Raw genomic sequence first — 57,671 nt, 5'->3', positions numbered from 1 at the left:
GACGATTATCTGTAATATCAATTTTATTTGTCTCATGATGACGGATTCTAAAATTATTACCAATATCCGTTAGCGCTTTAAATTCTGCATTAAACACAGTAATAAAATCACTTTGCCCATTGCTCATATCCTCAACAACCTTTGTCGCTGATGTTTTTTTATCCATGTTTGTATAATAAGTTTTCAGTCGTTCCAAAGCGTCCCATATTTTTTCAACTGAATCTTGGCGGGCTGCAGGATTTGGTGTTTTATATAATGCAATTGCATCTTTCATTAATTCTCTTGTCCCAACCTCAGAAATTTGTTGAGTTTCCGCTTCTATTTCTGCTGACAAAGGACTATTTTCTACAATGCGTTCAATGATCTTTTCTGTGGTTAAAGTAAACAACACCCCGGACTCTACAAATATTTCGTTTATTTCATTTCTGTAGTCATCGAAAACATTTGTTGTATCCAAACAATGAATATACCAATAATTTTTATAACGATCATTATTCCATCCTTCAGAAATATCCTTTATATTTTCAGCAACATATTCTATAAGGTCAATTAATGAATATTGGTCATAATCATCATTATCTTGTGGGGCAGCTATATGACCATACTCGTCTTTAAAAATATTAGGAATTTTTATTGCCATTCTATTTTCAAATTGACTACGGTTAAATTCAATATAATCCTGATCCACAAAAGAACAATGCTGCTGAAGTTTAAAGATATGCGTTAGATTCTTATAGTATTTTTCGCATATATTTAATAGCAAAGTGTAAACTTCTTTTGATATTTTACTTGTACGTGCAATTGGCTTTCTTAATCCATGACGTTCTGTGTATAAACTCATTTTTTAACCCTCCTTTACGTATTTGCCTCCTCCAGCGAGCCTTTAATTAATATTGGACATAAATCTTTTATTTGTGCTTTTAATTTTTCATTTATTTCACGTCGCATAAGATATGCGTTATAAATTTCAACGATAGCTTCCTGTATTTTAATATCTGGAACAGGTACATCAATTTCGTAGAACCTATCCAAGTCCAAATTTGCTCTAATACTGCCATCACTGGCAAACCAACCATATCTGTCGCTTTCGCTACGTGAAAACCACATCATTATATACTCGGCAAGTACATCATCATTTTTAACTTGCAAAACAGAATATGCAGGTGAAACAATAATCGGTTCGTCCTCTTGCAACAGAGCAATTCGAATGCATTCATCTCTGCCTGTCTGCATTGAGCTGTACACAAATTGCCCCTTTTTGACGACTTTATAATTCTTAAGACTTCCTTCTGCTACGCTTGCAACTGACGGCATAAAATTCTTTGTAATGTTGATGCCTTGAACAGATGTGATAGCGCCATCAGCATTTCGAACATCAACGTTCTCAAGCAGTTTCCCTGTTGGAATTTTTTTGGCAGTATGCTTAATTTTATTTATTTCGATTTCACAAGTTAATTTCAAATCCTCAAGACCTGTTTCATAGACTCTCTGGTTTGCAAGCATTGCATTGTATATGTCCACATACTTTTGCTGAATTGGTAGCGGTGGGAGGTTAAGTTCCATTTCACATAATGCTTCCCATGAAAATACTTCTGTTGAACTCCCCCATGAGCGATAACACGCTTCTCTATCCCATTCTTCACGATTAAAGTGTAAAAATAAATATTCAGATAAGATAACTTTTTTCATTTCAGATTTAATACGAAATGCAATATTATTCCAACTAATAATAAATGGAGCATCAGTATCGTTATAGCCAAAACCAATCTTTTTACCATGAGTTCTCGGATTAAAAACAAATTCATCAGGGTTCACAATTAAAAATTTACTTAAATCAGCGTTTGAAACATCTGCTTTTGTCGGTATGATTTGTTTTGTAATTGTCATTCCCTTAACATCATCCGGACCGTATTTTAATTCTGTATTGGCATCTGTAACTAGTTCTAATAAATCACCTAAGGTATATTTAATCAATCCCATAACCAATCCCCCTGAACGCTTCTTCGAGCATGGTTTGTGACTTCTTTTCAGCCTTCATTACTTCGCGCATTTCAGCTTGAATACGTGCCATCTCTTTTTCATAGTCAATTTCTAAGTCATGGTCAATGAACTCGATGTATTTACTTGGTGCAAGAGAATAGTTATTGGTGCGAACTCCATCCTCTCCATCAAGGGATACAGATTTACAAAACTCTGGTTCATCTTTATATAATGATCTATCTGCACTTTGCCAATTGCTATATACTTTCTTTATTTCCGAAATCTGATCATCAGTAAAAACAGTTTTTTTCTTCTTCTTTCCTTTATCAATCACAATTTCTTCAATGTTGCTATCCCAGCGGCGCAAATCCATAAATAGCACTTCATTTGTACGGTCACGAAGTTGTCTGCCGCCTGAAGTACAAGCCTTTTTATTCATATTAACAATCCACAAAGTAACAGATATATCTGTGGTATAAAACATATCACGAGGCAGAACGATAATTGCTTCTATCTTGTCTCGTTCAAGCAATTCTTTTCTGATTTCATATTCAACACCATCTGAGTTTAATGCACCATTTGCAAGCAGAAAACCTGCAACACCCTTATTTACATCTAATTTTGAAATCATATGAAGAATCCATGCGTAGTTTGCATTTGCTACAGGTGGTGTTGAAAAGCCTTTAAAACGTGGATCGTCAGTAAGTTGATCTTCACCACGCCAACCTTTTAAGTTAAAGGGCGGATTGGCCATAATATAATCTACTTTTTTGTCTTTGTGTAAATCCTCAGTAAATGTTGAAGCATTTTTTTCACCAAGATTATGCGCAATACCACGAATAGCAAGATTCATTTTACAAAGACGCCATGTGTCGGGATTGCTCTCTTGCCCCAGAATTGAAATGTTCTGGCGATTACCATTATGACGATCCACAAACTTTAGGGATTGGACGAACATACCGCCCGAACCACAACATGGGTCATACACAGTACCAGAATAAGGTTCAATCATTTCTGCAATCAGTTTAACTACTGAAGCAGGGGTATAAAATTCACCATCTTCCTTTGTCCCGGCAGCAGCATATACCTGAAGAAAATATTCATATACCCGGCCAATCAAATCATCTTCATGAAAGCGCTTCTCATCTATTTTATTTACTTCATCTATTAGATTTTTGATAGCCTCTTTACTTGCCCCAAGTGTTGCAAAAAGATTAAGTGGTAAAGCTCCTTTTAATGGAGTATTACTTTCTTCAATATCTACCATTGCTTGATCTAGAATAACTGCAATATCATTAGCGCTTGCGTTTTTAACAATATAAGACCACCGTGCAGTTTCCTTCAAATAATATACATTTACAGCATTATAGAATGATACTTTTTCAAGGAACGCTGGTATATCCCCGTATTGCTCCAATAATTCTGATCTTCGTCTTTCAAACTTGTCCCCTGCAAACTTTAAAAACACTAACCCTATAACAGCATCTCTATTCTTTTCAGTACTTCCAATCCCACGAAGGGCAACACGACAGTTCCACAAAACGGTCTCCAGTGAAACCGCAACTTCTTTTTTAGCAGCTTTTGCCATAACATTATCCTCTTTCCGGCTCGTGGCGTTCAAATACACCTTGCCATTATTATTTTATAATCTTGTCTGCCCAATAATCTGGACTTTAATCTTTGTCAGAAGCTTCATCAGCTGCGCCACCGGAACGAATCCATTCGTCTACTTCTGATAGCTTAAACTTCCACAGTCTGCCTACCTTGTAAGCTGGCATATTCCTTTTTGCAATCCACTGCAAAACGGTATCTCTGCCGATGCCAAGGTGTTCCATGACTTCTTTCAAGGTGGACCATTTCTCAATGTTATAATCGCTCACGTTGTTAACCTCCATGATTAGGCTTCAAAAATAGTATCAATTGCAACATTGAAAATCCATCTGTAATTAGGAAAGCAGTTATTTCCATCACAGTCTTGCATCTCCCAAATACAATCGAACTTTCCTTCAAAGCCACGGGCGTAAAAGCTCGTGGTTATTTTTATTATTTCACCCGGAGCAGTTTCCGGTATCTCTATTTCCGTTTCACTAGCACTAGGACGAACATCCGCAGCATTTACAAAGACAAGTCTTCTACTGTACCAACTTTGATGTCCAGAATTGTGAATCACCCATGTATGCTCAAAAGTTTCGTAACATTTGGCTTTGTGATTTCTACCTTTATCTTCAACCCAAACATCATCGCCATTATTCAAAGGCCCATAAAACATATTCGGCTCATCCTCAACTCCGAGCACTTGTCGTTGATATTCAGAGATTATGACATTATCAACATCATCATCGCCACGAACAATAAACATTTGAAATTGAACTGCTAATGCTCTTGCAAGATAGCGTTTGTTCACTTCATATGATGCGGGTACACCAAATGAATTCATGCAGTCTCTAACTTTATCCGAATCAAGGTTCGTTTCAATAAAGTTTCTAAGTTCATCAACCCTTGCCGGTTTTGGGAAACTCGCCTTCATTTCAGGGGTCAACACTCTGTCTTTTGCGTAATGACGCTCATTCTCTAAATATGATGTTGTTCTATGTGTTTTCGACTTTGGCAGTGTAAAGTAGCTACTTCCTCCGGCAATGAAAAAGTTGATGATAAAGACACCCTGGTTTTCTTGTTTTACAAGATATCTATACAGGTCTCTGAAAAATTCAAAACTCTTGATCGTGCTCACCTCACTTGTACCTAGCCTGTACCTACAGTACCTAATAAACACCATTTTGACCTATACGCCTGTACCTACTCGCCTTGGTATTCTTTACTTAGATGGACGAGGAAGACATGCTTACGGTTCTTATACAGATATTTCCACAAACATGGTACCACAATAGACTGCAAAAATCAATCATTTAAGGCAAAAAACACATGTAAACCATCGTAGACCGACTTTAAGCATTGACTAGCCTCTTCAATCAAACCCACCCAATAGGGCATCCCCTGATCACGGATGATTCCAGACCTATCGGGTGAGCAACTAAATAACTGCCACCAGCCACTGGAATAGCTGGTCGCCAATTCTGAAGCGGGAGTAATCCCATTCGGACGGTCGACCATTGCCTTTTTTGGCTGGTGCACGTCATGTGAGCTCTCGCTTCGGTTTCAAGCCGAAGGAGGGCTTACATTATGACAAAGAAAGACAAAAAAACATACCTCATCCCTATGGAGGTAACAAGAGAGACAATCGAAGCGTACGGTATCAAGAAGGAAGATGTGGTACCCGCAAAAATCGGGAATAAAATAGTATCAGCTATCATGATTCCTACAGATGACGAAGAACTTTATCTTACGTACATGCGTCCCATTTGGGCAGAAATGAAACGTGAAGAACGCAGCCGCCGTTGCATAGTTAGCGATGGCAAGGGAAAACTCAAGCGCTGCGAAATGGACTGTAAGGCCTGCAAGAAGATGAAGGATGGAGCTCCGCTTTCGCTTGAATCTTTCTTCGAGGAAACAGAGCTTGAATTCGAGGACCCAGCTGCTATACAGTGTGAAACAATCCTAACGGCTATGCTCTTTGAAGACCTTCTTGACAGTCTTCGCAACAAGGCTCCAGAGCTAGCACCAATCTTTGAAATGCTTTATGACGGAAAGTCACAGCGTACCATCGCAAACCTTATTAATAAGCCACAGTCATCGGTTAACGATATGATCAAGCGTATGAGAACAATTCTACAACAACATATTAGCCGAGATGATTTAGGAAGATAACATAAATAGGCAGTAGTTCTGTAATAGGGCTACTGCCTTTCACTATGTTCATTAAACAACAGTTCTCTAGTTTCAACCCTATGCCAAAACAGTAGTTCCCTTGTCTCGCGTGATAAAAAGCAGTTCTATAGCCTCAACCCAACAATAGTCTTAAACTGGAGCTACTTTTGAATGAGGAAAAAAATAAGGTTTCCATCAGTCGGTGATTGTTACCGAAAGTCTGGAAACCTTTGATTTCAAGCTATTTACAGCCTATTTAATTATCTTTGCGTGACATCAAGGCAACTGTCTCCACGTGCATCGTATGAGGAAACATATCCACCGGCTGTATCTCTACAGTCTTAAACCCACTCTGCTCTAGATAATTTAAATCCCTAGCCAAGGTGCTTGGGTTGCAAGATACATAGACCATTCTTTGGGGCTTCATTTGGATGATGGTGTCTAATAGCTTTTGGTCACAGCCCTTTCTTGGGGGATCTACGACCACCACATCTGCTTTTTTCCCTTGGGCGTAAAGCTCTGGAATAAGTTTTTCTGCTTGTCCTGCATGGAATTCTACATTTTCTATGTGATTGATCTGGGCATTTCTCTTGCCGTCTTCTATGGCTTCTTTTACGATTTCTACACCGATAACTTTCTTGGCTCTCTGGGCTAAAAAGAGGGATATGGTGCCAATGCCACAATAGGCGTCCATGACTGTCTCTTGGCCCTTTAAATTGGCATATTCCAATGCTTTTTCATAAAGCACTTTAGTTTGGATAGGATTTACTTGGAAAAAGGATAAAGGTGAGATTTCAAATTGAATATCTCCTATATCATCCGTGATATGTTTTTTGCCATAAAGAAGTTTGCTTTCCTTCCCCAAAACTACGTTGGTCCTTGCTTTATTGATGTTGATATAAATGCTCGCTATATTGGGAATCTCTTTTGTAAGTCTAGCGATTAGTTCCTGACTATGGGGCATTTCTTCACCATTGATTACCAATATCACCATAATTTCTCCTGTGGTAAATCCTACCCTAGTAACTAGATGTTTTAAGAGTCCTGTATGCTTTTCCTCATCATATACAGAGATATGGTATTGATCTATGAATTCTTTCATCATAGGTACTATCTGATCATTTACAGGATGTTGAATAAGGCAGGTATGATTGGGAATAATCCGATGACTCCTTTTGGCATAGAATCCTAAGACCGCTTTCCCATCTTCCATGCCTATAGGAAATTGGGCCTTGTTTCGATATCTCCAAGGATGCTCCATTCCTATAGTGGGATGAATAACAACATCCTTGATTTTCCCTATCCTTTCTATGTTATCCCTTACCAATTGGGTTTTATATTCCAATTGTTTTTGGTAGTCAATATGTTGTAATTGGCATCCACCACATCTATCCGCTGTGGGAGAAAGGGGTTCTATTCGATCAGGTGAAGCCTTTAGTATTTTTATGAGTTTACCAATGGCATAGCTATTTTTTATTTTTATTATTCTCGTTTCTATCTCATCCCCTGGTACGGCCCCATCTACGAATACAGTAAAATTATCTATTTTACCTACGCCTTCTCCACTATGTCCTAATCCTTGAATGTTTATTTCATAATGCTTATTTTTATCTACAGGTATTTCTCTTTTCATCAACCATTACTCCTCTTTCATTAGTATGTATTTCTTAATATACCTAATTTACGAATAATTAGCAAAGATTTGTCATGACCAACTTTTCTATTTTACGCACAAAAAAAGAGATACACCCTAAAAAGAATGTATCTGAAGCTAGAATCAGTTTGCCTTGATGCTCTAACATTTCAATTATTCCCATTTCATTCCATTGTATTCACTAAATCCTAAATTTATTCATTATTTTATTCTAGGGCGCTATGTAATACATCCCAAAGCTGGGGGAATTCTTTTTTTAGTCGTACAGGTTTTTTATCCTTATCCACGAAAGCATGGACGGTTTTTCCTCTGGCCAATAATTCTTCATCCTTTTCCCGAATAATTTCATAGTGGAAAATTAGTCGTACGCCCTTTAATTCATGCAAGTGGGTGCGTATAATTAGTTTATCATCATACAAAGCTGGTTTTTTATATTGGCATTGTACATCTATTACCGGTAGTATAACCCCTTGCTCTTCTAGGGATTTATAGTTTTGATTTAATCTCCTAAACCATTCCGTTCTGCCTACCTCAAACCAAATAAAGTAGTTGGCATGATAGACAATGCCCATTTGATCTGTTTCTGCATATCTTACCTGCACTGTAGTATCTTGCATAAGCATTTTGCCCACTCCTTTCATCTATATATTTTATAAGGTCTATCTTTTAAAAGCAAGGTGAATACTATATAATGGTATTAAAATGATTTAATATAAGGTGGGTGATTTTGATGAACGAAAAAGTATTAGTAGTAGATGATGAACAAGCCATTTGTGACCTCATTAAGCTGGATTTGGAATTTGAAGGCTATAATGTAGAAACTGCCTATGATGGTCGAGAAGCTTTGGAAAAAGTAGAATCCTTTCAGCCAGAGTTAATTATTTTAGATGTAATGCTTCCCTATATGAGCGGTTATGAATTATGTAGAAAAATCAATGACAAACATAATATTCCCATTATACTTTTAACAGCCAAAACAGATATTGTAGATAAGGTTTTAGGTCTTGAATTAGGTGCAGATGATTATATGACTAAACCCTTTGATAACCGGGAGTTACTAGCCAGGGTGAAGGCCTTAATTAGACGCTCTGCCCAAGCTATTCCTACATCCAGTGATACCATAGAAAATGGTGATTTAAGAATCATTCCCAAGGAAAGAAAGGTATCCATTGGGGAGGAGGAAATCCACTTAACTCCCAAGGAATATGATTTACTTTACCTTCTCGCTCAACATCCAGAGCAAGTTTTTCCTCGAGAAGCTCTTTTAGAGAGAATTTGGGGCTATGATTACTTTGGAGATACCCGTACTGTGGATATGCATGTACAAAGAATCAGAAAAAAAATCGGAGATCTTTCATCCAATCCCAAATATTTACAAACAGTATTTGGCGTAGGGTACAAAATGAGGAGAGTATGATGAATGAAGTTTACCATTCAAAATAAAATAATTTTAACAAATATCATCATTATTCTATTGGCCCTAGCCATTATTGGAACCATTGTTATCCAAGGTATGCTGTTTTATAATATTCAGCATACCGAAGGTTTGTTAGTGGAGAATAGCAATAATGCTAATTTATTTATTCAGCAATATATTCTTTCAAAACAGCGGGAAAATGATTCTGCTACAAAGACAAATATCCTGAAGGAGGATAGTGCCTTTTTGGTAGAAGAATTAGCTAAACAAAACAATACAAGAGTTCAGCTCTTTGATCAATTTGGAGGGCTTCTTTCTGATTCTGCAGTGTTAGAGGTACTCCCTTCGGCGGATATCCGTCAAGAAATCGAAATCGCCATAGAACAAGGCGAAAAAGCTTATATTGTGAAGAAGCTTAAAGAAGGTAGATTTATCTACTTTGCTTCTCCCATTGTAACGGATAATCAGCAAATAGGGATTATTTCATTTATCTATTCTTTAGAAAATGTAGACAACCTTATTCAAGAGAGTATTGTCTTATTTATTTGGGCTGCTCTTATGGGTCTTATTGTTATGTATTTTATTAGTTTTTATTTAACTAGGCGTATTTTAAAGCCTATATTTACTCTTAGGGATTCCTCAGAGCGGATTGCCCAAGGGAATTATCAATACCAAATCCAATATATTTCCCATGATGAAATCGGGGATTTGACTAGAAGTTTCAATCGCATGGTCTCTAATATTGGAGAAAAAATCCAGGAAATCAATTCTGAAAAATCCAAATTAGAATCGGTTATTTCTTCTATACAAGATGGTATTATTGCCATCGATGATGAAAATAATATACTTGCACTCAATGAACCAGCAAAACAAATATTTAATATGGAAAATGATGAGGAATTAGAGTGTATTCTATCCTTTGAATTTATGAAGGATTTATATGATAGCGTGCAGAAAGAACAAAGAGCAGTTACCCGGGAAATAAAACATAAAAATTTATATTTGCTCATTTATGCCAACTTAATACAAGTGGCAACCCATTCTATTGGATATATTTTTGTGATCAGAGACATTACGAAAATTAGAGAATTAGAAGAAAAACAAGGTCAATTTATCAGTAGTGTTTCCCACGAGCTTAGAACTCCTCTTACTACCATTATTGGCTATAGCGATCTTTTAAAACGTCGTGGGGCTGATAATCCTGAACTTTTAGATAAAAGCATGGATACTATAAATCAGGAGGGCAATCGTCTCCTCCGTTTGGTAGATGATTTATTGAATCTTTCTAAATTTGAAAATATGGAATTTGATTTAATCATGACCGAGGTGGATTTGGTTCAACTCATTGGAGATGTAGTAAACCAAATGAAGATGAAGGCAAAAAAATATAACAATGAAATCCAATTTACCCATTCCCCTCTCCCTAAAGTCAATGGGGATTATGATCGCTTGAAACAGGTTTTTATTAATATTATTGACAATGCTATAAAGTACTCCTTTGGGAGCAATATTATACAAGTATATACCGAGCAAGAAGATGGCTTTGCGATAATCTCCGTTAGGGACTATGGTCCTGGTATTCCAGAGGATTCTCTGGAGGAAATCTTTCAGCCTTTTTACAGGGTAGATAAAGTCAGATCACGGAATATGGGAGGCAGTGGTCTAGGTTTAGCTATTGTAAAGGAAATTGTTGTAAAACATGGGGGTACTATTCATGTAGAAAGTAAAGAAGATGAAGGCACTTTAATGATTGTTAAACTACCAACCTTATAAATTTACAAATTGATTACATTCTGTTAATCTTTCTCTGTAGTCTTTTGTTATAATGTCCTTGGGAAGGAGGAGAGAAAATGTGGAAAAGGTTACCTATTATTCTCCTAGTAATGGTTTTGCCCCTCTTATTCAGTGGTTGTAAATACTTATTCTTGCGAGAAGAACAACCCAAAACCCTAGAGGAAAAAAACAATAATGAACAAGATAAAACTTCACTAATGAAAATAAAGGATTTTGTAGATATTACCCAGGGCATTGTCTCTGATGTTTCACCCCATGGGAATGAAATCATTGCTTTAAAGCCACAGGACGACGCAAGTGTCAGCAGTCCTACAGATAATACTAGTATTAATAATCTTTTTATTTATGATATGCGAAGGAAAGAAGAAAAGACCATTCTTGCTTCCCAAACCAGTAAATCCCTTGGCCGCTTTGATCCAACTGGAAAAGGCATTTATTATTTAGAAAGTAAAGACCAATCATCCTATCAGTTATTTTGGGTAGATGATGAGGGAAACAAAAAGATTAAAATCTCTTCCTCAGAACATGAGGTAAACCCTAGGTTTTATATTACATCAGAAAACAATGTATTTTATGGCACCAAGGACGGAAAAATAGTTAAAGCTAATAAATTAGGAGTTTTATATTCTATAAATATTGGAGAAGAATATTCCATTGAACAAATCTATTATTCTGAGGAAAAAGATTTGGTTATTTTTTCAGCCTTTAAAAATGATGTACTAAGCATGTATTCTGTGCAACCTGACGGAAAAAATCCAACATTATTTATTGAAAATATCCTTGGCTCCTTTGACATCTCTAGAGATGGAACTCAGCTTATATATATGACCCCCATTCCGGATAGTAATAAGAGAAATTTATGGTTATTGACTCTGGATAGCACTGAAGAATCAAAGTTAATAGAAGGCTATCCTCAAAGCGCAAGCTTTTCCCCCAATGGGAAAAAGGTTTTATATACGGATAAGACAGATGTCAATAGTGATAGGCAAAATATCTGGATACTTAACCTTCATAATCTTGAGAGTAAACAGATTGCTTCTAATTTAAGGATTATCAGTAGGATACTCTGGCATCCTAGTAATGAGAGAATCCTCTTCTCTTCTTACCAGTTAAAGGATAGCCAGGTTCAATTTTTTATACATTCACTGGAATTTTAAAAACAACTAGAGTTGTCATTCTGATCAAGAGGGAAGAATCTGAGCAATTAAGAGATCTTAAAGATTCTTCCTTTTCCAATGACACAAAATAGGTTTTTCAATAACCGCATATAAAAAAGGATGAAATCCAAGTTTCATCCTTTTTTGTATTTAATCATTCTTTATTTTATAAAACCTTAGCGATACCTTGGTAGATCAATCCCCGTACACTATCTATCGTAACAATTTGACCATTTTCTAAAGAATCAATAGCCTTTTCTGCCCCCACTACCACGGGAATACCCATCTGCAGTGCTACAATAGCTCCTGAGGAAGTCAATCCTCCCTCTTCCAAGATCATCCCTGCAGCTTTTTTTACAGCGGGCATTGACTCTATGTCTATAGATACAGAGACCAATATTTCTCCCTCTTGGAAGTCTGCTATATCCTCTTCATTCCTTACGATTCTTATCTTGCCTGTTACAGAATCTTTCCCTATACCTGTTCCTTGAATCAATACTTCACCAATGGTATGTACCTTAATAAGATTGGTGGTCCCTTTTATGCCTAAGGGGATTCCCGCTGTAATAACAACTAAATCTCCCCATTGTACTAAACCTTCCTCTAAAGCCCTATGAACAGAATGATCAAAGAGTTCATCGGTACTGGTAAAGTCTTGAATTAAAACTGGATATACCCCCCATACCAAGGTCAATCGGCGGACTACTTTTGCATCTGGGGTAAAGGCTAAAATAGGAGATTCTGGTCTATATTTTGAGACCATTCTTGCCGTATGTCCAGAAGCCGTTGCTGTAATAATAGCTGATGCTCCCAGCTCCTGGGCTGTGGTACAGGTTGCATGACTGATAGAATCTGTAACAGATATTTCTGCTGGATCAAGGGTTTTTAGCATTTCCTTATAATTCAAGGAGTTTTCTGTTTTTCTAGCAATTCTATCCATAGTTCTTACCGCTTCCACAGGAAACTTTCCAGCAGCAGTTTCTCCTGATAACATAATAGCATCGGTTCCATCAAAAATAGCATTAGCGACGTCGGTAACCTCCGCTCTAGTAGGTCTTGGGTTTCTAATCATAGAATCTAACATCTGAGTTGCAGTAATGACTGGTTTACCGGCCTTATTACATTTTCTAATAATCATTTTCTGCACCAAGGGTACTTCCTCTGGTGGAATTTCTACCCCTAGATCTCCCCTAGCTACCATAATTCCATCAGAATACTCGATGATTTCATCTATGTTGTTCACACCTTCTCTATTTTCAATCTTAGAAATGATCTGGATATCCTCGGCATCATTTTCTTCCAATACCTTTCTGATTTCTAAAATATCCTGTGCCTTTCGTATAAAGGAGGCTGCAATAAAATCTATGTTTTCTCTAATCCCAAATTTGATATCTTGTGTATCTTTTTCAGTGATGGCTGGCAAATTAATATTTACATCGGGTAAATTAATGCTTTTGTTGTTTTTTAGGGGACCACCATTTTCTACGATACAGTGAATATCAGGCCCTACAATTTTTTCTACTGTTAATTGTACAAGTCCGTCATCAATCAGTACCTTATTGCCCTCTTTAATTTCCTGATGAAGATTGTCAAAGGTAACGGCTACACCGTCTTTATTTCCCTTTATATCTCTGGTGGTAAGGATAAACTTCTCTCCCTCTATTAGCTCTATTTCCCCTGTTTCAAATTGTTTAATCCTTACTTCTGGTCCCTTGGTGTCTAGTAAGATAGCTACAGGAGTATTTAACTCCTCTCTAACTTCCTTTATCAAATCGATTTTTCTTTTATGCTCTTCATGGCTCCCATGGGAAAAGTTTAATCTTGAAACATTCATTCCGCTTTTTACCAATCCCATTAAAACATCCTTTGATTCTGAAGCTGGCCCCAATGTACATACAATTTTTGTTCTTTTCATCTTTATTTCCCCCTATATGGATAGTATTTCTACAAGTTTATAAGACTTTTCATCAAATTGTTTTTTATATGATAGGGCGTCGTCTATGTCCAAGTCAATTAATTTATTGTTTTGAATACATACTGTCCGACTAGTCTTTCCCCCCATAAGTAATTCTATGGCCATAGAGGCCATTCGACTTGCCAATATACGATCAAAAGCTGTTGGGGAACCTCCTCTTTGGATATAACCCAATATGGTGGTTCTTGTTTCAATACCTGTTTTGATTTGAATTTGCTTACCTACTTCATAAGCTCCTCCTGCCCCTTCAGCCAATACGACAATGCTATGTAATTTTCCCCTATTTTTACCCTTTAATATTTCCTTACATATTTCATCAATATTAAGTTCTTTTTCTGGGACGATGACATAATCCGCCCCCCCAGCTAAACCAGCAAGCAAAGCAATATCCCCACTATTTCTTCCCATAACTTCTATGATATTGGTTCTCTCATGGGAGGTAGAAGTATCTCTAATTTTGGCGATTGCATCTAAGGCTGTATTCACAGCCGTATCAAATCCAATGGTAAAATCCGTACAGGCCACATCATTGTCTATGGTACCTGGGATACCAATGGTTTTTATTCCCTTTTCACTTAGTTTTTGGGCTCCCCTAAGAGATCCATCTCCGCCAATTACAACCAGTCCGTCAATCTTAAATACTTCTAAGATATTCATGGCCATATCCAGACCTTCTTCTGTCATAAATTCTTTACTGCGGGCAGTATGAAGGATGGTTCCCCCTCTATGAATAATATCAGCTACTGAGGATACATCCAATGGAATAATATCTCCATTGATCAATCCATTATACCCTCTTCTTATTCCCATCACTTCTATATCGTTATAAATGGCTGTACGAACAACTGAACGTATGGCAGCATTCATCCCTGGGGCATCACCTCCGCTAGTGAGTATGCCAATTCTTTTCACTCTTTATCCCCCCTTCTATTCATTGAGGATAGACAAAATTCCTATCCTCAAATTATAATTTTACAGATAATCATTTTCCACTAAAATACTATGGGCTTCTTCTACTTCTCCCCCTGGAACAAGTATTTCGTAATAACTGTTTTCATCTCTTTTACTTACAGGTGTGATTTTTACTAAGAAACCCTCTGCCATTAATTTATCTTGTATAATCTTTGCTTTTTTTTCATTAGGTACAATATGAATCACTGTCCACATTGGGGGTTCCTCCTTTAAGCTTTCCTATTTTCTTCATTGTATTAAATTTCCACTATCATTTCAACAACAAGTTCTATAATTAACAACCTTTTTGTATTAAAACCCTTTCTTGCTATTGCTATTGCAATTTTACCATGTTTTTCCCTAGTTTCTCTTCCAATAATTTAATCATCTCTTCCTGGGGTTTTACCCACAATTTTTCATTGGTTAGCGTCTTTTGTTTTGTGGATTCAAAATATACAATAACTGGGGTATTGCCCTCATACTTCATTAATATGGGCTTTATTTCAGAAAAAATAGAATGATCTAAGGAAGTAGGAATTTTTATATATAATTTTTGTGTTTTGATTTTCACTAAAGGGGTCACTTTTTCACAGATAATGACTGGCTCTTCATTTTCCTTTAGGTTTAGTCTTCCCTCAATAATCACTGCTTTATCTTCCTCAAGAAGATGATTAAATTTTCGATAGATCGTAGGGAATACAATCACTTCCATAGGACCATATAAATCCTCTAGGGTAATAAAAGCCATCATATGATTATTCTTAGTTATTTTTTGCTTTTTATGAGCAATTATACCTCCTACAATGACCTTTTGTTCATCCCTTAGGAAGTTCTCCTGTCCTTCTTCTTCATCACCATGGTACAACTGATCGCTGGTAATGGATACTTTTCTTTTGAGCAATTCCTCATACTCCGCTAGGGGATGACCGCTAATATAAAAGCCTACCATTTCTTTTTCCATTGAGAGCAATATTTTCTTATTATACTCTGGGATATTTGGCAATATATCTATTTGAAAACTTCTACTGTCTTCCTCTTGCACAACATCAAAGAGAGATACCTGCCCTTTTATATTTTTTCTTCTATCTTGCTGAATACCATCTAATACTTTTTCGTATATATCTATTAACTGTGAACGATAGACTCCCAAAGAGTCAAAGGCTCCACATTTAATCAGGCTTTCCACAGTTCTTTTATTCAAATCTTTAAAGTCCACTTTTTCACAAAAATCCATAAAGTCTGTGAAGTATCCTTTTTCTTCCCTAGCTGTAATAATGGCGTGAATGGCATTAATTCCAATATTTTTAACAGCAGCCAAGCCAAAACGTATTTTTTCACCAATTACAGTAAAGTTCACAAAACTTTCATTGACATCCGGTGGTAGTATAGGGATATTCTTTTGTTTGCAATTATGAATATATTGAGCTACTTTGTTGGTATTGCCCATAATACTCGTAAGTAAAGCAGCCATAAATTCTGTGGGATAATATCTTTTTAGCCAAGCCGTTTGATAGGCAATAACCGCATAAGCAGCAGCGTGAGATTTATTAAAGGCATATTTAGCAAAATCAATCATCTGATCAAAAATCTTATTGGCAATCTCAGCGGAAACGCCCCTTCTTATGGCTCCTTCTACAATAATATTTCCCTCTTCATCATCTTCTCCATAGATAAATATCTTTCTCTCTTTTTCCATCACATCCATTTTTTTCTTGGACATAGCTCTTCTCACCAAATCGCTTCGACCCATGGAATAGCCTGCTACATCTCGAACAATTTGCATAACCTGTTCTTGATATACCATGCAGCCATAGGTAACATCTAAAATAGACTCTAGAATTTCATGAAGATAGTGGATTTGTTCCGGGTTCTTTTTATTGGCGATATAAGCGGGAATTTGATCCATTGGACCAGGTCTGTATAGAGAAATCCCCGCAATAATATCCTCAAAGGAGTCGGGCTTTAACTCCTTCATAAATTGTTGCATCCCTCCACTTTCCAATTGGAAAACGCCTAGGGTATCTCCCTCACTGATAATTTTAAATACCTCTGGGTCATCAAAGGTTAATTCTTCTATTTTAATATCTACGTCCTTATTGTATTTGATATTGTCTATGGCATCCCGAATAACCGTCAGATTTCTAAGACCTAGAAAATCCATTTTCAAAAGTCCCAATTCTTCTAATAATCCCATGGTAAATTGGGTGGTAATGCTGTCATTGTGTTTGTATAGAGGAACATGTTCCACTAAGGGCTTATTGGATATGACTACACCCGCCGCATGGGTAGAAGCGTGCCGGGGAAGTCCTTCTACTGATCTTGCCATTTTAATAAGAAAATCCACTTCTTCATCTTCTTCACAAAGAGAGACCAACTCCCCGTTGATCTGTAAGGCCTTATCAATGGTAATGCCCAATTCCATAGGAATTTGTTTTGCTATGGTATCTACTTTTCCATAGGGTATATTAAGGGCCCGTCCCACATCTCTTATGGCCGCCCTTGCTGCCATGGTACCAAAGGTGATGATCTGTGCGACCCTATCTTCTCCATACTTTTCAATGACATAGTCAATGACTTCTCCCCGTCGTTCATAGCAAAAGTCTATATCAATATCCGGCATACTAATACGGTCAGGGTTTAAAAATCTTTCAAAAAGAAGATTGTATTTTAAAGGGTCAACGGTGGTGATATCTAAGGCATAGGATACCAAACTTCCGGCAGCACTTCCTCTACCTGGCCCTACCATAATTCCCTTATCCTTTGCATACTTAATAAAATCCCATACAATTAAAAAGTAATCCTCATAACCCATTTGATTGATAATGGAGAGTTCATAGTCTAAACGCTTCCGGGTTTCATCAGACACTATAGGGTATTTTCTTTCAATGCCTTCTACACATAGCCTCCTTAGATAGCAAGTGCTGTCTTCTCCTTCAGGTACATCATATTTTGGAAGGTGAATATGATTAAAGTCAAAATCCACATGGCATCTTTCAGCAATCTTTACTGTATTTTCCAAGGCCTCAGGAATATATCCAAATAGGTCTTCCATTTCCTCAGGGGACTTTAAATAAAATTCGTCCCCAGGAAACTTCATTCTATTTTCCTCTTGAACATTGGTACCCGTCTGAATACATAACAGTACATCATGGGCTATGGCATCTTCTCTATTGATGTAGTGAACATCATTGGTAGCCACCAAGGGGGCATCCAATTCTTTCGCTAAGGATATCAGGCTGCGATTTACTTGTATTTGTTCTTCTATATCATGATCCTGTAATTCGATATAAAAATTATTCTTGCCGAAAATATCTTGATATTGACCAATCAGTCTTTTGGCTAGTTCTTGGTTATTATTTAATAGGGCTTGGGGGATTTCTCCACCTATACAGGCACTTAAACAGATGATGCCCTCACTATGTTGTCTGAGAAACTCTGCATCCACCCTGGGTTTATAATAAAATCCATCGATAAACCCCTTGGATACAATGATTTTTAGATTATCATATCCCTTTTGATTCTCAGCCAGTAATAATAAGTGGCTATAGTTTTGGTCCTTCCCCGAATCTTTATCCTCTAGTCTTCTTGTCGCTATATATACTTCACATCCAATAATGGGTTTTATCCCTTGGGCCTTTGCTTCTTTATAAAAATCTACGATTCCATACATCACTCCATGGTCAGTAATAGCTATGCTATCCATTCCCAATTCCTTCACTCTACTAATGAGGTCTTTTATCCTACTGGACCCATCTAGCAAGCTATACTCGGTATGAACATGTAAGTGTACAAACTTTCCCATGGAAATTCCTCCTCTATTTAATCTAATCCTATTATATCATATTGGTATACCTCAATATAAGAAAAAGGATGGGTACTTCCCATCCCTATATTTATTTAGTGCTTACTTGTTCACAATCCTCACAGCTAACATCCCCTTAGCTACAATTTGTTCTCCATATTGTATGACCACCTCAATCTTGCAAAAGTTTCTTCCCAAGTCAATGATGATGGCTCTGACGTCTATAGGAAAATCAATTTGAATGGGGCGAATAAAATGAGATGTAAAATTATCCACGATCATTTCTACGGGTCTGTGCTTCTCCAAGGCAGCAGTACCTACCACTGTCATGAGCATATTTAGGGACCCCCAACTGGCTATACCCAGTTGGCTTAACATACGTGGGGTTACCTTGCCTGAATAGACCACTCCATCTTTTTCCTTCTTCACCTGGAAATTTTCTATCAGCAAATCCTCCATGGTTTCTCCTACCTGGGGTTGATTTTGCATATATTGAATGGCCTTCATGACATCTCTTCTAGTGATCAGCCCGATGAGGATTTTATTCTCCACTACAGGGATCATTTCAATGCCTTCCCAAATCATGCGATGGGCGGCGTATGCTACAGAGGTATTGGGGCTTACTGTTATCGGACTACGGGTCATTATTTTATGAATGGGTTGATCATCATTTAGGTGATCATCATCCGGTATAACCATATCCTTAGGAGTAATCATCCCGACTACCACACCCTGTTTGTCCAATACTGGAAAACGCTCATGACCTGTTTCGGCCATTAACTTTTTACAATCCCTTACCTTTTTATGACTTTCAATAAAAAAGGGATCTTCCACTAGAATATCCTCCACCAACAGGATATCTTTTTTTATTAGTCTTTCATATATGGCTTTATTCAACATGGTAGCCACAGTAAAACTATCATAGGTAGAGGAAATTATAGGTAGATTCTTCTTATTGGCAATTCTTTTAATCTCCTCATCACAGGTAAACCCTCCTGTGATTAAAATCGCACAATTTCTTTCTAAAGCTAGGCTATAGGTCTCTGCCCTATTCCCCACAATCAATAGATCCCCTTCTGAAAGGTATTGCGTCATAGCATCTAAGGTCATTGCTCCTATGGCAAATTTATTTAAGATTTTATTTAAACCATTCCACCCACTTATGACATTCCCTTCTACAATATTGACTACCTCCCCAAAGGTAAGCTGTTCTAAGTTCTTCTTTTCTACTTTTTCAATTCTTATGGTGCCTGTTCGGGGAATAGTGCTGACCAACTCCTGGTTTTCTGCTTCTTTAATGGCACGGTAAGCTGTTCCCTCACTAACATTTAGCTCTTGGGCTATTTTTCTCACTGAAATTTTAGCGCCCACCTCTAACTCTTTTATGTAGTGAAGAATTTTTTGGTGTTTATTCATTAGGTGCCTCTCCTCTTTTAATCTTTAGATCTTCAGCTAGCCTATCCAGCTTTCTTAGCCTGTGATTAATGCCGGATTTTCCCACTGGTGGATCTAGTTTTTCTCCCAATTCCTTTAAGCTGGCATCTTGATAATTTAATCTTAATTCTGCAACATCCCTAAGGTTTTGAGGTAATTTGTGAAAACCTATATTATCCCTTATATACTTTATATTCTCAATGTGCCGTAGGGCCGCATTAACCGTTTTACTTAAGTTTGCCGTCTCACAGTTCACTATTCTATTGACGTTATTGCGCATTTCCTTATAGATTCGTATGTTTTCCAAGTCCAGTAATGCCTTGTGGGCTTGCATAATATTCAGTAAGGTGACAATCTGATCCCCTTCTTTAATATATACCACATAGATGTTTTTTCTTTCCACTATTTTTGCTGTCAAACCAAAACCATTAATTAATTTACATAAATCCTCGCCATGTTTGAAGCTATAGGTGACAAATTCAAAATGATAGGTTTTTTCAGGATCAGAAATAGACCCACCGCCTAAAAAAGCTCCCCTAATATAGGCCTTTATGCAACAATCATTCTGAATTAAAAAAGAGGGGATGCCATAGTATATACTTTTGATTCCTTCCTGATTTGTTTGGATAATTCCTAACTTTTCTAATATTTCTCCTGCTCCTATTGGGGCAGAAACAACAATACTGTAGATATTATTCTTTTTTAATTGACGGTTCCTTCGTACTCTTACCTCAGTTTGGACATCAAAGCTGATTTTAAGCAGGGTAAATACTCTTCTGGCAATGGCTGCATTTTCCGTCGTAATGGTAAAACTAATATTGTGATTGCCATTAAAGGAAATGCTCCCGCTCATACGGATTAAGGCAGATAATTCTGCTAGACAGCAACAGGATTTTTCTATCTCTATCCTGGAAAGCTCGTTTTTTGTTCTGGCTGAAAATGACATTTAACCACCACCCTGATTTCTTTTCTATTATCTATTGTACCTGAAAACCAATCTGATTAGTAGTATCAGACGAAAACTGTACAGTAGAAATTAGAAAATGAAAAATTCCCACCCTCTTCCAGTCCATTAACATTTTTTGATTTTTATTCTATTTTAGGCACATAATTTGGATTATCGGTATATTATTATAGTAAATTATATTTTAAATAGTATAAATTAAAATCTTAATAAAAAATGCACCTTCCCTTGGTTACAGTCTTGGAGTTTTTTATCAAGAATCGGAGTTTTTCCTTATATTGAGTAAATATTTTAATATTTGATCATCTTTTAAAAATACTTTAAATATTCTGAAATGTCCCTTGACCTATATATCCTTTTATGATAGATTCATTATCAAATATAAAAATAACGTTGAAGGAAAGTTTTGTGGATGGATGATTGTAGAGAGCCAGTGGTAGGTGCAAACTGGTAGAGTCCACTTCAAAATAGCGCTCCGGAGTTGTTAAGCTGAACTTAGAGTAGGCTTAATCGGTTAAATACCGTTACCATTTGTAGATAGTACTTTACTATTTGCCGAGGTCACTATTGTGAGATAGTGATAAATACGGGTGGTAACACGGAAATAACCTTTCGTCCCAATATAATTATAGGGACGAGAGGTTTTTATTTTTTTATATAAAGGAGGCTAATGATTATGTTTAACGAATATCAACATTTGAGAATTCCCGGCCCCACACCTGTTTCTCCTGAGGTGCAACGGGAAATGAATCGTACTATTTTAGGACATCGCAGTGAAGGTTTTTCTCGTTTTTTTGCTGAAACCCTTCATAAGACAAAATATATTTTTCAGACCAAGCAAGATGTTTTTGCTGTAGCAGCCAGTGGAACTGGTGCTCTAGAAATGGCAGTTTCCAATGTAGTAGAGGCCGGGGATACTGTTCTTGTTGTTGTAACCGGCGTTTTTGGCGAAAGATTTGCTAAAATTGTAAAGGCCTATCAGGGTAATGCCATTATCCTAAAATTTGAATTAGGCAGGGCCGCTCAGCCGCAGAAAATCCAAGAGGTTCTTGAGAGTCATCCAGAAATTAAAGCAATCTTTGTAACCCATTGTGAAACCTCCACAGGAGTAGTCAATCCCATAAAAAAGATTGGCGATATGGCGAAGAAAAGCAATGCCCTATTAATTGTAGATAGTGTTTCAGCTTTAGTGGGAATGGATTTAAAAATGGATAATTGGGGAATAGATATTGCCGTCACTGCTGCCCATAAGGCTTTGGGATTGCCTCCAGGACTATCACTCATTGCCGTTAGTGAAAAAGCTTGGAAAAGGATAAGGCAGCATCATGGGCCACGTTTTTACTGGGACTTATTATCCTATAAAAAAAACATTGGCAAACAAACCACTCCCTTTACAGCACCGGTTTCTCTAATTTATGGGCTGTCAAAGTCAATAGATTTAATCCAGCAGGAGGGTCTTGAACAAGGTTTTCAAAGACACAACCTATTAAGGGATATGTTAAGAGCCGCCATTCCAGCATTAAACTTAGAACTCTTTGTTCCAAACGATGAAGAGGCTTCCTCCACGGTCACTTCTATTAAGGGTTCTACCCACCTTGATGTTGAGGAGCTAAGAAGGGTGTTGAGGGAAAATTATAAAATTGATGTAGCTGGTGGACAACAGAATTTAAAGGGCAAGATCTTTCGCATTGGTCATATGGGCTACATGCACCCTATGGATATGCTCACTACCATAGCTGGCTTGGAAATGGCTCTTAAACACCTATCCTACCCTATGGAATTAGGAATGGGTATAAGGGCAGCAGAGGAGGTATGGTTAAATGCAGAAAATATTGGTCAGTGATACTATTTCAGAAATAGGCCTGAAAAAATTATTAGAAGCTAAAGATATCCAAGTAGATATTAAACCTGATCTTCACACCGATGAATTAAAAAATATTATAGGACAATATCAGGGATTATTGGTGCGAAGTCAAACCAAGGTTACCAGAGATATCATAAAAGCCGCCAAAAATCTCTTGGTGATTGGGCGGGCAGGAGTGGGCATTGATAATATCGATATTAAAGCAGCCTCTGAACAAGGTATTGCTGTAATCAATGCCCCTGACGGAAATACCATCTCTACTGCTGAACTTAGCTTTGCTATGATCATGTCCATGGCCAGATGGATACCCCAATCCCATAGTGATTTAAAACAAGGGATATGGAATCGTAAAAAATATGTGGGAGTAGAACTAAATAATAAGGTATTAGGGATTATTGGTATGGGGCGTATTGGCTCTGAGGTAGCCAAGAGGGCAAAGGCTTTTCATATGCATATTCTTGCCTATGACCCTTATATTACTCAAGAAAGGGCTAAACAATTGGGGATTCACCTTGGAACAATAGATGAGATTTTTACCCAAGCTGATTTTATCACCATTCACACTCCCCTGACCAAGGATACTAAATATCTTATTGATGAAAAGGCCTTTTCTATGATGAAAAAGGGGGTTCGCCTTGCCAATTGTGCCCGGGGAGGGATTATTAAAGAAGAGGCTTTGATGAAGGCCTTAGATGAAGGCGTTGTTGAAGTAGCTGCCTTGGATGTCTATGAAAAGGAACCGCCCTTAGATAGTCCTCTTCTAAAACATCCTAAAGTTATAACCACTCCCCATTTAGGAGCCTCTACCCAAGAAGCTCAGCTAAATGTTGCTATAGATGTGGCTCAGGAAATATATCATTATTTAAAAAATTTACCCTTTAAAAATGCTGTGAATATGCCTGCCCTCTCTCCAGAAATCCTCCATCATATCAGGCCCTTTATTTCCTTAGCTGAAAAGTTAGGCGTCTTTATTTCTAGCATTATTTTAGGAGCTATCGAAAAAATAGAAATTCATTATTCTGGGAATATAGCCGATCAAGAGATTAATATTCTAACCCGTAATATTCTAAAGGGTATCCTTCGGCAACACTTAGGAGTTGCCGAAGTGAATGATGTCAATGCCCCCCTTCTGGCCAAAAAACGAGATATTGAGGTATTAGAAATTCGTTCTTCTAAAACCCATGGTTTTACTAATTTGATTACTGTAAAGTTAAAAACCAATATTGAGGAGAAATTTATTTCTGGTACTTTATTAAATGGATATGGTCCCAGATTTGTAAACTTTAATGGTTTTACCATCGATATTCTCCCAGAGGGACATTTAATCATTACCGACCATATTGATAAGCCTGGCATTGTAGGAAAGTTTGGAACAATACTCGGTAAGGCAAACATCAATATTGGCACCATGCAGGTAGGACGCAATCGGGCTGGGGGAAATGCCATTGCTTTTTTAGGAATTGATAGAGAGGTAGAAGCATCTATCATAGAACAACTAAATCAGGTGGAAAATGTAAATGATACCTTTTATGTAGAATTATAAATAAAAATAGGCTATATCCATAGCCTATTTTTATTTTATTGTATTCTTTTAGCCTAAGGGAACTATTTTTCTTTTTCGATTTTCAAAGGTGCTAATTTCTCCAATATCATATTGTTTTAAATAAGCAATGCCCTTATCATAATCTCTTCCCACATCCTCTGGCCGATGGGCATCAGAATTGATCATCATGGGAATACCATGAGACCTTAATTTCTCCATTAACAATCTTGAAGGATAGAGTTCTTGTACAGGCTTTCTAAGCCCTGCGGTACTCATTTCCACAGTAATACCACTATCTTTTATATGGGGAATGAGTTCATCATAAAGTTCCTCTAGTAAATCTTGATCTTTTTTTTCAGGCTGATGTCCAAGTACTTTTATTACATCAATATGCCCTACTATATCAAATTGTTGGGAGTCCAATAATTGCTTTATGATATAAAAATATTCCTCATAAACCTTCATGACATTCTTATTCTTCCAACCTTCTCTCCTCTCTATTATATCAAATCCCCAATCCCCTAACCAATGAACAGAACCAATGACATAATCCCAAGGATAGGGATTTAGAAACTCCTCGATTTCTTCCTCCTTGCCTGGTATAAAATCCATTTCTATACCTAACTTAACTGGCAATCCCTGTTTTTTCGCTTTTAAAATTAAATTCACATAATCCTCTATATCCTCTGTTTGTCTTTTTTCAATCCAAGAATTCCATAATATTTCTTTTGACTGCTTAAAGCGGTATCCGTGCTCAGAAAATCCCAAGTCGGTTACTCCCTGTTTTTGTGCTGCCTCTACATATTGTTTAAGCCACTGCATAGTATAGGGTCCTGTCTCCAAGTGAACATGATAATCAGTAATCATCAAAGCCCCCCTTTTTATTCTTGCTCTATGAATATGTTGAAAAATCTCATAAGGTACCTTTAGTTGGTATTTATATAAATTATATACATGATATAGTTTATCAATGAATATATCAATGAATAATTTTATATTTACAACTTACTTTTCCTAATTTTATTCTTTCATCCTTCAACTATCCCTTATCCTCTATATCTGTCTATTTTAAAAGTATTGATAAATGAAAATTAGGCTATATCCACAACTTTTTCTCTCTTCCATCTTATAATATTTAGTATTAATGATAGCATTATTAAACCAAGATATGCTATGCCCCTGGAATACTTAGGAAGACTAATATCTGCTAAACTATGTATAAGATGTATAATTAATACTTTTGAAGTAAAAAATACTAAGGGTATCTGGATTGCAATCATGGTTATGTAATTAGGTGCTAAACTAGATATAAAACTTACCGTCAAGGCAATAATAAATCCAAGTGCATATATTCCCATAACAGTCAAAATAATATATTGGGTAAAAGTAAGGTTATACCAAAATATGGTTTTACTAAAGATTGATATTATATTAGAATTTAAAAACATCCCTGTATGGTTTGTTGCATATAGTAGGAAGAACACTATTAGTTGCAATGTTATTATGATAAAGGATGCTATTATAGCTGCTACGGCCTTCTTTTTAAATAACCTCCTACCAATTTTAGATGTATATTGGATGTAATTTATATTATTAGTCTTATCTCTTAAATAGATTGGAGATAGCATAAATATAACACTTAAAAGAATGATCAGAGATACTTGTCTTATATAACTTCTATAGTTATCAAGGATTAAACCTGGAAATATTGAATTGATGATCCCTTCATTAACAACTTCATCAATTCTTTGTCTTTGCTGTTTATTACTTACTTTCGAAATCCCTTCGATGAATATTTCCTTTTCTTCATAATCTCTTATTAAATCTTCTCTAGCTTGTAATTCCCAAAAAGAATCTACATTTTCTTCAAACATGATATAGCTACTAAATTCACGAAAACTTTCTACAGCCAGATCCATAGAACGAAATTCTTCATAGGTACTTATACCCGTTTCTCTAGCTAATTTATTGTCTTGTAGATACTGATTTGCTCTTTCTATCTCTTTTTCATAAACTTTTTTGAAATGTATAAATTCTTCCTCATCTATGGACTCTCCATAATTCTCCAACATTTCTAAACTTATATTATAAGAATCTAAGGCGGGTCTACCATTTGGAAAGTGATCTATATAATAACTTGTATGTAAAAAATATAAGATCAAACTCATAAACATCACTATTATAATCATTTTAAGCCTAAAAACCTTTTTTATTTCATGTAAAACTATTTTCATAAATAGCCTCCTTAGTAAATGTCTTCTCTTTTAAATTTTCTAGCAGATAATCTCGCCGTGATAAATAGGAATAGAGACCATACTCCTACCGTAATAGTTTCATAATGCTTAAAGATTGAAAAGGGATCTGTACCTGTAAACCAAATGTGTGGATTAAGGACTAAATTAAATGGGGTGAACCCTAGTACAAATATTAAGTTATTGTCCTTTGGCATTATATTAGGCATGAGCAAGATTAATCCAAATAGGATTCCAAAGGCAAAAAATGAAATATAGCTGCTTTTTGTAAATATAGACAGTATAAATGTAATGCCTGTAAATAATATGCCACAAATGTAAGTCAAAATGATTGAACTTATTAAATACTGGAGAAAGGACATATTCCACCAGGAAATAAGGGGAAAGACACTTTCCCAGTTAAAGTAATTACTTATAGGGACATTCCAAAGTCCTGTATAACTAAATACTGAGAAATAACCTATTAAAGTAATCCCCATAATAAGTGTTGTGGCAATCATTCCACTGCTTATTGATACTAATAGTTTGTCCCAGATTATATTTCTCCCTCTCTTTGTACTATAGACTACAAGGGGGGTTTTGTTTTCAAATTCATAGTTCATTAGATAACCTGTTATGAGGACAACTATGATCATTATCTGGAAAATTATCATTTTAAATATATTCTCAAATAATAAGGAATGCATTCTATATATTGGTCCAATAAAAAACATATTTTTATGCTCACCATTTTCTAAGAGCTGGTTTAGTCTCTCTCCAAGTTTTAGATAATTACTTCTAACTGTTTCAGCAGCACTACCACTGAGACCATACATGGATATCTGTCCTTCTGCGAATTCCATCATATCAAGGGTTGCATATTTATCCTCCATATCTTCTATTAAACTAAGATACGTTTCTATAACCATTAACTGATTAACAAAATCTAACTCTTCATCTGTATAAACTTTATATAACCCATAGTTACTCTCCACTTCCTCTAGAAAACTTCCTACATTAACATAAGTTTTAGAGGTCTTAGTATATGTCATTTCATTCATCTTTTTAAGTTTATCTCCATAATAGTCTTGAAAGTTTCCCAGCATTTCATCGTTGATTTCATATCCTAGCTTATTAACAAGCTCATTTATGATTGGAAGTTCATCTCCTATATAATTATGTTGAAAGATTAACACAAAATTAAAAGTTATAAACAATACTATGAGTCCTATAATGACTGGGGAAGTAATCACTTTTTTAAATTCATGGACTCTTATATTCATTTATACATTATCCCCTTCTAATGTTCCATCATTATATATATACAAAAATACATCTTCAAGACTTGGGGATACTGATCTCCATGTGGAAATAGGAGCTTCTTTAGATATAAATCTTATTTTCATTTTTCCTTCCTCTTGCTTTTCAGATAAAGATTGATAGCGTCTTTTAAAACTTGAAGCATCCTGAAAATCAATTTCAGTTTCGTATATCATTCCTTCTATTATCTTACAGATATTTTTTATACTATCTTTATAAAGAATCCCCTTATCTTTAATCATTACAATTTCATTGGCTATGGACTCCACATCAGATACAATATGGGTTGATAGGATAACAATCCTCTCCCTAGACAGATCTGTTAGAAGATTTCTAAATCGTACCCTTTCCCTTGGATCTAACCCTGCTGTTGGTTCATCTAATATGAGAATTTTAGGATTATTTAACATAGCTTGAGCTATTCCCACTCGTTGAATCATCCCACCCGAGAATTTTTTCATCTTTTTATTTGTAACATCTTCCAAGGCTACAAGCCTTAAAAGTTTCTTCACTCTTTCCTTGGCCACTTTGTCTTCTATTCCCTTTATAGCTGCTATATATAGAAGGTATTGCTTTGGGCTATAATTTTTATAGTATCCAAATTCTTGAGGTAAATAGCCTAGTATATCTCGATAATTCTCTCCCATTTTGAAAATATCTTGACCATCATAAAGCACCTCACCTCCACTGGGATAAAGCAGTGTAGTTATTATCTTCATTAAGGTCGTCTTGCCTGCACCATTAGGGGCTAATAAACCATATACTCCATTTGTAAATTCAAGATTAATATTTTCAAGGGCAGAAAAATCCCCAAAGTTTTTACTAACATTGTATATTGTTAACATTTAAATCATTCCTCCTAAATCACTGGAAAATATAAGTTTCTTTAAATTTTTTATATAGGTGTAAATACAGCCGATTGCGACTACTAAATACACATATATTGGAATATGGCTAAGTAACATATTATAAAATTTCTTACTATAAATAATTAGTAGTAAATTAGCTAATATCCATCCTCCCACTATAAAGTATCTTATAATAGGGATATTTCGTTTCTGCATTCCATATAACAATATTGTAGAAAATGTAAATAGGGATGTTGTAGAAATCATTAAGGCAGTGAAAAAATCCATTTGTCGATAGATGATTGTTACAAAATAAATCATAAGTGTATTGGCTATAATACTCGTAATACTAAATATGAGCATCCTAAAGGCAGCTAATTGATATATATTGTACTTACAAGTCATTTCAAGATCATAAGTATCATTCAGCCTTGTATTCACAAAGGATACTAAGGCCATGGATAAATATAAAAGGGGAGAAATAATAAAGATAAAGGAATATATGCTTTCATCGGGTACTCCAGTCTCCATGGCTATCCCCATGGTTAAACGGACTAAAATAAATGCAACAATAAAAAATGTGAAGGCAATTTCCGTTGCATCGTGAAATATATACCTTAGTCCTATTCTTTGATACATATTCTTCACATAGCCATAAAAAGATTCCTTTGGCTTAATGCCTTTAGAAATAATTTTTTGAATCTGGGATTCTATTATCCTTTCATTGGGAAAATCTATTTTTAATCTATGCTTTGGCATATTTACCACTCCTTCAAGTCTTTCTTTATTCTTTTTACAGTAGAATAATATTTTGTTTTTACTGTAGACTCAGAAAGCCCAAGTATCTCCGATATTTCCTTAAAAGTGTAGTCTGCAAAAAGCTTTAGTCTTAAAATTCGCTGATTTGAAATATCCAATTTGTTTACTACTTCCATGATTTTTTCAACATCTTCCTTGTATTCCACCGATATCGTAAAATCTTCATTATCTTTAATGTCATAATCATTAATGGAAGTCTCTAGAGAATTGTATTTATAATGCTTTGATCGATAATAATCTACAATCCTATAGGTAGATATCCTGTATAGCCATGTTCTAAAAGAAGCCTTTTTCTCATCATAGTTACTGATAGATTGTAGTACCCTTATAAATATTTCTTGGGTTAGATCCATAGATAATTCCTTGTTTAAGGTTTGTCTGTATATATAAGCATATATTTCTTTATAATATTTAGTTATAAGCTTATTTGCTGCCATCTTATTTGATTCTAATCTAATCTGCTTTATCCATTGTAGCTCTTCATTCACATCTCATGCCTCACTTCCATAGGAAGAATTAAGAGTCCCTTCTTACCTGCACATATTTATATTCGTAATAGACTAACAAATAGTTTTACCTAATTAAAAACTTTAAAGACTTTTCAAATTTATGTTTCAATTATTAGCACTTTTATTTTGGGAAGGTATTTGCATTGTATGTATATGCCTATATGCATAATATTCTCCTATTAAACAGAAAATTTTAGGTCTATATACAAGAAGGCGGCTATCGCCACTCTAGTGATATAGGAAAATTTGGTCCCTTGCTAGCTAGACGAATTTTCCTACATCAAAATAAATGCATCAAGATTTTTATATCTTGATGCATTTATACGTTTAATTTCATTTATTTGTATATCTATTTAATCACAAATATACTTAATAATTAAGGTGTTTACCATGTACTAGACCAACGTAATATTAATATTTTTTGTACTGTATCTTACTGTCCACTTAACACAAATTTTCTGAGATTGTTTGAAAGGATACCCCTGTCCAGCAAAACCAAGATCAGTTATTCCTCTTATTATTTCCCCTTCTACACATTGTTTAAGCCACTGCACAGTATTGGGTCCTGTTTCTCTATGAATATTAAAAAAGAGATTGTGTTTACACAATCTCTTTCCATCTTAATCTTCCTTCTTCACAAATTCTCCTAAGGACGTTGCCAGTCCTGCCAATCCTTGAATTTCTGAGGGGATGATAATTTTTGTAGCCTTGCCGTCGGCTGCTTTAGCAAAGGCTTCTAAGCTTTTTAGAGAAATAACCTCTTGGGTAGGCGCAGCTTGATTTAGCATACGCAAGCCCTCTGCGGTAGCTTCTTGCACTTTTAAAATGGCTTCTGCTTGACCTTCTGCTTCTCGGATTTGTGCCTCTTTTTTGGCTTCCGCCCGAAGAATTGCTGCCTCTTTTTCAGCCTGGGCTTCTAAAATGGCAGATTCTTTTCTTCCTTCTGATACTAAAACAGCAGATTTTTTCTCTCCCTCTGCCCTAAGGATAGCTTCCCGTCTCTCTCGCTCTGCTTTCATTTGTCTTTCCATAGCATCTTGAATTTCAGCAGGGGGAATAATGTTTTTCAATTCTACTCGATTTACTTTGATCCCCCAGGGATCAGTTGCTTCATCTAGGATACTCCTCATTTGGGTATTGATGGTATCTCTAGAAGTAAGGGTTTCATCAAGCTCTAAATCTCCTATAATATTTCTTAGGGTAGTAGCTGTGAGATTTTCTATGGCTGAAATAGGATTTTCTACTCCATAGGTATAGGATTTAGAATCGGTAATCTGATAATATACCACGGTATCAATTTGCATAGTAACGTTATCCTTGGTAATTACAGGTTGAGGGGGAAAATCCACGACTCTTTCTTTTAGGGATACTCTATTGGCCACTCGATCAATTAAAGGCACCTTCACATGAAGCCCCACACTCCAGGTTCCTTGATAAGCTCCCAATCTTTCAATAACAAAGGCTGTAGCTTGGGGTACAATTCGAATATTGCTAATTACTAAACTAATAATTGCCACAATAATAATAAAACCTACTATAAATGATAACATTTTATCCTTCCTTTCTATTCTTGTAGGGTCTTTACAACCAATTTAACACCTTGTATATCCAATATTTCTACTTCTTCATCCTCTTCAAGGATACATCCATCTAGTGTCTTGGCAGACCAAACTTGTCCTGCCACCATGACTTTGCCCTTGCCTTCTACGGGATTTACCCTTTCAATCACTCTAGCCTTTTGTCCAACTAAACCATCCACATTGGTCCTGGTATGGCCAACCTTTAATATTTTCTGTACAACCGGTCTTGTAAAATATAAGGATATTCCCGATCCCAACAAAAACAGAAAAATTTGTATAGGTAAAGATGCTCCCAGCATGGATGCTAATAAGGCAATGAGAGCTCCCAGGGCAAACCAAATCGTGGTAAGACCTAAAGTCACAGCTTCTATAATGACAAACACGATCATAACCCCAATCCAAAATATTTCTTGGGAAATGCCTAATCCAAATATGTCTATCCCTCCCTTTTTTCATTTTTTCTATTCTCTATTATCATTAATCCCTATAACCATATTACCACTTTTATGCATGTCAGATCTAAAAATTTTCTAAATTTTATCAATAAAAATCAGTCCTAAATATCTAGGACTGGTTTCGTTTATTGTTTTTCTCTCTTAAATGGGATTTTATATAATTATAATCCAATAGTCTGGTTTTGTCCCATATTAGTTTTTCATCGGCTATTAATTGAAAAATAGTCTTTGCCACTTTATCTGTATCATGACGGAGATAATGTTTTTTAATCTCTACAAAATTATCAATAATATATTGATAGGTGGATTGACTTACCTCCTCCTCCTTTAGAGTTACAGGGGAAGAATCTTCCCTTTTATATTTCTCTATGAGGTAATCCGGTATTTCTCCATTATTGGCAATGACATAATCTATAATGGGTTTTTGGGTATTTCCTGCATGTTTTACTATGGCTTCAATATGTTCCCCTACGCTATAACCATCGGTTTCCCCCGACTGGGTCATAATATTTGAGACATAGATTTTAAGGGCCTTGGATTGGCTGATTTCATTGCCAATTCCATCCACCAATAGATTGGGAATAATGCTGGTATATAGGCTCCCTGGTCCCAAAATGATGGCATCTGCCTCTCTTATGGCTTTAAGACCGTATTGCAGAGGTTCTACCTTTGAGGGTTCAATAGATACTCTTTTAATTTTTTGTCCTTTTTCCTTAGCCACTATGGGGATTTGGGATTCACCCTTTACAATTTCCCCATTTTTTAATTCTGCATAGAGAATAATATCTTCTAATGTTACAGGCAATACTGTACCTTTTACCTTTAAAACATCACTGGTTTTTCTTACTGCCTCTTCAAAATTTCCAGTAATCTCGTTCATGGCTGCAATAAATAGATTTCCAAAGCTTTGCCCCTTTAAGCTTCCTTCTTTAAAACGGTACTGCAAAAGCTTTTCCATGGTGGGTTCGGTATCTGCCAGGGCCAATATACAACTTCTAATATCGCCAGGTGGCAGCATACCCAAGTCCTCCCGCAGCTTACCAGAGCTCCCGCCATCATCTGCTACAGTGACAATGGCCGTAATATTGGATGTATACTTTTTTAACCCCCGTAGTAATACAGATGAACCTGTACCTCCGCCTATTACCACTATTTTAGGACCTTTTATTTTAATTTTCTCCTTCAAAATATAGGGACTTAGACTCTTGGGAAAACTTTCTAATGCTTCATTTCCCTCCCCTAGACATGAAATCAAAGATATAAATCCTTGGCGCAAGGCAATAACCATGAGTACCATTCCCAAAAGAATAAACAGAAGAGGAAAAGTTCTTAGCTTTCCTAGGGGAAAACTTTTTAGGATATAAGCAATCCCTATACTGGTTGAAAAAACTCCCGCGATTCCCAGTAAAATCCATCTTTTAATTTTCATTCCTGGATCTAACCAATGCAGAGGATTCATTCTCTTAACGCCTCTCTATCCTTTTCAATATCTCTATGATTAATAACTACCCAATGCCCTTTCTGGGTCAGACTATGGTATAGGGAGTTAGCAATCGTCACTGAGCGGTGCTTCCCGCCGGTGCAACCAATACTAATCACCAGTTGGGATTTCCCCTCTTTTACATAATTGGGAATTAAAAAGTCTGCCATATCCTCTAACTTCTGTATAAAGGTCTTTGTATCTTCAAACTTTAATACATAGTTTTGCACTTGTTCATCCTTGCCTGTATGAGATCTTAAACTTTCAATATAAAAGGGATTCGGTAAAAACCGAACATCAAAAACAAGATCGCTGTCTAAGGGAATGCCATATTTAAAACCAAAGGATAAAATATTAATCAACATCCTATGATCATTTTGATGATCTTGGTAGATTTCTCTTATTTTTTCCTTTAATTCCTTAGGTTTCAGATCGGATGTGTTGATAATTTGATCGGCCATGGACTTTATCTGTCCTAATTTTTTCCGTTCTTCATTTATTCCTACAGAAACCAATCCCCTTGGTGCTAGAGGGTGATTTCTTCTTGTCTCTTTAAAGCGCTTAATCAATACCTCATCGGATGCCTCTAGAAATAGAATTTCATGGGAATAATCCCCTACCTCAAGGTCTTTTAAGACCTCTACTAGATCATCGAAAAATATTCCCCCTCTAATATCGATAACCAGGGCTACTTTTTCTATTTTACCTTGGGATTGAAAGCATAAATCAGCAAACTTTGGAATTAATTTAGGTGGTAGATTATCTACACAAAAATATCCTAAATCCTCAAAGGACTTCACCGCCTGGCTCTTACCAGCCCCAGATAAACCCGTTATAATCACAAATCTCATCTCTAGTCTCCTTTCTGAGCGTTTATAATATCCTTTGCCTCTAATCCTGCCTCTCGAGCAATATGAATTGCCCTTTCAAAATCTCCCACCCGTTCAGGGGTGTGTGCATCACTATTTATAACAAACATCGCATGATTGCCTTTAGCAATATGGATGTATTCTTTGGTCAAATATCCATGACTTGCGTTTATTTCCAACCAGGTACCCTTTTTAGCTGCTGCCCTTGATAGCTTGTCAGTATCAATGGGTATCTTAGCTCCAGGATGGGTAATGATCTGTATGGGATATCTCTCGATAGCTTTTATCGCTGCATGGGTATTGATCTCCCTTACTCTCTTTATCTTTGTCCTAGATATTTTTTCCCATCCATTTAAAATGGTTAAATAATACAAGTCCTTAAAGGATTTAGGTCTTACTCCATAATGAAAGCCTGCTAATAAAATATCAAATAAATCTAAATATTTCTCAGGCACATCAATGGTGCCATCTATCCCTACAATATTAGATTCTATTCCCATTAAAACTTCTATATCTTCTATTTTATCATTAATTTCATCTATTTCCTGTCTCATCTTCAAAAATTTTTTAATTTTTACTCCAAAACCAATATGATTTGGCCCATGGTCAGATATCACTACTTTTTTTAGACCCTTTTTTTTAGCTGCCAATACATTTTCTATAATGGTCCCTTTGCCATGGCTATACTTGGTATGGGTATGATAATCAGCTATGATCTTCATACATTTCCTCCTATCCACATCCCTTTGTTCTGCTTTTTCAACAAAAAAGCAACTTTAATAACAAGTTGCCCTTTTACTTTATTCTTCTCCTATTATTTTTACCTCTGTACATAAATCTACTCCAAATTTATCTTTAACTTTTCCTTGTATATGTCCAATGAGAGAAAGCACTTCTGCAGCAGATGCATCTCCCTTATTAATAACAAATCCTGAATGTAATTCAGACACCTGTGCTCTGCCCATGGAAAATCCCTTTAATCCCACGTCTTGCACCAGCTTTCCTGCATAATAACCTGTGGGTCTTTTAAAAGTGCTTCCTGCACTGGGCCATTCTAGAGGCTGTTTGGATTTTCTTCGATAGTCTAAATCGTCCATTTTAGCCTTAATGTCCTGATACTTGCCCTTTTTCAATTTCATGGTAGCTGTAAGTACGATTAAATCCATATTTTGTACCGCACTTTGACGATATCCTAGGGCCATTTCTTCCCCTTGCAATTCAAAAACATTGCCTTCTTTATCCATTACCTCTATTTTTTCAAGAACATCCTTCATTTCTCCATCATAGGCTCCAGCATTCATGGTCACAGCTCCTCCCAAAGTACCCGGAATGCCACTGGCAAACTCAAAGCCTGCTAATTCTTCTCTTAAAAGCATTTTGGCTAAACGGGATAATAATATGCCCGAGTGAGCTGTTACCTTTTCTCCCTGTATTTCCACATGACTAAAATTTTTAGCAATTTTTACTACAATACCTCTCATTCCTTTATCTCTGACCAATAAATTACTCCCATTACCCATAATAAAAAATGGTACTTTTTCTTCCTTACATAGCTGGACGATTTCTTTTATTTCCTCTACTCCTTGGGGAAGTATCAAAAAATCAGCTGGGCCTCCAATTTTAAAGGATGTATGTTTTTTCATAGGTTCATCCCTTAAAATCCTCTCTGGAGCTATTCTATCTAAAAGGAGCTTATAAACCCCATTTTTATCCATCTTATCCTCTCCTCAACAAATTGTTTCATAAGTACAATTATAGCTCTTTGTTGTTATTGTACCAAATTATACCCTGTGAAATTCATATCCTGAGTATACCTTTTTTGCTTTTTATAAATCAAGTAAAATGGGAACATAAGGAGCTATTTAAAACTCTCTACCTGATCTTGCAAATCTTTGAAGGATTCTGTAGGAGATTTTGTCCCCGTAAGTACGGCTTTTATACTTTCTATCATCTTATCTTCTATTTCTGACCACTGGGGGTGTAAGGGATAGCTTTGATACTCATATCCCCTATTGTACCATTCATTTATTAAAGAGTCTTCATCATATAGACCCTTCCCATTGTCATTGGTGGGAAAAGCTCCTAATGACTTTAAGGATTGTTGGGATTCCTCTTCTAAAAGAAAGGCTAAAAATTCCTCTAGGATTTCTTGCTTTGCAGGGTCTTCTTCTTGCTTTTTTACTATGGAATAGACTGATGTTTGATGACTATACCATATGGGAATATCCATATTGCCCACAGGAAAGGGCATTACCTGATAGGCAAAACCTTCACCATTTTTCTTTAGTCTTTCTAGCACATAAATAATATTGCTATCTGCCGCCAATACTGCGGTTTTCTGCTCTTCCAGAAAGTCCTTGTATACATCACCTTTGCTTCTTGCACCAAATTCCCCTTGGGTGTTGCCCTTAAGTTTTATATTCAATAATTTTTGAAGGCCTGAAATCATCTCAGGCTGGTAAAAGGCAAATCGTTGCTCCTCTTGTTGATAAACTGCACCACCATCAGATAAAAGGATAGGCATTAGGCTCCCTTCACCCTTCCCGAGATAGGCATCAAAGGAGAATACTTCTTCCTCTCCCTTGGCTTTTTCTATACTTTGTAAGAGATTAATAAACTCCTGATAATTCCAGGATTCTTTTTTAGGAGTTTTACAGCCAATCTTCTGCAGAAGATCTGTATTGAGTATAAGAACATTGCCCGTCATAGAAAAAGGCACCCCATATACTTTATTTTGGTAGGTTGCAACCTGTAAGGCTTCTTTTTTTACTCCATTAGTGACCCCTGGGTTCATCCATTGATCCAAGGGCTTTATGTGTTGCAATGGTATAGGATTTTGGTCAACAAAAAGGGGGAGTATATCTGGTCCTTCCCCTTCCTTTAGAGCCTTTAACACGGTCTCCTCTCTATTTTCATGGATGAGTTCTCTTAAGTCAATAAGAACATTGGGATGTTTTTTTTCAAAGGCATTAATTCTTCCCCTAATCCATCCAAAGCTACTTCCTGCAGCGGTGGGTCTAGGGATATCCCATAGGGTAATTACCCCTTTCCAATCTAGTTTATCTTCCTTTTTATTTCTATCTAAATCTTCCCGTTCCAAGGAAAATAAATAAAAAGGGGCTATAATTAAATATAAAAATATGATTATGCATAAAAAAAGAGTAAAAGGTCCTCTCTTTCTCATGAATACTCCTCCTTCTGACCTTTTACTCTATATCTATTCTCACATTTCTTTTACTATTCCTTACATATTCTACATATTCATATGGTCATGAATACGAATATCGTGAAAAGGCGTTCTCCCCTTATCTTTTAGATATTTTATAAGTTTTTCCACATGGGTATTCATGATCAATTCCTCTGGAAAATCTACTTCTTCCAATAATCTTCTTGCTTTAGTGAACTCTCCTGCATCTAAGGCATAATGGGCATCACTTCCTATCACGATAGGAATCTCCATTTCCTTACATTTTTGTGCAATATAATAGCAGTTTTTATAACTACCTTTTCTGGTAGCTACAAAAGAGCTGTTGTTTATTTCCAGTAGAGTATTGGTTTTCTTTGCGGTCTCTAAGATCTTGTCATAATCTACAGGAAATAGGGGATTCCCCGAATGGGCAATGATATCTACATCGGGGTTGTTCATAGCTCCCACTATGGCACTGGTATTTTTCTGGACAGTGCCTGGCTCAATACAGATGTCATGAAGACTGGCCAGGATAATATCCAATCTTTTTAAATAGGTTTCAGGCATATCAATATTTCCATCATAATCTATGATGTTGGCCTCCACACCCTTTAATATTTTTACTCCCTGTATTTCAGGGGGCACCACCTTTAGATTTCCAAAATAATAATAGTGGGGTGCACTGGGTAAAGCTGGACCGTGTTCGGTAATGGCTATGAGCTCCATACCATTTTGTTTTGCTCCCTCTACCATTTCTGTAAGGGTGCTATATGCATGCCCACTGACAATGGTATGACAATGGGTATCTAGTACAAATTTCATTTTTCCATCTCCTCTTCTTCTTGGGCAGCTTGATTAGTAGTAATCTGATATACCTTATCCACAAAGGCTTGAGCGGCATTGTAGCCCATTATTTTTTCTCTGTGATTTCGAGCCGCGGTTTCAATAATAATGGATAAATTACGACCGGGCATGACAGGGATAGTCACCTTAGGCACTGCTACATCCATGATGTCCATCATTTCATTTTCCAATCCCAAACGGTCATAATATTTCCCTTCCTGCCAATCCTCCAAATGAATGACCATATCAATTTCCATGGAATCTTTTATGGCCCCTACTCCATAGAGGGTTTTTACATCGATAATGCCCACACCCCTAATTTCTATAAAGTATTTTAATACTTCTGGGGCTTCTCCTATCAATTGATTGCCTGCAATTTGTTTGATTTGTACTAAATCATCGGCAATTAAACGATGGCCCCTTTTTACCAATTCTAGGGCAGTCTCACTTTTCCCTACTCCACTGGAACCGGTGATAAAGATTCCTATACCATAGACTTCTACCAAAACACCATGAAGCCTTACCTGAGGTGCTAGTTTTTCATCCAGATAATTAATGACATTATACATGACTTTCGTGGTATGGAGAGGTGTCCTTAAAACAGTGCGGTCGTATTTTTTTGCATATTCTATAATTTCAGGAAAAACTTCTAAATCCCATGCAATAATTAAACAGGGAAAATACCTTGAAAAGAAGTTTTCCAGTTTTACTCTTCGTTCTTCTGGAGACAAGGAAGATAAATAACTCCACTCTACCTTCCCTAGAATTTGTACCCGATCCTGATCGAAATATTCAAAATAGCCATATAATTGTAGTCCGGGACGGTTAATATCACTACTGCTAATGTCTAAAGCGAGATTGCTTCCTTGGTAAATAATTTCTAAATTCATTTCTGCACTCATCTCTTGTACTCTTAAGGCCGACATATTTATTCCCCCAAAACAAATTTTCTTAATACTTGTGCTACTCCATGTTCTCTATTGGATTTGCTAATATAATCTGCATGGACTTTTACCTCCGGATGGGCATTGGATACCGCCACTCCTAGCCCTGCATATTCAATCATGGAGATGTCATTATAGCTATCCCCAATGGCAATGACCCCTTGGGAAGATATACCCATGCTTTGGGCTAAGGCTGCTAAAGCATCTCCCTTGGAAACATCCTGATGGACAAATTCTAAAAAATAAGGCTTAGAAATATGAAAATTTACCTTACCTTTAAAATTTTCTTTCATATCTTGTTGTATTTTTTTTATTTCCTCGGGCTCATGGTATAAAAGAATTTTTGTTGCCCCCATTTTCGCTATAGATTCTAAATCTTCTTCCAAATGGGGTAGCATGGTAGAGGTTTTGTGATAGTTTTTTGTTCGTTCATTTAATTCATTAACATATAGTTTATTATCATGAAACACCAATATAGTGGCATTATTTTTTTTACCCTCTTTTATAATATTTATGCCGTCTTGGGCTTCAATGGCTTTATGATATAAAACTTCCATAGATTTTCCTTTGATCACTAATGCACCATTATAGGTAATAAAGGGGACATCTAGGCCTAATTCCTCCACAAAGGCAACACAGCCCTGTAGAGGTCTCCCTGTAGCTATGGTAAACACTCCCCCCTCTTTTACAACCTCTTCTATGGCTTTTTTATTTTCTTTACTGATGCGACGGTCGTCACCCAGTAGTGAATCATCTAAATCCGCTGCTACTAATTTGTAGTTCATCTTCTTCCTCCCTATCCTGTTTGTTGCTATTTTAATACAAACCTATATAGGGAAACAATTTAAAATCTTCATCAAAAATATACCTTTCTTTTATGATGAATCAGAGTTGTTTCCCTATAGATAAACAAGTTGAAATCTGAATAACAAGTCCATGTTTCTTTTATTTAGGTCCTGGTAAATCTACAATATGCTTATCTTTTATTGTCTATTTCTTATGTGAAGTATGAAAAAAATTATAAACTTCTTGAGCAGTAGCTTCATTCATGCCCGGTATAGATTTAAGTTCTTCTACCGTAGCCTTTTTTATGCCATTTATCCCTCCATAGTGTTTTAATAAAGCTTTTTTCCTCACAGCTCCCACCCCGGGGATTTCATCTAAAACCGAATATAGAGAAGTTTTCTTCCTCAAACTTTGATGGTAGGAGAGGGCAAATCTATGGGCTTCATCCTGTAGTCGGGTAATCATTTGAAATAAAGGGGATGATTTCTCTATATATACTTCCTCCCCCTGATAAATAAGTCCCCTGGTGCGATGCTTATCATCCTTCACCATACCGCAAACAGGGATTTGTATACCTAATTCTCCCAGAACCTTTTCCACTGATTGAGCGTGGCCTAATCCTCCATCAATCATGATAACATCGGGTAAACGGGAGAACTTTCCCTGTGCTGGGGAGATATTCTCTTTTTCTAATTCCTTTTTCTCCTTCATTCCTCGAGTTAATCTTCTTTGTACAATTTCCTGCATACTGGCGTAATCATTAGGGCCATGCACCCATTTTATTTTAAATCTCCTATAATCACTTTTCTTTGGTTTTCCACCCTCTATCACCACCATAGAGCCCACACTATCTGTACCTTGAATATTTGAAATGTCAAAGCCCTCAATTCTATGGGGCATTGTAGGGAGTTGAAGAATTTCTTGTAATTCCTTTAAAGCCTTTGTACCCTTTTCCTTTTCTCGTTTCATTTTATCACTAAATTGCTCTAAAGTAATGACCGCGTTTTTGCTCACCATATCTATTAGCTTTTTCTTTTCCCCTTTGTAAGGAACTCTTAAAACTACTTTACTTCCTTTTTTATCGCTTAACCATCGGTGAATAATTTGAGCCTCATCAATTTCTTCTTGTAATAAAATCTCCTTGGGAATAAAGGGAGTGCCTCCATAAAACTGCTTGACAAATTGGGTCATGATTTCTCCCCTTTCCATCTCCTCTACCCCATTGAGCATAAAATGCTCTCGACCAATAAGTTTCCCACCTCTTATGAAAAACACTTGCACACAGGCTTCATCAATCCCCCGGGCAAAGGCGATAACATCCTGATCCGATAGAGATGTGGAAACTATCTTTTGTTTTTCTGCGATTTGATGCAATCCCCTAATTTGATCCCTCAGTAAAGAGGCCTTTTCAAACTCCATGTTTTGTGCTGCCTCTAGCATTTCTGCTTCTAACTTTTCTATAAGTTTTTCCTGTTTTCCGTCTAGAATTTGAATGATTTCATCAATCATTTCCCGATACTCCCCTTGATGCACATCCCCTCTACAAGGCCCTATACATTGTCTGATATGGTAGTTGAGGCAAGGTCTTTCAGTCATACCCTCGGGGCCAATCTTTCTATTGCACACCCGGATAGGATAAGCTCTTTTTATAGCCTCTAGGGTTTGTTTTACTGCAAAAGAAGAAGTATATGGTCCAAAATATTTTGCCCCATCCTTTCTCACCTGTCGAGTAAGAATTACCCTTGGAAAGGGGTCTTGAAGGGTAACCTTAATATAGGGATAGGTTTTATCATCCTTTAATAATACATTATATCTTGGACGATGTTTTTTTATCAAATTGCATTCTAAAATCAATGCCTCCAATTCAGAATCTGTAACAATGTACTCAAAGTCAACAATCTGCTTTACCATGGATTTTACCTTTACTGAATGATTTTTAGAGGATTGAAAATATTGTCTTACTCTATTTTTTAAGGAAATTGCCTTTCCCACATAAATAATTTCATCCTGCTGATTTTTCATAATATATACGCCGGGCTTTTCCGGTAATTTTTTTAACTGTTCCTCAAGATTAAACAACTTTTCACCACCTAGTTCTTCTCTATTTTTTATGCTTTTTCTGCAACCTATGTCTGTCCCTATCTATAATCATTTTGTAATTTTCTTTTAAATTGTTATAATAGGGGAGATAATTCTTTTGAATAAATACAATAATAAAGTATATATATATAATGATAATATACCTTATTTATATTTTTATAGAAAGAGGAGATCTTTATGAAAGTTCAACGGAAAAACGACCATATTTTAATTGAAAACAATCACTTCGAAGTTCACATACAACCTAAAATCTTTGGAGGATATTATTTGAAAAAGTTTATAAAAAATTCTCCCTTTGAAATGATTGAAATGCGAGAAATTCGTGTGAATATTTCAGAGGATGAGGCCATTCATGCGGCTAAAGATCTTTTAAGCCAAGTATACCACTCAGCCAATGAATTTAAAAATATGGGAATTCTCCCTACCTAGATTTTACACCTTTATAAAAAAACAGTCCAAAAAAGGGACTGTTTTTTTATAAAGGTTAGGTATGAATTTTTTCTTTTTAATAATTATTTTTTCTATTTTCTAATATATACCATTCCTTCCATGATGCGCCTTGCTGTCCGCTGTACGGCAACACCTGGAAGTTCAATCTGTCCATCCTTTTCTTGGATATCTGGATACATAGTCATTACTCCACTGGGATGGCCAATTCTCACGGTTTTTTGACCTTCCTTAGGTTGACCTAATTCCTTATACAAAAGACTACCTTCTAGAAAAGCAGCGACACTGATGGAACTTGCTGATGTCAGTGGGCATGCTTTATGACACTTAAATACAGAAATTACCCGTGCACATAAATCCATTTGTTGTGCCTTAACCTCTTTATTCTCAATATCTGTATAAGTGACCGGTTTGGTAAATACACCCACTTTAGGAACTGCTGGACTATTCTCTGTGGCATCTTGAAGGTCCTTAGCAAATCCCATCATGCAAGCAGCTTCTCCCCTTATTTTTTCCAATAGTTCACATGCCCTTACATTGCTATTTATTTCCTCTGGTAATTCTATCCCTGTTAGTCCAACATCCTCTGCTCTGACTAATACCATAGGATTGGAAACATCTAGAATGGTTGCCTCAATCTTCCCCAATCCAGGAATTTCTAAGATATCTGTTGGATTTCCTGTTGGAAGTAATTTCCCAGTTTTTGCTCCGGCAGGATTTAGAAAATTCACCTTTAATTCTGAAGCAGTACCATCTACTCCTGCTATTTCACAATCTCCATCCAAAGCAAAAGTCCCCTTTGCACAGGGCACAGTAATATGAATCATTTTATCGGTATTCCGATTGAGCATCCGGACGGTTGTCATAGGTTCCTCTACTTCTACCAATCCTTCTTCTACGGCAAAGGGTCCCACTGCTGCTGTCATATTTCCACAATTGGATTTATAATCTACCTGGCTTTTTCCTACAATAACTTGACCTACTAAATATTCCACATCAACCTCGGGCTCATCACTCTTCCAAACGATAACAATTTTATTATTGGAAGAAACGGTTCCCCCCAGACCATCTATCTGCTTTGGATCAGGATCTCCCATTACTTGCAAAAAAATAGAATCCCATTCACTTCTATCCTCAGGCAGATCCTCCCTTAAAAACATGCAGCCTTTACTGGTCCCTCCACGCATAAATACGGTTTTGAATTTTCTCATATTTTATTTCCCTCCTAGTCCCATGAAAACTTTTATCCTGTATAAGTTTATTGTAATTTAGGATTTGCCCTATGACCAATGACAAAAAGGAATGGGACCATAACGGATAAGAATAATAGCCTCCTCATTGTTGTCGATGTATATTCATAGGAAATTAATCCATAGGGATAAGGAACAAAATGACTTTTATCCTTATTTTACTGAATAAATACAATAAAGAAACTCAATAAACTCGGAATGGTTTACTCGGTTTCTTTATACTGAACATGTTGCTATTGGTTTTCTCATCATTTTAGAACAATTTTTTTGTTTATATAGGCAATAAAATCCTTTAATCCCTCTGATCTTTTCTCAACATCTCTATAGACAAACCAAGTGTTTCGCTTTAATGGCGTACCATCGAGATTCTCCATAGGCGTTAATACCAAATTGTAGGGATTTTCATAGTTCTCTGGGAGAAAACAACATGTATATCCTAGCCCCTTAGAAACAAGTTGCCAAGCAACATCGACATAGCCTACACTCATCCCCGCAGGAACTAGAAGATTATAGTGCGTCTCCCACCAATTATTCAATAGTTCTTTAGAACGATCATTACTCTTATAATTAATTCTAGACATATGGGGTAAATCTTCTAATTGAATACATTCCTTTGTCAAAATATAGGCCTGATATTCATCAACCCTTCTCTGCAGTACCGCCCCTTTATAGTCTCCCTGTACAAATGCCACATCTACCTCTCCATCACAAGCCTTGCGAAAAAGAAGATTGCTCTGTTCATTGAGCACCTCAAAGCGGATATCGGAATGATCCTTGGAATATTCAAAAAGTATTTCTGGAAGCACGTACTTATTATAGGTATAGGAAGATCCAATGGTGATAATTTCTCTTTTATTTCCCTTCAATTGCCGAAGTTCCCTTCGGATTCCCTTCATAAAAACCAAATATTGCTGAGCCTTTTGGGCTAACACCTCTCCTTCCCTGGTAAACTCTACCCCTTTGGTCGTTCGATTTACAATCTTAATTTGAAATTCTTCTTCCATAGCCTGTAATCTTTTAGTTAAGGAAGGTTGGGTAATATATAGCCTGCTGGCAACCTTGGTCATATTAGGAGTTTTGTATAATTCATATAATATCTGCCAATCTGAATCTTTCATTTGTACCTCCTTAAGGCACACATCCCTGTGCTCATCTTAATTCAATACTAGCAAATTCAGAAATTTTATGCAAGTAACATACATACTCCCATAGAAGACTTTTACACAAGAAAAGGGTTACAGCCGCTCTAGTGCTCTAGGAAAGTTTAATCCCTGACTCACAAAACCAACTTTCCCAGAGTATGACAAAAGATAGGACAAGCTCCGTCCTATCTTTTTCTCTTCTATCTTAACTTAAGCCAATTGTGATTTTATATAGGCTAGTTGCCCGCCACAAAGTAAGATGTTTACTTCTGCATCAGATAAATCCAAAACTCCATTAAAGGAATTCCCCTTTGTTTGATTAAAGATTGTAACTTCCTTCTTTTTCAAACCTTCGATTAGATCCTTTATTTCAATCTCATCCCCTAAATCGATGTGTTCATAATCTGCTGGGTTTTCAAATAATATAGGAATGACTCCGTGATTGACGAGATTGTTTTTATGGATTCTTGCCATACTTTTTACTAAAACGGCTTTTACCCCTAAAAACATGGGGGTGATTGCCGCGTGCTCTCGACTGGAGCCTTGCCCATAGTTTTCCCCGCCAACGATAATGCTTGTCTTCATCTCCTTTGCCCTTTGAACAAACTGGGCATCATATCGAGAATAGGCGTATTCTGCAATAAGGGGAATATTCGAACGCATGGAGGAAAATTGGGCATTTGCTGGGGTAATATCATCTGTTGAAATATTATCTTCAGCCTTTAAACTTACCTTTGCCCGTAAAGTATGGGTGGGAGAATCATTTATAGGAAGAGGTTTAATATTAGGGCCTCGAATAATTTCCACATCCCTTCCATCCTCCAATGGTTTAATCATCATACTATCATCAATAACGTAGCTTAGGGGTTCTTTTACCCTAGCTAAAATGGAGACATCCTCCATGACATCCTTTGCTTCAGTCAACACCCCTGTAATCGCTGTTGCAGCTGCTACTTCTGGACTGACCAAATATAATTGTGCATCAGCCGTACCACTTCTTCCAGGAAAATTACGATTGGAAGTCCGTACAGATACTCCCTTTGTGGGAGGTGCCTGGCCAATTCCTGTGCATGCTCCGCATGCGATTTCAGTAATTCGTGCCCCCGCATCAATGAGATCTTCTATAATCCCTTCCCGAAGCAGCTGTTTAAATATCTGTCTAGTACTTACCGATAGGGTTAGCTGAACATCTTCATGGACCTTTTTCCCCTTTAATACCATAGCTGCTTTTTTAATGTCTGCATAGGAAGCATTGGTACAACTTCCAATATAGACTTGGTGCACCTTCACCTTTGGTGCCTCCGCGATAGTTTTCACTTGATCAGGTTGACTTGGGCAAGCTACCAAGGGCTGTAATTGGGATAGATCAATGGTTACTTCTTCATCATATTGTGCATCTTGATCTGGAAGTATTTCTACAAAATCCTTTTCCCTATTCTGGGCCTTGAAAAATCTCCTGACCACATCATCTGCTGGAAAGATAGAGGATGTAGCTCCCATTTCTGCCCCCATATTGGTAATAGTCAGTCTTTCTGGGACTTCTAGGCTCTGAGTCCCTTCTCCCACATATTCAAATACTTTACCTAAACCACCTTTTACTCCATATCTTCTAAGCATTTCTAGAATAACATCTTTAGCTGTTACCCCTGGATTTAATTTCCCAATAAGATTTACCTTTACAATAGAGGGCATTTGAAAGCGCATAGGAAGACCTGCCATAGCCCTAGCCACATCCATTCCACCTGCTCCAAAGGATAACATGCCGATGCTTCCTGCAGATGTAGTATGGCTATCCGAGCCCATAATGGTTTTCCCTGGAATACCAAACCTTGCACTGTGAACAGAATGACAGATCCCATTTCCTGGCCTAGAGAGATATAGGCCATATTTCTTTGCAATAGACTGTAGATAAATATGATCATCTGGGGTTTTATGATCCACATATAATAAATTATGATCTAAATAGCTTACACTACATTGGGTTCTCACCCGGGGAATTTCTAACTTTTCAAAGGCAAGATATGCCATAACCGCTGTAATATCGTGGGTTAGTGTCTGATCCATCTTTAAATAAATTTCTTCCCCGACCTTCATTTCTGATGCTTTCGTTAAATGAGCCAAGATTATTTTTTGGGTTAAATTGTTTTTCATTTTCTATCCCTTCCCTGGGGTAATATTTGATATAAGGTAATTTGTTGTGCTGGTTGAATTCCTTACACTCCCATGCGATTGTAGTTAATTAGACAACCACTGGATAAGATGCCCTTTTCATCCTGGGTCATTTCTCCCATATTTCCCAAGACTATCTTGTCTTTACCTAGAATTTCTATGGGGATGGGTTGTCCTGCCTGCTCAATGATTTGAGGAATATTGCGAATCAGTAAAACCTCACCTTCTTGAATTTCCTCAATATCCTCTAGGATAATGGGGAAGAGTCCCCAATTAATGAGATTAGAACGATATCGTTTAGTGGCAAATTCTCTGGCGATATTGGCAACTCCTCCAAGGATCTTCTGGCTGCTGGCAGCCTGTTCCCGGGAAGAACCGTCGCCAATCTGATTGCCCACTAAAACACTGCCAATCGTCATATCCTCTAGGCTACAACCAAGGTTTGTGCATACTTTTTCAAGGATATCTTTCCACTTTTCATCCTGAATGGGCTGCTTTTCCCGCCTGGATATTTCCTGCTGTAATACTGCCTTAGAACGGGGAACATAACCTGTATCTTTATTTCTCATGGTAAAGGTCGCCAACTTAGTAGGATTGGATCGATAGGCAACGGCGTCCCCTGAGGGAGACAAATCATCGGTTGTAACAGAATCTCTATAGACGCCTACCACTTTTAAAATTAAATGCTGATTAGGGGGATAAAAGTTTGGCCAATCTTCAATATTGGGTCCCTTTCTCACTTGAACATCCCTATCTGCCTTGTTGAAGTTATCATAGACTTGCCCCTTATAATAATTGGTATCATAATGATATTCATAATGAGAATATTCTATTTGCAAATCAGAGGCCGGAGTAATATATCCCTTATTTCCCACTGTGGCTGCAATAGAGCGAGCATCCATTAAAATGGCTGCTGCCATCTGCCCCTTTCCTGGTTTTGATCCTTCACGATTAGGATAATTTCTGGTCACATGGCGAATACTTAGTTGATTGTCGGCGGGTACATCTGTAACTCCAAAACATGGACCGCAGATGCAGGGACGTATGGTGGCCCCTGCTGAGATAAGTTCACTCATAATGCCCTGTCTAGCAAGCTCTGAAAAAATAGGCTGACTGGCAGGATTAATGCCCAATGCCGAGGCATCGCCCCCTAGAACAGTCCCCTTTAAAATATCTGCCATAGCAGCAATATTCTCAAACAAACCACCGCTACAGCCAGATACCAATGCCTGGTCCACATGTACCTTGCCCTGCTGTAGTTTTGACATCAGAGCAAAGGGGGGGTGATCTTCTCCCTTGATTTTTTGACCTGCCTCTTCTACTTCCTCTAAATATTTTTGAGGATTCTTATTAAATTCATGAATGGATAGGACATTACTTGGATGATAGGGTAATGCCATCATGCACTCTACTTTAGACAGATCTATTTCAATGAGTCCATCATAATAGGCATCTGCCTTTGGCTTCATTTCTCTATATTGATCTCCTCTACCATGAAGGGACAGATAATCCTGTACCTTTTCATCAGTACACCAAATGCTACTTAAGGCACCACTTTCTGTGGTCATGACATCAATGCCCATACGATATTCTACAGTGAGATTGGAAATCCCCTCTCCTACAAATTCTAATATCTTGTTTTTATTGAATCCATTTTTAAAGGTTGCTCCAATTAGGGTAAGAGCAACATCCATAGGTCCCACACCAGGTCTGGGCTTCCCTATTAATTTAACTGCAATTACTGGTGGTCTAGGAATATCATAGGTCTGGGAAAGAAGCTGCTTGACAATCTCTCCTCCTCCCTCGCCAATAGCAAGGGTTCCCAAAACTCCATAACGGGTATGACTATCCGATCCTAGTATCATTTTCCCGCACCCTGCCATCATTTCCCGCATATACTGGTGAAGAACTGCTTTATATGGAGGCAGAAAAATTCCTCCATATTTTTTCACATTGTCTAAACCAAATACATGGTCATCTTCATTGATTGTGCCTCCTACCGCACATAGGGTATTATGACAATTTGACAATACATAGGGAACGGGAAATTCTTTTATGCCGCTGGCACTAGCTGTCTGAAGTATACTTACATAGTTATTGTCAGGGGAAACCAATGCATCAAATTTTAGTTGAAGCTTTTCCATGCTCTTTCCCTGATTATGAGCCTTCATCACTTGATAAGCCATGGTGTGCTGTGCATATTCTCTTTTCCACTGCTCCCCGGGGTAGATGATTTTACCCTCGGGGGTAAGAAATATTCCTTTGTCTATTAAGCGAATCATAATACACCTCTATTTCAATCCTTGGATGGTTTCTAATAGATAATCTGTAAATTCCTCAGCGCTGGCATCTTCTTTAAGAGTGGTAATGATTACTTTTCTTTCTGTAACGGTGCAGATATCCAGGGCTTTGTCCAATAACTCCTTGCAATCTCCATAGCCTATATGAGCTAGCATCATACCGACTGCTCGAATAAGACTACAGGGATCTGCATAATCCCCTCTTCCATGTTCAATGAGGAATGGTGCTGTTCCATGTATAGCTTCAAACATGGCATATTTATTTCCGATATTCGACGAGGATGCTGTTCCAAGTCCTCCCTGGTGTTCGGCAGCAACATCGGTAACAATATCTCCATATAGATTTGGAAGAACAATTACTTCAATTCCTTTATTGAATTCTGGATCCAACATTTTTGCACACATAGCATCCACAAGGCGTTCTTGAATTTCGATTTCAGGATATTCTTCTCCAACTTTTCTGACAGCCTTGATAAAGTTTCCATCAGCAAGTTTTACAATATTGGCTTTTGTTACAATGGTCACATTCTTTTTCCCATTCTTACGGGCAAACTCAAAAGCAGCCCTTGCAATACGTTCACTTCCCTGCTTTGTCTGAACTTTGAAATCAATCGCCAAATCCTCATCTACCTGAATACCCTTGTTGCCCCAGATATATTCGCCTTCAATATTCTCCCTAAAGAATGTCCAGTCAATATTCTTATCGGAAATCTTGATAGGCCTTACGGCAGCAAATAATTCCAATCCTCGTCTTAGTAAGCTATTGGCACTTAGAAAATTTGGAAGACCTTCTCCCACCCTTGGCGTAACCATAGGGCCTTTTATAAGAACATCACAATCTTTAACTTCTTTAAATACATCCTCGGGTAGACTTTGCATCTTGGCTACACGATTTTCAATAGTCATTCCTTCAATTTCCCGTAGTTCAATTCTCCCACTTTGGACTTCTTCTTTTATCAGTTCTTGTAAAACACGAATAGCCTGTTTCATAATAATAGGTCCGATACCATCCCCCGGAAGAATACCCACGACAATTTTATCTAATTTTGAAAAATCAGTGACTTCATTATCTTCCTTCATTCTTTTAATTCTCTCAAATTCTGGTTGAATCAACTGGCTAAACTTTTCCTGAGCCTCTTTTATGCTTTCTATATTTTCCATGTTTTCTATGCCTCTTTTCTTATTTATTTTTATCAAAAATTACTCTTGGCATGACTACGCGGGTACGCTTCATCTCTTCCAGAGTCCACTTTTGGGCTTTAATTTTTCTTCTAGCTTTCTCCATGACTTCCTCTACCTTCTCAAGAGGAATAACACATACACCATTACGATCTCCCACAACGATATCTCCGGGATTGACTATGGCTCCTCCACAGCTCACCGAAACATTGATTTCTCCTACGCCACTTTTCCCTGCGGTTCCGGGGGTAATCCCCTTAGCATATATGGGAAATCCTATTTCCTCACATCCTTCAATATCCCGAAAAGCGCCATCTATTACAACGCCCTGGGCCTTTTGGAATTTTGCACAGAAGCTTCGATGATCTCCCCAATATGAACTCTTGCAATTCCCATGACCTGCTATAACAATAACTTCTCCTGGTTTTACCATCTCCAGTGCTTTGGTGACAATTGCCCCTTCTCCTATAGGTACTTTTACGGTAAGAGCTGGACCTATAATTTTCTGTTGAGTTACCATAGGTTTAATATCATTATCCATGATATTATAGATCCCCATTCCATCGCACAGTTCTGGAACCGAAAACTCTCTTAACTGCTCTAAAATTTTCTCCGGTATTTTTTCCATTGTTATACTCCTTCACTATACTACATCTCTAGAATAATCATATAATAGAGGCTTAATTTTGTATAATACCAAAAAAGAATGACGTCATAACTTTTGATTATAATAAAAAGTACCCTTTCATGAAAGGGTACTTTATTGAGAATGCTTTCTATAAGAATACATCATGACCTTTTAGTTTTTGTACAATACCTTTTTTAAAAACCTTCCTGTAAAGGAGTTTTCATTTTCAGCAACTTCCTCAGGAGTTCCCTGGGCTATAATGGTTCCCCCCCGATGTCCTCCTTCAGGACCTAAGTCTATGATATGATCCGCTCTCTTAATAACATCTAGGTTATGCTCTATAATGACAATGCTATTTCCCCCTTCTGCCAATCTATCTAATAAGCCTGTAAGCTTATGCACATCTGCAAAATGAAGACCGGTGGTGGGTTCATCTAGAATATATAAAGTCTTTCCTGTACTTCTCTTACTTAATTCTGTGGCCAATTTCACCCTTTGGGCTTCTCCCCCAGAAAGATCAGTTGAGGGCTGACCCAACTTTATATAGGACAATCCCACATCATATAGGGTTTGAATCTTTCTCTGAATGGAAGGAATATTTTCAAAAAATTCTAAGGCTTCCTCCACAGTCATGTTTAAGATATCTGCTATATTTTTCCCTTTGTATTTTACCTCTAGGGTCTCTCTATTGTATCTTTTTCCTTTACAAACTTCACAGGGGACATAAACATCCGCCAAAAACTGCATTTCTATCTTAATAATTCCATCCCCACTACAGGCTTCACAACGTCCTCCTTTAACATTAAAGCTAAAACGGCCTTTTTTATAGCCTCTAGTCTTGGCCTCAGGAGTCTGGGAAAAAACATCTCGAATGAGATCAAAGACTCCCGTATAAGTGGCCGGATTAGAACGAGGAGTTCGCCCAATAGGGGATTGATCAATATTAATGATTTTATCAATGTATTCCATTCCCTTTATTTTTTCGTGATCTCCTGGACGGGTTTTGGCACGGTTAAGACTTTGAGAAATTCCTCTATAGAGAATGTCATTGACCAACGTACTCTTTCCTGAACCAGATACTCCCGTCACACAGGTAAATACTCCCAAGGGGAATTTTATATCAATATTCTTTAAATTATTTTCCTTAGCACCCTTTATTTCAATGTTTTTTCCATTAGGTTTTCTTCTTTCCTGGGGTACAGGAATAAATTTTTCTCCACTTAAATATTGACCGGTGATGGAGTCTTTATTTTTCATAATATCCTGGGCTGTACCTTCCGCTATGACATAGCCTCCATGGGCTCCAGCTCCTGGCCCAATATCCACAATATGATCGGCTACAAACATGGTGTCTTCATCATGCTCTACTACAATTAAAGTATTTCCTAAGTCTGTAAGATTTCTTAAGGTAGTCAACAATCTTTCATTATCCCTTTGATGAAGTCCTATACTGGGCTCATCTAGAATATAGATTACACCCACCAACCCCGAACCTATTTGAGTCGCTAATCTAATTCTTTGGGCCTCTCCCCCTGATAGGGTTCCTGTAGCCCTAGAAAGGGTAAGATAATCTAAGCCTACATCTACCAAGAATTGTAGTCTAGCATGAATTTCTTTTAAAACCTGAGCAGCAATAATTTGTTGTTTCTCTGTAAGTTCTAAGGATTTAAAAAATTCTAAGGCCTCATGAATAGCATAATCGGTTACTTGGGCTATATTTTGACCATTTATGGTGACGGCAAGGCTTTCCTTTCTTAATCTTTTCCCCTTACAAGTAGCACAAGGATTCATTCCCATATATCTTTCAATATTCTCTCGCATAAAACTAGAATTTGTCTCTTTGTACCTACGTTCTAGATTATTGATAATGCCCTCATAGGAGATCATGTACTGTCCCCTGCGTCCTTCTTTTAAATAATCTACTGTTATTTTTTCTCCTTGGCTTCCATAGAGAATAATATCGACAATTTTATCCTCTAATTGTCCAATGGGAGTATCCAAGCGAAAACCATAATGCTTGGAGATAGCCTTTAAAAGACTATAATACCAAGAATCTTCCTTCAGGTGTTCCCAAGGGGCAAGTCCCCCCTCTGCAATACTTTTCGAAGGGTCAGGGATAATTAAGTTAGGATCGATATTCAATAAAGTTCCTAAACCATCACAGGTAGGGCATTTCCCAAAGGGACTATTAAAGGAGAAATTCCTAGGTGCTAATTCTTCTAAACCAATGCCACAATCAATACAGGCAAAATTTTGACTAAACATCAAAGTGTCTTGCCCTATGACATCTACCAATAATATTCCATGACTTAACTCCATTACGGTTTCTATGGAATCGGTAAGTCTTTTTTGAATGCCTTCCTTTATTTTTAACCTGTCCACCACAACTTCAATAGAGTGTTTTTTATTTTTCTCTAGAGATATCTCTTCTCCAAGATCTCTTATTTCTCCGTCTACCCTAACTCTTACAAATCCATCTTTTCTAATTTGATCCAAAAGCTTTATATGTTGACCCTTTCGTCCTGAAACTACAGGGGCGAGGATTTGAATACGACTTCCCTCTTCTAAATCCATGATTTGGTCCACCATTTGATCTATGGTTTGTTTAGTAATTTCTTTTCCACATTTCGGACAATGAGGAGTACCTATTCTTGCATATAAAAGTCTTAAATAATCATAGATCTCTGTTACGGTACCTACTGTGGAACGGGGGTTCTTACTGGTGGTTTTTTGGTCAATGGATATGGCAGGGGAAAGACCTTCTATATAATCTACATCTGGTTTATCCATTTGTCCTAAAAATTGTCTTGCATAGGCTGACAAAGACTCTACATATCTTCTTTGTCCTTCTGCATAAAGAGTATCAAAGGCCAAGGAGGACTTTCCCGACCCACTTAATCCAGTAAGGACGATAAACTTATCCCTAGGGATTTCTAAATGAATGTTCTTTAGGTTGTTTTCCTTAGCTCCATGTATAATAATTTTATCCTTTGCCATTTTTTCACTCCCACTATTTTAAAGATTAAATTCTTCCTTTAATTGCTGTATCTTATCCCTAAGTTCAGCCGCTCTTTCAAATTGTAAATCCTTTGCTGCCTCTTGCATCTCGGTTTCTAACTTAAATAATAATTCTATAATATCTGCTTTTTCTAACTTTTCTACAGGTTTGGTTATTCCGTATTTTTCAGCTTCCTCTGCCACTTTGGTCGCCTCAATGACATCATGAACTTTTTTACGTATGGTTTGGGGGGTTATGTTATGAAGTTCATTAAATTGCTGTTGAAGAGCCCTTCTTCTATTGGTTTCACTAATGGCTCTTTCCATGGAAGGCGTGATCTTATCAGCATACATGATGACATTGCCCTCCACGTTTCTCGCTGCCCGTCCAATGGTCTGTATAAGAGAAGTTTCTGAACGTAAAAATCCTTCCTTATCCGCATCTAGTATGGCTACCAATCCTACTTCGGGCAAGTCTAAGCCTTCCCTAAGTAAGTTAATCCCCACGAGTACGTCATAGACACCCAATCGTAAATCTCTTATGATCTCCATTCTTTCAATGGTTTTTACATCAGAATGAAGGTAACTAACCTTCACTTCCATTTCCTTTAAATAGTTGCTCAAATCCTCGGCCATCTTTTTGGTCAAAGTGGTGACTAAAACTCTTTGTCCTTTTTCAATCTTTTGATTGATTTCTCCCAATAAATCATCAATCTGCCCCTTAATGGGTCTTACTTGTATTTGTGGATCCACAAGACCTGTAGGACGAATAATTTGTTCTACCACTTGTTGACTATGCTCATTTTCATAGGGTCCAGGAGTGGCCGATACAAAAATCATTTGATGAATATGATCTTCATACTCTTCAAAGGTTAAGGGTCTATTGTCATAGGCAGAAGGAAGACGAAAACCATGGTCTATTAAGGTTGTTTTCCTGGAACGGTCTCCTGCGTACATTGCCCTTACCTGGGGTAAAGTAACATGGGATTCATCTACCATGATCAAAAAATCATCGGGAAAATAGTCAATCAAAGTAAAGGGTGGACTGCCCGATGGACGTCCACTAATGTGACGAGAGTAGTTTTCAATCCCATTACAATAGCCCATTTCTCTAAGCATTTCGATATCAAAATTAGTCCTTTGCATAATTCTTTGGGCTTCTAGTAATTTATCCTCTGTAATAAACCCTCTATGTCTTTCTTCTAACTCCTGTTCTATGCTTCCAATGGCTCTCTCCAACTTGTCCTGGGAGGTGGCATAGTGGGAAGCCGGGAAAATAGAAATATGGCTACGCACCCCTATGATTTCTCCCGTTAAGACATCTATTTCGGTAATTTTGTCTATTTCATCTCCAAAAAATTCTATTCTCACTGCTCTTTCAGAAGAAGAGGCTGGGAAGATTTCTAAAACATCTCCTCGCACTCTAAAGGTCCCCCGAACAAAGTTGATATCATTTCTTTGATATTGAATATCGATTAGCTTTCTAATGACATCGTCTCTATCCTTCTCCATGCCCGGGCGTAGGGAAATGACTAAATTTTCATAATCAATGGGGTCCCCCAGTCCATATATACAAGACACGCTGGCCACAATAATAACGTCTTTTCTTTCAAAAAGAGCCGCTGTGGCAGAGTGACGTAATTTATCTATTTCATCATTTATAGATGCATCTTTTTCTATATAGGTATCTGAATGGGGCACATAAGCCTCCGGTTGATAATAATCATAATAACTGACAAAATATTCTACAGCATTATTGGGAAAAAAGGCTTTGAATTCACTGGTCAATTGGGCGGCTAAGGTCTTATTATGTGCCATGACCAAAGTAGGCTTTTGCACCTTTTCAATTACCTTCGCCATGGTATAAGTCTTTCCTGATCCCGTAACCCCTAGTAAAGTCTGAAATTTCTTTCCTTCTATTATTCCTTTGCTTATGGCATCAATGGCCTTAGGCTGATCCCCCCTAGGCTCAAACTCTGATACTACTTCAAACTTACCCATTTTTTCACCACCTATTTATTTCTTTTCCTATTATAACATAGGGTATTTGGTTTACATAATGTATTTTATCAAAACATATGTTCGTTTAGATTATACTCTTTTCCAGAAAATCTGTCAATTTATATCCTTTTTCAACACAAACAGGGTATCTAGATTGATAGATACCCTGTTTGTGTTAAAATATTGCATTTTTAGTCTATGATTTAGTTTTTTTATTTGTTATTTATACTAATTATGAGACATTATTTCCGGTCATGATGGGACCCGTATAATATTATGTTTGTTGAAAAGAACACAGTAGTCAAAGTAATCAATGGTGTATATTCCCAAATTAGCGATGTAGAGAGTTTCTTTCTTTTTCTATATAATATAAAAAGAAGTATACAACGGACTTTCTATCCAACTAATCAAGAAAATATAGGTCTTTGTTATCATAGATAAGAAGGTGTTCTATCACGGGGTAAGATGCTGTTTCATAAGAAAACTATTCCCCATATACAACATATTGTAGCAAGAAACACAGATTTCCCGACAGTTTTTAACTAATCTTTTTTAATACTAGACGTTCTAATGTATCAGCTACTCCATCTTGATCATTGGTCTTCGGGGTAATATATTTTGCTACTCTTTTTACGATGTCACTACCGTTTGCCATAGCAATACCTAACCCTACATTTTCAATCAGCTCAGCGTCGTTTTCACTATCCCCAATAGCAATTACTTCTTTAGGCTGAATTTTATAGAACCTCATCAATCTTTCTATGGCCTTATACTTACTGGTATCAAAATGTACAATATCTACAAAGGATTCATGACTTCTCAGAACTGCAGCACAATCCTTCATTATTTCTCTGATTCTTTTTTCCTTTTCCCATTCTTCACTGTCAAGATAGAGAACAATTTTGGGTACTCCCTTTAAATCTGCAATGGAATTCATTTGAACAGGTCTTTCATCTCCATATTTAAGCACTGCCCCGGATAGTTTAGGTGCATAATCATAGTAAACATTTTCCTTAGAATAAACCAGAAATTCCACTTCTTCCTTCTTTAACCTTTTGACCACATTTCTATATACTTCATCCTCTAGGATGGAAATATCTTCTAAATAGCCTCCCAGAGAAAAAATGGTAGAACCATTGCCAGCAATATGAAAATCTTCTTCCAATTGAAGTTTTTTTATTATAGGCTTCATAGAGTAGTGCATTCGTCCACTGGCTAAAACAACTTTTATTCCCATTTTTACACATTTCTCAATAACCCATCTGTTTTTTTCTGAGAGACTAGAAG

Annotated in this window: 46 protein-coding genes and 1 other annotated feature (2 of these 47 cut by a window edge); of the genes, 7 read left to right on the top strand and 39 right to left on the bottom strand. The window is 36.9% G+C overall.

The annotated features are described in order from the left end of the window. The 5 genes from NSA47_RS09275 to NSA47_RS15445 form a co-directional block, all read right to left on the bottom strand. A protein-coding gene (locus tag NSA47_RS09275) for an AbiJ-NTD4 domain-containing protein (RefSeq protein ID WP_257531246.1) crosses the window boundary here: on the bottom strand, positions 1 to 841 show its 5' portion. The gene continues 65 nt to the left of window position 1, outside the view; 841 of the gene's 906 nt are visible here — the first part of the coding sequence; its start codon is at positions 839 to 841; the stop codon falls past the left edge of the window. Positions 842 to 855: 14 nt separating this feature from the next. Next, a complete protein-coding gene (locus tag NSA47_RS09270) occupies positions 856 to 1,980 on the bottom strand; it encodes a restriction endonuclease subunit S (protein WP_257531244.1) in 1,125 nt (374 codons plus the stop codon). Then, positions 1,967 to 3,568 carry a type I restriction-modification system subunit M gene (locus NSA47_RS09265; RefSeq protein ID WP_257531241.1) on the bottom strand — a complete coding sequence of 534 codons (1,602 nt, stop codon included), beginning with the start codon at positions 3,566 to 3,568 and terminating at the stop codon, positions 1,967 to 1,969. Before NSA47_RS09265 ends, NSA47_RS09270 begins: the two co-directional genes overlap by 14 nt. Before the next feature lie 85 nt (positions 3,569 to 3,653). Then, positions 3,654 to 3,860 carry a helix-turn-helix domain-containing protein gene (locus NSA47_RS09260; RefSeq protein WP_308933938.1) on the bottom strand — a complete coding sequence of 69 codons (207 nt, stop codon included), beginning with the start codon at positions 3,858 to 3,860 and terminating at the stop codon, positions 3,654 to 3,656. Between the two features lie 17 nt (positions 3,861 to 3,877). Further along, positions 3,878 to 4,711, bottom strand: a complete 834-nt coding sequence (locus NSA47_RS15445; protein ID WP_257531237.1) for an NBR1-Ig-like domain-containing protein — start codon at positions 4,709 to 4,711, stop codon at positions 3,878 to 3,880. 449 nt (positions 4,712 to 5,160) lie between these two features. Here NSA47_RS15445 and NSA47_RS09250 point away from each other — a divergent pair, with 449 nt between their 5' ends. After that, the gene (locus tag NSA47_RS09250) at positions 5,161 to 5,745 is read left to right on the top strand and encodes a sigma-70 family RNA polymerase sigma factor (RefSeq protein WP_257531235.1); all 585 of its coding nucleotides are present in this window, start codon (positions 5,161 to 5,163) and stop codon (positions 5,743 to 5,745) included. A gap of 256 nt (positions 5,746 to 6,001) precedes the next feature. Here NSA47_RS09250 and rlmD read toward each other — a convergent pair whose 3' ends face one another. Both rlmD and NSA47_RS09240 read right to left on the bottom strand, forming a co-directional pair. Next, positions 6,002 to 7,378, bottom strand: a complete 1,377-nt coding sequence (gene rlmD, locus NSA47_RS09245; RefSeq protein ID WP_257531233.1) for a 23S rRNA (uracil(1939)-C(5))-methyltransferase RlmD — start codon at positions 7,376 to 7,378, stop codon at positions 6,002 to 6,004. Between the two features lie 227 nt (positions 7,379 to 7,605). Continuing rightward, entirely contained in the window at positions 7,606 to 8,022 is a 417-nt protein-coding gene (locus NSA47_RS09240; RefSeq protein ID WP_257531231.1) for an acyl-CoA thioesterase, read from the bottom strand. Positions 8,023 to 8,129: 107 nt separating this feature from the next. Here NSA47_RS09240 and NSA47_RS09235 point away from each other — a divergent pair, with 107 nt between their 5' ends. From NSA47_RS09235 to NSA47_RS09225, 3 genes are all read left to right on the top strand, one after another. Continuing rightward, the gene (locus NSA47_RS09235) at positions 8,130 to 8,816 is read left to right on the top strand and encodes a response regulator (RefSeq protein WP_257531229.1); all 687 of its coding nucleotides are present in this window, start codon (positions 8,130 to 8,132) and stop codon (positions 8,814 to 8,816) included. Positions 8,817 to 8,819: 3 nt separating this feature from the next. Beyond that, positions 8,820 to 10,589 carry a sensor histidine kinase gene (locus NSA47_RS09230; RefSeq protein ID WP_257531226.1) on the top strand — a complete coding sequence of 590 codons (1,770 nt, stop codon included), beginning with the start codon at positions 8,820 to 8,822 and terminating at the stop codon, positions 10,587 to 10,589. Between the two features lie 77 nt (positions 10,590 to 10,666). Further along, positions 10,667 to 11,767 (top strand): TolB family protein, encoded by a 1,101-nt coding sequence (locus NSA47_RS09225; RefSeq protein WP_257531224.1) that lies wholly within the window; start codon positions 10,667 to 10,669, stop codon positions 11,765 to 11,767. A gap of 166 nt (positions 11,768 to 11,933) precedes the next feature. Here the strand turns inward: NSA47_RS09225 and pyk are convergent, their stop codons facing one another. The 6 genes from pyk to whiA form a co-directional block, all read right to left on the bottom strand. Further along, on the bottom strand, positions 11,934 to 13,682 hold the full coding sequence (gene pyk / locus NSA47_RS09220) for a pyruvate kinase (protein WP_257531222.1): 1,749 nt from the start codon (positions 13,680 to 13,682) through the stop codon (positions 11,934 to 11,936). A 12-nt stretch (positions 13,683 to 13,694) separates the two neighbouring features. Further along, a complete protein-coding gene (gene pfkA / locus NSA47_RS09215) occupies positions 13,695 to 14,654 on the bottom strand; it encodes a 6-phosphofructokinase (RefSeq protein WP_257531220.1) in 960 nt (319 codons plus the stop codon). Positions 14,655 to 14,714: 60 nt separating this feature from the next. Then, complete coding sequence (locus NSA47_RS09210; RefSeq protein ID WP_257531218.1) at positions 14,715 to 14,909, bottom strand: hypothetical protein; 195 nt, start codon at positions 14,907 to 14,909, stop codon at positions 14,715 to 14,717. Between the two features lie 118 nt (positions 14,910 to 15,027). Then, complete coding sequence (locus tag NSA47_RS09205; RefSeq protein WP_257531216.1) at positions 15,028 to 18,495, bottom strand: DNA polymerase III subunit alpha; 3,468 nt, start codon at positions 18,493 to 18,495, stop codon at positions 15,028 to 15,030. A gap of 102 nt (positions 18,496 to 18,597) precedes the next feature. Beyond that, positions 18,598 to 19,911 (bottom strand): DRTGG domain-containing protein, encoded by a 1,314-nt coding sequence (locus NSA47_RS09200; RefSeq protein WP_257531214.1) that lies wholly within the window; start codon positions 19,909 to 19,911, stop codon positions 18,598 to 18,600. Further along, complete coding sequence (gene whiA / locus NSA47_RS09195) at positions 19,904 to 20,875, bottom strand: DNA-binding protein WhiA (protein ID WP_257531212.1); 972 nt, start codon at positions 20,873 to 20,875, stop codon at positions 19,904 to 19,906. Before whiA ends, NSA47_RS09200 begins: the two co-directional genes overlap by 8 nt. 402 nt (positions 20,876 to 21,277) lie before the next feature. Then, positions 21,278 to 21,516, top strand: a binding site (T-box leader). 53 nt (positions 21,517 to 21,569) lie between these two features. On the opposite strand from whiA, the gene NSA47_RS09190 reads away from it, so the two are divergent. After that, the gene (locus NSA47_RS09190) at positions 21,570 to 22,736 is read left to right on the top strand and encodes a pyridoxal-phosphate-dependent aminotransferase family protein (RefSeq protein WP_257531210.1); all 1,167 of its coding nucleotides are present in this window, start codon (positions 21,570 to 21,572) and stop codon (positions 22,734 to 22,736) included. After that, on the top strand, positions 22,714 to 24,300 hold the full coding sequence (gene serA / locus NSA47_RS09185) for a phosphoglycerate dehydrogenase (protein WP_257531207.1): 1,587 nt from the start codon (positions 22,714 to 22,716) through the stop codon (positions 24,298 to 24,300). Before NSA47_RS09190 ends, serA begins: the two co-directional genes overlap by 23 nt. Positions 24,301 to 24,348: 48 nt before the next feature. On the opposite strand, the gene NSA47_RS09180 is transcribed toward serA, so the two are convergent. The 17 genes from NSA47_RS09180 to uvrC form a co-directional block, all read right to left on the bottom strand. Further along, positions 24,349 to 25,167 (bottom strand): histidinol-phosphatase, encoded by an 819-nt coding sequence (locus tag NSA47_RS09180; protein WP_257531205.1) that lies wholly within the window; start codon positions 25,165 to 25,167, stop codon positions 24,349 to 24,351. 224 nt (positions 25,168 to 25,391) lie between these two features. After that, entirely contained in the window at positions 25,392 to 26,534 is a 1,143-nt protein-coding gene (locus NSA47_RS09175) for a hypothetical protein (RefSeq protein WP_257531203.1), read from the bottom strand. Between the two features lie 11 nt (positions 26,535 to 26,545). Further along, positions 26,546 to 27,814, bottom strand: a complete 1,269-nt coding sequence (locus NSA47_RS09170; protein ID WP_257531200.1) for an ABC transporter permease subunit — start codon at positions 27,812 to 27,814, stop codon at positions 26,546 to 26,548. Further along, positions 27,815 to 28,696 carry an ABC transporter ATP-binding protein gene (locus NSA47_RS09165; RefSeq protein WP_257531198.1) on the bottom strand — a complete coding sequence of 294 codons (882 nt, stop codon included), beginning with the start codon at positions 28,694 to 28,696 and terminating at the stop codon, positions 27,815 to 27,817. Further along, positions 28,697 to 29,458 carry a hypothetical protein gene (locus NSA47_RS09160; RefSeq protein ID WP_257531196.1) on the bottom strand — a complete coding sequence of 254 codons (762 nt, stop codon included), beginning with the start codon at positions 29,456 to 29,458 and terminating at the stop codon, positions 28,697 to 28,699. A 2-nt stretch (positions 29,459 to 29,460) separates the two neighbouring features. Continuing rightward, positions 29,461 to 30,006, bottom strand: a complete 546-nt coding sequence (locus NSA47_RS09155; protein WP_257531194.1) for an RNA polymerase sigma factor — start codon at positions 30,004 to 30,006, stop codon at positions 29,461 to 29,463. Positions 30,007 to 30,647: 641 nt separating this feature from the next. Continuing rightward, on the bottom strand, positions 30,648 to 31,577 hold the full coding sequence (locus NSA47_RS09150; RefSeq protein ID WP_257531192.1) for an SPFH domain-containing protein: 930 nt from the start codon (positions 31,575 to 31,577) through the stop codon (positions 30,648 to 30,650). A 14-nt stretch (positions 31,578 to 31,591) separates the two neighbouring features. Then, complete coding sequence (locus NSA47_RS09145; protein ID WP_257531190.1) at positions 31,592 to 31,990, bottom strand: NfeD family protein; 399 nt, start codon at positions 31,988 to 31,990, stop codon at positions 31,592 to 31,594. A 181-nt stretch (positions 31,991 to 32,171) separates the two neighbouring features. Further along, positions 32,172 to 33,521, bottom strand: coding sequence for a gluconeogenesis morphogenetic factor MgfK (gene mgfK / locus NSA47_RS09140; RefSeq protein ID WP_257531188.1), 1,350 nt, complete (start codon positions 33,519 to 33,521; stop codon positions 32,172 to 32,174). Then, positions 33,518 to 34,393, bottom strand: coding sequence for an RNase adapter RapZ (gene rapZ, locus NSA47_RS09135; RefSeq protein ID WP_257531186.1), 876 nt, complete (start codon positions 34,391 to 34,393; stop codon positions 33,518 to 33,520). Before rapZ ends, mgfK begins: the two co-directional genes overlap by 4 nt. A gap of 2 nt (positions 34,394 to 34,395) precedes the next feature. Further along, positions 34,396 to 35,133: a PHP domain-containing protein gene (locus NSA47_RS09130; RefSeq protein ID WP_257531184.1), complete on the bottom strand. Its 738-nt coding sequence runs from the start codon at positions 35,131 to 35,133 to the stop codon at positions 34,396 to 34,398. A gap of 78 nt (positions 35,134 to 35,211) precedes the next feature. Continuing rightward, positions 35,212 to 36,126, bottom strand: a complete 915-nt coding sequence (gene murB / locus NSA47_RS09125; RefSeq protein WP_257531182.1) for a UDP-N-acetylmuramate dehydrogenase — start codon at positions 36,124 to 36,126, stop codon at positions 35,212 to 35,214. Positions 36,127 to 36,269: 143 nt separating this feature from the next. Further along, the gene (locus tag NSA47_RS09120) at positions 36,270 to 37,595 is read right to left on the bottom strand and encodes an ABC transporter substrate-binding protein (RefSeq protein WP_257531180.1); all 1,326 of its coding nucleotides are present in this window, start codon (positions 37,593 to 37,595) and stop codon (positions 36,270 to 36,272) included. A 69-nt stretch (positions 37,596 to 37,664) separates the two neighbouring features. Continuing rightward, complete coding sequence (locus tag NSA47_RS09115; protein ID WP_257531178.1) at positions 37,665 to 38,420, bottom strand: phosphatase; 756 nt, start codon at positions 38,418 to 38,420, stop codon at positions 37,665 to 37,667. Then, complete coding sequence (gene hprK / locus NSA47_RS09110) at positions 38,417 to 39,367, bottom strand: HPr(Ser) kinase/phosphatase (RefSeq protein WP_257531175.1); 951 nt, start codon at positions 39,365 to 39,367, stop codon at positions 38,417 to 38,419. The genes NSA47_RS09115 and hprK overlap by 4 nt, the downstream gene beginning before the upstream one ends. A gap of 2 nt (positions 39,368 to 39,369) precedes the next feature. Then, a complete protein-coding gene (locus tag NSA47_RS09105) occupies positions 39,370 to 40,170 on the bottom strand; it encodes a Cof-type HAD-IIB family hydrolase (protein ID WP_257531173.1) in 801 nt (266 codons plus the stop codon). Positions 40,171 to 40,375: 205 nt separating this feature from the next. Next, positions 40,376 to 42,250, bottom strand: coding sequence for an excinuclease ABC subunit UvrC (uvrC, locus tag NSA47_RS09100; RefSeq protein ID WP_257531171.1), 1,875 nt, complete (start codon positions 42,248 to 42,250; stop codon positions 40,376 to 40,378). 198 nt (positions 42,251 to 42,448) lie between these two features. On the opposite strand from uvrC, the gene NSA47_RS09095 reads away from it, so the two are divergent. Beyond that, positions 42,449 to 42,700 (top strand): hypothetical protein, encoded by a 252-nt coding sequence (locus NSA47_RS09095; RefSeq protein WP_257531169.1) that lies wholly within the window; start codon positions 42,449 to 42,451, stop codon positions 42,698 to 42,700. Between the two features lie 92 nt (positions 42,701 to 42,792). Here NSA47_RS09095 and NSA47_RS09090 read toward each other — a convergent pair whose 3' ends face one another. The 9 genes from NSA47_RS09090 to NSA47_RS09050 all read right to left on the bottom strand — a co-directional run. After that, positions 42,793 to 43,929 (bottom strand): 2-methylaconitate cis-trans isomerase PrpF family protein, encoded by a 1,137-nt coding sequence (locus NSA47_RS09090; RefSeq protein WP_257531167.1) that lies wholly within the window; start codon positions 43,927 to 43,929, stop codon positions 42,793 to 42,795. A gap of 287 nt (positions 43,930 to 44,216) precedes the next feature. Continuing rightward, positions 44,217 to 45,086, bottom strand: a complete 870-nt coding sequence (locus NSA47_RS09085; RefSeq protein ID WP_257531165.1) for a LysR family transcriptional regulator — start codon at positions 45,084 to 45,086, stop codon at positions 44,217 to 44,219. 234 nt (positions 45,087 to 45,320) lie between these two features. Then, positions 45,321 to 47,261, bottom strand: a complete 1,941-nt coding sequence (locus NSA47_RS09080) for an aconitate hydratase (RefSeq protein ID WP_257531162.1) — start codon at positions 47,259 to 47,261, stop codon at positions 45,321 to 45,323. Positions 47,262 to 47,323: 62 nt separating this feature from the next. Then, the gene (locus NSA47_RS09075) at positions 47,324 to 49,561 is read right to left on the bottom strand and encodes a hydratase (protein WP_257531160.1); all 2,238 of its coding nucleotides are present in this window, start codon (positions 49,559 to 49,561) and stop codon (positions 47,324 to 47,326) included. A gap of 9 nt (positions 49,562 to 49,570) precedes the next feature. Next, on the bottom strand, positions 49,571 to 50,740 hold the full coding sequence (locus tag NSA47_RS09070; protein ID WP_257531159.1) for an isocitrate/isopropylmalate family dehydrogenase: 1,170 nt from the start codon (positions 50,738 to 50,740) through the stop codon (positions 49,571 to 49,573). Between the two features lie 19 nt (positions 50,741 to 50,759). After that, positions 50,760 to 51,386 (bottom strand): RraA family protein, encoded by a 627-nt coding sequence (locus NSA47_RS09065; protein ID WP_257531157.1) that lies wholly within the window; start codon positions 51,384 to 51,386, stop codon positions 50,760 to 50,762. Positions 51,387 to 51,557: 171 nt separating this feature from the next. Then, on the bottom strand, positions 51,558 to 54,383 hold the full coding sequence (gene uvrA, locus NSA47_RS09060) for an excinuclease ABC subunit UvrA (RefSeq protein WP_257531155.1): 2,826 nt from the start codon (positions 54,381 to 54,383) through the stop codon (positions 51,558 to 51,560). Between the two features lie 18 nt (positions 54,384 to 54,401). After that, on the bottom strand, positions 54,402 to 56,384 hold the full coding sequence (gene uvrB, locus NSA47_RS09055; protein WP_257531153.1) for an excinuclease ABC subunit UvrB: 1,983 nt from the start codon (positions 56,382 to 56,384) through the stop codon (positions 54,402 to 54,404). A 538-nt stretch (positions 56,385 to 56,922) separates the two neighbouring features. Continuing rightward, positions 56,923 to 57,671, bottom strand: partial view of an HAD family hydrolase gene (locus tag NSA47_RS09050; protein ID WP_257531151.1) — the 3' portion only. The gene runs 49 nt beyond the window's last position; 749 of the gene's 798 nt are visible here — the last part of the coding sequence; the start codon falls outside the window, past its right edge — the gene reads right to left on this strand; it ends in the stop codon at positions 56,923 to 56,925.

The organism is Irregularibacter muris, assembly GCF_024622505.1.
GTDB classification, from domain to species: Bacteria; Bacillota; Clostridia; order Eubacteriales; family Garciellaceae; genus Irregularibacter; species Irregularibacter muris.
This window is presented reverse-complemented; position numbering and strand designations above follow the sequence as displayed.

What these genes read in the sequence shown, in the direction of transcription:
- NSA47_RS09270 (WP_257531244.1), bottom strand. Translation starts at nt 1,980, where the DNA reads ATGGGATTGATTAAATATACCTTAGGTGATTTATTAGAACTAGTTACA.
- NSA47_RS09265 (WP_257531241.1), bottom strand. Translation starts at nt 3,568, where the DNA reads ATGGCAAAAGCTGCTAAAAAAGAAGTTGCGGTTTCACTGGAGACCGTT.
- NSA47_RS09250 (WP_257531235.1), top strand. Translation starts at nt 5,161, where the DNA reads ATGACAAAGAAAGACAAAAAAACATACCTCATCCCTATGGAGGTAACA.
- rlmD (WP_257531233.1), bottom strand. Translation starts at nt 7,378, where the DNA reads ATGAAAAGAGAAATACCTGTAGATAAAAATAAGCATTATGAAATAAAC.
- NSA47_RS09240 (WP_257531231.1), bottom strand. Translation starts at nt 8,022, where the DNA reads ATGCTTATGCAAGATACTACAGTGCAGGTAAGATATGCAGAAACAGAT.
- NSA47_RS09235 (WP_257531229.1), top strand. Translation starts at nt 8,130, where the DNA reads ATGAACGAAAAAGTATTAGTAGTAGATGATGAACAAGCCATTTGTGAC.
- NSA47_RS09230 (WP_257531226.1), top strand. Translation starts at nt 8,820, where the DNA reads ATGAAGTTTACCATTCAAAATAAAATAATTTTAACAAATATCATCATT.
- NSA47_RS09225 (WP_257531224.1), top strand. Translation starts at nt 10,667, where the DNA reads ATGTGGAAAAGGTTACCTATTATTCTCCTAGTAATGGTTTTGCCCCTC.
- pyk (WP_257531222.1), bottom strand. Translation starts at nt 13,682, where the DNA reads ATGAAAAGAACAAAAATTGTATGTACATTGGGGCCAGCTTCAGAATCA.
- NSA47_RS09210 (WP_257531218.1), bottom strand. Translation starts at nt 14,909, where the DNA reads ATGTGGACAGTGATTCATATTGTACCTAATGAAAAAAAAGCAAAGATT.
- NSA47_RS09205 (WP_257531216.1), bottom strand. Translation starts at nt 18,495, where the DNA reads ATGGGAAAGTTTGTACACTTACATGTTCATACCGAGTATAGCTTGCTA.
- NSA47_RS09200 (WP_257531214.1), bottom strand. Translation starts at nt 19,911, where the DNA reads ATGAATAAACACCAAAAAATTCTTCACTACATAAAAGAGTTAGAGGTG.
- whiA (WP_257531212.1), bottom strand. Translation starts at nt 20,875, where the DNA reads ATGTCATTTTCAGCCAGAACAAAAAACGAGCTTTCCAGGATAGAGATA.
- NSA47_RS09190 (WP_257531210.1), top strand. Translation starts at nt 21,570, where the DNA reads ATGTTTAACGAATATCAACATTTGAGAATTCCCGGCCCCACACCTGTT.
- serA (WP_257531207.1), top strand. Translation starts at nt 22,714, where the DNA reads ATGCAGAAAATATTGGTCAGTGATACTATTTCAGAAATAGGCCTGAAA.
- NSA47_RS09180 (WP_257531205.1), bottom strand. Translation starts at nt 25,167, where the DNA reads ATGATTACTGATTATCATGTTCACTTGGAGACAGGACCCTATACTATG.
- NSA47_RS09175 (WP_257531203.1), bottom strand. Translation starts at nt 26,534, where the DNA reads ATGAAAATAGTTTTACATGAAATAAAAAAGGTTTTTAGGCTTAAAATG.
- NSA47_RS09170 (WP_257531200.1), bottom strand. Translation starts at nt 27,814, where the DNA reads ATGAATATAAGAGTCCATGAATTTAAAAAAGTGATTACTTCCCCAGTC.
- NSA47_RS09165 (WP_257531198.1), bottom strand. Translation starts at nt 28,696, where the DNA reads ATGTTAACAATATACAATGTTAGTAAAAACTTTGGGGATTTTTCTGCC.
- NSA47_RS09160 (WP_257531196.1), bottom strand. Translation starts at nt 29,458, where the DNA reads ATGCCAAAGCATAGATTAAAAATAGATTTTCCCAATGAAAGGATAATA.
- NSA47_RS09150 (WP_257531192.1), bottom strand. Translation starts at nt 31,577, where the DNA reads ATGTTATCATTTATAGTAGGTTTTATTATTATTGTGGCAATTATTAGT.
- mgfK (WP_257531188.1), bottom strand. Translation starts at nt 33,521, where the DNA reads ATGAATCCTCTGCATTGGTTAGATCCAGGAATGAAAATTAAAAGATGG.
- rapZ (WP_257531186.1), bottom strand. Translation starts at nt 34,393, where the DNA reads ATGAGATTTGTGATTATAACGGGTTTATCTGGGGCTGGTAAGAGCCAG.
- NSA47_RS09130 (WP_257531184.1), bottom strand. Translation starts at nt 35,133, where the DNA reads ATGAAGATCATAGCTGATTATCATACCCATACCAAGTATAGCCATGGC.
- murB (WP_257531182.1), bottom strand. Translation starts at nt 36,126, where the DNA reads ATGGATAAAAATGGGGTTTATAAGCTCCTTTTAGATAGAATAGCTCCA.
- NSA47_RS09120 (WP_257531180.1), bottom strand. Translation starts at nt 37,595, where the DNA reads ATGAGAAAGAGAGGACCTTTTACTCTTTTTTTATGCATAATCATATTT.
- NSA47_RS09115 (WP_257531178.1), bottom strand. Translation starts at nt 38,420, where the DNA reads ATGAAATTTGTACTAGATACCCATTGTCATACCATTGTCAGTGGGCAT.
- hprK (WP_257531175.1), bottom strand. Translation starts at nt 39,367, where the DNA reads ATGTCGGCCTTAAGAGTACAAGAGATGAGTGCAGAAATGAATTTAGAA.
- NSA47_RS09105 (WP_257531173.1), bottom strand. Translation starts at nt 40,170, where the DNA reads ATGAACTACAAATTAGTAGCAGCGGATTTAGATGATTCACTACTGGGT.
- NSA47_RS09095 (WP_257531169.1), top strand. Translation starts at nt 42,449, where the DNA reads ATGAAAGTTCAACGGAAAAACGACCATATTTTAATTGAAAACAATCAC.
- NSA47_RS09090 (WP_257531167.1), bottom strand. Translation starts at nt 43,929, where the DNA reads ATGAGAAAATTCAAAACCGTATTTATGCGTGGAGGGACCAGTAAAGGC.
- NSA47_RS09085 (WP_257531165.1), bottom strand. Translation starts at nt 45,086, where the DNA reads ATGAAAGATTCAGATTGGCAGATATTATATGAATTATACAAAACTCCT.
- NSA47_RS09080 (WP_257531162.1), bottom strand. Translation starts at nt 47,261, where the DNA reads ATGAAAAACAATTTAACCCAAAAAATAATCTTGGCTCATTTAACGAAA.
- NSA47_RS09075 (WP_257531160.1), bottom strand. Translation starts at nt 49,561, where the DNA reads ATGATTCGCTTAATAGACAAAGGAATATTTCTTACCCCCGAGGGTAAA.
- NSA47_RS09070 (WP_257531159.1), bottom strand. Translation starts at nt 50,740, where the DNA reads ATGGAAAATATAGAAAGCATAAAAGAGGCTCAGGAAAAGTTTAGCCAG.
- NSA47_RS09065 (WP_257531157.1), bottom strand. Translation starts at nt 51,386, where the DNA reads ATGGAAAAAATACCGGAGAAAATTTTAGAGCAGTTAAGAGAGTTTTCG.
- uvrA (WP_257531155.1), bottom strand. Translation starts at nt 54,383, where the DNA reads ATGGCAAAGGATAAAATTATTATACATGGAGCTAAGGAAAACAACCTA.
- uvrB (WP_257531153.1), bottom strand. Translation starts at nt 56,384, where the DNA reads ATGGGTAAGTTTGAAGTAGTATCAGAGTTTGAGCCTAGGGGGGATCAG.